The 57,671-nt window shown below is 43.5% G+C and carries 54 protein-coding genes and 1 pseudogene (2 of these 55 cut by a window edge); 9 read left to right on the top strand and 46 right to left on the bottom strand.

The features are described 5' to 3' along the window. From UQ64_RS10145 to UQ64_RS10065, 17 genes are all read right to left on the bottom strand, one after another. A protein-coding gene (locus UQ64_RS10145) for a ThiF family adenylyltransferase (RefSeq protein ID WP_060623370.1) crosses the window boundary here: on the bottom strand, window positions 1-956 show its 5' portion. Its footprint begins 85 nt before the window's first position; 956 of the gene's 1,041 nt are visible here — the first part of the coding sequence; it begins with the start codon at window positions 954-956; its stop codon lies off the left edge, out of view. A gap of 72 nt (window positions 957-1,028) precedes the next feature. After that, a complete protein-coding gene (locus UQ64_RS10140) occupies window positions 1,029-2,582 on the bottom strand; it encodes an ABC-F family ATP-binding cassette domain-containing protein (protein ID WP_060623369.1) in 1,554 nt (517 codons plus the stop codon). 332 nt (window positions 2,583-2,914) lie between these two features. Continuing rightward, on the bottom strand, window positions 2,915-4,417 hold the full coding sequence (locus UQ64_RS10135; protein ID WP_060623368.1) for a serine/threonine protein kinase: 1,503 nt from the start codon (window positions 4,415-4,417) through the stop codon (window positions 2,915-2,917). A 119-nt stretch (window positions 4,418-4,536) separates the two neighbouring features. After that, window positions 4,537-5,604, bottom strand: a complete 1,068-nt coding sequence (locus UQ64_RS10130) for an SAM-dependent methyltransferase (RefSeq protein WP_060623367.1) — start codon at window positions 5,602-5,604, stop codon at window positions 4,537-4,539. Continuing rightward, a complete protein-coding gene (locus UQ64_RS10125) occupies window positions 5,601-6,383 on the bottom strand; it encodes an ABC transporter ATP-binding protein (RefSeq protein ID WP_060623366.1) in 783 nt (260 codons plus the stop codon). Before UQ64_RS10125 ends, UQ64_RS10130 begins: the two co-directional genes overlap by 4 nt. Then, entirely contained in the window at window positions 6,383-6,706 is a 324-nt protein-coding gene (locus tag UQ64_RS10120; protein ID WP_060623365.1) for a thioredoxin family protein, read from the bottom strand. Before UQ64_RS10120 ends, UQ64_RS10125 begins: the two co-directional genes overlap by 1 nt. Further along, window positions 6,703-7,047, bottom strand: coding sequence for a cyclic-phosphate processing receiver domain-containing protein (locus tag UQ64_RS10115; RefSeq protein ID WP_060623364.1), 345 nt, complete (start codon window positions 7,045-7,047; stop codon window positions 6,703-6,705). The genes UQ64_RS10120 and UQ64_RS10115 overlap by 4 nt, the downstream gene beginning before the upstream one ends. Before the next feature lie 2 nt (window positions 7,048-7,049). Further along, window positions 7,050-7,907, bottom strand: coding sequence for a deoxyribonuclease IV (locus UQ64_RS10110; RefSeq protein ID WP_060623363.1), 858 nt, complete (start codon window positions 7,905-7,907; stop codon window positions 7,050-7,052). After that, entirely contained in the window at window positions 7,897-8,712 is an 816-nt protein-coding gene (locus UQ64_RS10105; protein WP_060623362.1) for an Fpg/Nei family DNA glycosylase, read from the bottom strand. Before UQ64_RS10105 ends, UQ64_RS10110 begins: the two co-directional genes overlap by 11 nt. 46 nt (window positions 8,713-8,758) lie before the next feature. Then, window positions 8,759-9,547 (bottom strand): TIGR01457 family HAD-type hydrolase, encoded by a 789-nt coding sequence (locus UQ64_RS10100; RefSeq protein WP_060623361.1) that lies wholly within the window; start codon window positions 9,545-9,547, stop codon window positions 8,759-8,761. Between the two features lie 284 nt (window positions 9,548-9,831). Then, entirely contained in the window at window positions 9,832-10,779 is a 948-nt protein-coding gene (rnz, locus tag UQ64_RS10095) for a ribonuclease Z (RefSeq protein WP_060623360.1), read from the bottom strand. A 144-nt stretch (window positions 10,780-10,923) separates the two neighbouring features. Beyond that, window positions 10,924-14,301 carry a methionine synthase gene (metH, locus tag UQ64_RS10090; RefSeq protein WP_425339592.1) on the bottom strand — a complete coding sequence of 1,126 codons (3,378 nt, stop codon included), beginning with the start codon at window positions 14,299-14,301 and terminating at the stop codon, window positions 10,924-10,926. A gap of 178 nt (window positions 14,302-14,479) precedes the next feature. Then, a complete protein-coding gene (locus UQ64_RS10085; protein ID WP_060623358.1) occupies window positions 14,480-14,911 on the bottom strand; it encodes a FixH family protein in 432 nt (143 codons plus the stop codon). A 262-nt stretch (window positions 14,912-15,173) separates the two neighbouring features. Next, window positions 15,174-15,959 (bottom strand): HAD family hydrolase, encoded by a 786-nt coding sequence (locus UQ64_RS10080; RefSeq protein WP_060623357.1) that lies wholly within the window; start codon window positions 15,957-15,959, stop codon window positions 15,174-15,176. 33 nt (window positions 15,960-15,992) lie between these two features. Beyond that, window positions 15,993-16,520 (bottom strand): hypothetical protein, encoded by a 528-nt coding sequence (locus tag UQ64_RS10075; protein WP_060623356.1) that lies wholly within the window; start codon window positions 16,518-16,520, stop codon window positions 15,993-15,995. 49 nt (window positions 16,521-16,569) lie between these two features. Next, window positions 16,570-16,779 carry a DUF896 domain-containing protein gene (locus UQ64_RS10070; RefSeq protein WP_042128334.1) on the bottom strand — a complete coding sequence of 70 codons (210 nt, stop codon included), beginning with the start codon at window positions 16,777-16,779 and terminating at the stop codon, window positions 16,570-16,572. A gap of 109 nt (window positions 16,780-16,888) precedes the next feature. Next, complete coding sequence (locus tag UQ64_RS10065) at window positions 16,889-17,302, bottom strand: LysM peptidoglycan-binding domain-containing protein (RefSeq protein ID WP_060623355.1); 414 nt, start codon at window positions 17,300-17,302, stop codon at window positions 16,889-16,891. 294 nt (window positions 17,303-17,596) lie between these two features. Between UQ64_RS10065 and lexA the strand changes: the two genes are divergently transcribed. From lexA to UQ64_RS10045, 4 genes are all read left to right on the top strand, one after another. After that, a complete protein-coding gene (lexA, locus tag UQ64_RS10060; protein WP_042188849.1) occupies window positions 17,597-18,223 on the top strand; it encodes a transcriptional repressor LexA in 627 nt (208 codons plus the stop codon). Between the two features lie 268 nt (window positions 18,224-18,491). Next, complete coding sequence (locus UQ64_RS10055; RefSeq protein ID WP_060623354.1) at window positions 18,492-18,830, top strand: L,D-transpeptidase; 339 nt, start codon at window positions 18,492-18,494, stop codon at window positions 18,828-18,830. 144 nt (window positions 18,831-18,974) lie between these two features. Next, entirely contained in the window at window positions 18,975-19,355 is a 381-nt protein-coding gene (locus UQ64_RS10050) for a hypothetical protein (RefSeq protein ID WP_060623353.1), read from the top strand. Between the two features lie 232 nt (window positions 19,356-19,587). After that, complete coding sequence (locus UQ64_RS10045; protein WP_060623352.1) at window positions 19,588-20,166, top strand: hypothetical protein; 579 nt, start codon at window positions 19,588-19,590, stop codon at window positions 20,164-20,166. Between the two features lie 98 nt (window positions 20,167-20,264). Here UQ64_RS10045 and UQ64_RS10040 read toward each other — a convergent pair whose 3' ends face one another. From UQ64_RS10040 to mutS, 17 genes and pseudogenes are all read right to left on the bottom strand, one after another. Then, entirely contained in the window at window positions 20,265-21,071 is an 807-nt protein-coding gene (locus UQ64_RS10040; protein WP_060623351.1) for an MBL fold metallo-hydrolase, read from the bottom strand. Further along, window positions 21,044-21,544, bottom strand: coding sequence for a cupin domain-containing protein (locus UQ64_RS10035; RefSeq protein ID WP_060623350.1), 501 nt, complete (start codon window positions 21,542-21,544; stop codon window positions 21,044-21,046). Before UQ64_RS10035 ends, UQ64_RS10040 begins: the two co-directional genes overlap by 28 nt. Window positions 21,545-21,670: 126 nt before the next feature. Continuing rightward, window positions 21,671-22,294 carry a DUF4352 domain-containing protein gene (locus UQ64_RS10030; RefSeq protein WP_060623349.1) on the bottom strand — a complete coding sequence of 208 codons (624 nt, stop codon included), beginning with the start codon at window positions 22,292-22,294 and terminating at the stop codon, window positions 21,671-21,673. Between the two features lie 209 nt (window positions 22,295-22,503). Continuing rightward, window positions 22,504-22,614 (bottom strand): annotated as a pseudogene (locus UQ64_RS32825) (DUF5316 family protein); the annotation flags it as partial. A gap of 637 nt (window positions 22,615-23,251) precedes the next feature. Further along, window positions 23,252-24,580 (bottom strand): type I glutamate--ammonia ligase, encoded by a 1,329-nt coding sequence (gene glnA, locus UQ64_RS10025; RefSeq protein WP_060623348.1) that lies wholly within the window; start codon window positions 24,578-24,580, stop codon window positions 23,252-23,254. Between the two features lie 33 nt (window positions 24,581-24,613). Then, window positions 24,614-25,024, bottom strand: a complete 411-nt coding sequence (locus UQ64_RS10020; RefSeq protein WP_042128355.1) for a MerR family transcriptional regulator — start codon at window positions 25,022-25,024, stop codon at window positions 24,614-24,616. A gap of 83 nt (window positions 25,025-25,107) precedes the next feature. Continuing rightward, entirely contained in the window at window positions 25,108-26,361 is a 1,254-nt protein-coding gene (locus UQ64_RS10015; RefSeq protein WP_060623347.1) for a methionine gamma-lyase family protein, read from the bottom strand. Between the two features lie 133 nt (window positions 26,362-26,494). Continuing rightward, window positions 26,495-27,784, bottom strand: a complete 1,290-nt coding sequence (hflX, locus tag UQ64_RS10010; RefSeq protein ID WP_060623346.1) for a GTPase HflX — start codon at window positions 27,782-27,784, stop codon at window positions 26,495-26,497. Between the two features lie 40 nt (window positions 27,785-27,824). Then, window positions 27,825-28,790 carry an AAA family ATPase gene (locus UQ64_RS10005; RefSeq protein ID WP_042188887.1) on the bottom strand — a complete coding sequence of 322 codons (966 nt, stop codon included), beginning with the start codon at window positions 28,788-28,790 and terminating at the stop codon, window positions 27,825-27,827. A gap of 93 nt (window positions 28,791-28,883) precedes the next feature. Next, a complete protein-coding gene (locus UQ64_RS10000; protein ID WP_060623345.1) occupies window positions 28,884-29,540 on the bottom strand; it encodes a YdcF family protein in 657 nt (218 codons plus the stop codon). A gap of 4 nt (window positions 29,541-29,544) precedes the next feature. Next, on the bottom strand, window positions 29,545-30,099 hold the full coding sequence (locus tag UQ64_RS09995; protein ID WP_042128364.1) for a ribonuclease FAU-1 family protein: 555 nt from the start codon (window positions 30,097-30,099) through the stop codon (window positions 29,545-29,547). 205 nt (window positions 30,100-30,304) lie between these two features. After that, window positions 30,305-32,887, bottom strand: coding sequence for a transglycosylase domain-containing protein (locus UQ64_RS09990; protein WP_060623344.1), 2,583 nt, complete (start codon window positions 32,885-32,887; stop codon window positions 30,305-30,307). Between the two features lie 139 nt (window positions 32,888-33,026). Continuing rightward, window positions 33,027-33,266, bottom strand: coding sequence for an RNA chaperone Hfq (gene hfq, locus UQ64_RS09985; protein ID WP_060623343.1), 240 nt, complete (start codon window positions 33,264-33,266; stop codon window positions 33,027-33,029). Window positions 33,267-33,285: 19 nt separating this feature from the next. Beyond that, entirely contained in the window at window positions 33,286-34,266 is a 981-nt protein-coding gene (miaA, locus tag UQ64_RS09980) for a tRNA (adenosine(37)-N6)-dimethylallyltransferase MiaA (protein WP_060623342.1), read from the bottom strand. Beyond that, complete coding sequence (locus tag UQ64_RS09975; protein ID WP_060623341.1) at window positions 34,256-35,035, bottom strand: class I SAM-dependent methyltransferase; 780 nt, start codon at window positions 35,033-35,035, stop codon at window positions 34,256-34,258. Before UQ64_RS09975 ends, miaA begins: the two co-directional genes overlap by 11 nt. A 294-nt stretch (window positions 35,036-35,329) precedes the next feature. Beyond that, a complete protein-coding gene (gene mutL / locus UQ64_RS09970) occupies window positions 35,330-37,318 on the bottom strand; it encodes a DNA mismatch repair endonuclease MutL (protein WP_082651054.1) in 1,989 nt (662 codons plus the stop codon). 32 nt (window positions 37,319-37,350) lie between these two features. Next, entirely contained in the window at window positions 37,351-40,104 is a 2,754-nt protein-coding gene (gene mutS, locus UQ64_RS09965) for a DNA mismatch repair protein MutS (protein WP_060623339.1), read from the bottom strand. 374 nt (window positions 40,105-40,478) lie between these two features. Here mutS and UQ64_RS09960 point away from each other — a divergent pair, with 374 nt between their 5' ends. Further along, window positions 40,479-41,276, top strand: coding sequence for a GNAT family N-acetyltransferase (locus UQ64_RS09960; RefSeq protein WP_060623338.1), 798 nt, complete (start codon window positions 40,479-40,481; stop codon window positions 41,274-41,276). Between the two features lie 62 nt (window positions 41,277-41,338). Here the strand turns inward: UQ64_RS09960 and UQ64_RS09955 are convergent, their stop codons facing one another. The 7 genes from UQ64_RS09955 to UQ64_RS09925 form a co-directional block, all read right to left on the bottom strand. Further along, window positions 41,339-42,724 carry a putative amidoligase domain-containing protein gene (locus UQ64_RS09955; protein ID WP_060623337.1) on the bottom strand — a complete coding sequence of 462 codons (1,386 nt, stop codon included), beginning with the start codon at window positions 42,722-42,724 and terminating at the stop codon, window positions 41,339-41,341. A gap of 223 nt (window positions 42,725-42,947) precedes the next feature. Then, entirely contained in the window at window positions 42,948-43,505 is a 558-nt protein-coding gene (locus UQ64_RS09950; RefSeq protein ID WP_060623336.1) for an outer spore coat protein CotE, read from the bottom strand. Between the two features lie 225 nt (window positions 43,506-43,730). After that, window positions 43,731-44,753: an HD-GYP domain-containing protein gene (locus UQ64_RS09945; RefSeq protein WP_060623335.1), complete on the bottom strand. Its 1,023-nt coding sequence runs from the start codon at window positions 44,751-44,753 to the stop codon at window positions 43,731-43,733. Between the two features lie 164 nt (window positions 44,754-44,917). Further along, complete coding sequence (locus UQ64_RS09940; RefSeq protein ID WP_060623334.1) at window positions 44,918-45,904, bottom strand: aromatic acid exporter family protein; 987 nt, start codon at window positions 45,902-45,904, stop codon at window positions 44,918-44,920. Window positions 45,905-45,999: 95 nt separating this feature from the next. Beyond that, complete coding sequence (locus tag UQ64_RS09935) at window positions 46,000-46,836, bottom strand: ABC transporter permease (protein WP_060623333.1); 837 nt, start codon at window positions 46,834-46,836, stop codon at window positions 46,000-46,002. Beyond that, window positions 46,836-47,612, bottom strand: coding sequence for an ABC transporter ATP-binding protein (locus UQ64_RS09930; RefSeq protein WP_060623332.1), 777 nt, complete (start codon window positions 47,610-47,612; stop codon window positions 46,836-46,838). Before UQ64_RS09930 ends, UQ64_RS09935 begins: the two co-directional genes overlap by 1 nt. 54 nt (window positions 47,613-47,666) lie before the next feature. Next, window positions 47,667-48,689 (bottom strand): ABC transporter substrate-binding protein, encoded by a 1,023-nt coding sequence (locus UQ64_RS09925; RefSeq protein WP_060623331.1) that lies wholly within the window; start codon window positions 48,687-48,689, stop codon window positions 47,667-47,669. A 272-nt stretch (window positions 48,690-48,961) separates the two neighbouring features. Here UQ64_RS09925 and UQ64_RS09920 point away from each other — a divergent pair, with 272 nt between their 5' ends. Then, the gene (locus tag UQ64_RS09920; protein WP_060623330.1) at window positions 48,962-50,662 is read left to right on the top strand and encodes an alpha-amylase family glycosyl hydrolase; all 1,701 of its coding nucleotides are present in this window, start codon (window positions 48,962-48,964) and stop codon (window positions 50,660-50,662) included. Here the strand turns inward: UQ64_RS09920 and UQ64_RS09915 are convergent. After that, on the bottom strand, window positions 50,649-51,317 hold the full coding sequence (locus UQ64_RS09915; protein ID WP_060623329.1) for a hypothetical protein: 669 nt from the start codon (window positions 51,315-51,317) through the stop codon (window positions 50,649-50,651). The two genes, UQ64_RS09920 and UQ64_RS09915, sit on opposite strands and share 14 nt — an antisense overlap. Before the next feature lie 142 nt (window positions 51,318-51,459). Here UQ64_RS09915 and UQ64_RS09910 point away from each other — a divergent pair, with 142 nt between their 5' ends. Next, window positions 51,460-51,699 (top strand): hypothetical protein, encoded by a 240-nt coding sequence (locus UQ64_RS09910; protein ID WP_042128392.1) that lies wholly within the window; start codon window positions 51,460-51,462, stop codon window positions 51,697-51,699. A gap of 508 nt (window positions 51,700-52,207) precedes the next feature. Continuing rightward, a complete protein-coding gene (locus tag UQ64_RS09905; protein WP_042188917.1) occupies window positions 52,208-52,834 on the top strand; it encodes an FMN-dependent NADH-azoreductase in 627 nt (208 codons plus the stop codon). 119 nt (window positions 52,835-52,953) lie between these two features. Here UQ64_RS09905 and rsgA read toward each other — a convergent pair whose 3' ends face one another. The 4 genes from rsgA to UQ64_RS09885 form a co-directional block, all read right to left on the bottom strand. After that, window positions 52,954-54,045, bottom strand: a complete 1,092-nt coding sequence (rsgA, locus tag UQ64_RS09900) for a ribosome small subunit-dependent GTPase A (protein WP_060623328.1) — start codon at window positions 54,043-54,045, stop codon at window positions 52,954-52,956. A gap of 498 nt (window positions 54,046-54,543) precedes the next feature. Next, the gene (locus tag UQ64_RS09895) at window positions 54,544-55,215 is read right to left on the bottom strand and encodes an HAD family hydrolase (protein ID WP_060623327.1); all 672 of its coding nucleotides are present in this window, start codon (window positions 55,213-55,215) and stop codon (window positions 54,544-54,546) included. Between the two features lie 161 nt (window positions 55,216-55,376). Further along, on the bottom strand, window positions 55,377-55,832 hold the full coding sequence (locus UQ64_RS09890; protein WP_060623326.1) for a DUF3939 domain-containing protein: 456 nt from the start codon (window positions 55,830-55,832) through the stop codon (window positions 55,377-55,379). A gap of 121 nt (window positions 55,833-55,953) precedes the next feature. Continuing rightward, complete coding sequence (locus UQ64_RS09885; RefSeq protein ID WP_060623776.1) at window positions 55,954-56,550, bottom strand: DUF2087 domain-containing protein; 597 nt, start codon at window positions 56,548-56,550, stop codon at window positions 55,954-55,956. Between the two features lie 178 nt (window positions 56,551-56,728). Here UQ64_RS09885 and UQ64_RS09880 point away from each other — a divergent pair, with 178 nt between their 5' ends. Beyond that, a protein-coding gene (locus UQ64_RS09880) for a YpdA family putative bacillithiol disulfide reductase (protein WP_060623325.1) crosses the window boundary here: on the top strand, window positions 56,729-57,671 show its 5' portion. Its footprint extends 62 nt past the window's final position; the window shows 943 of its 1,005 coding nt (coding positions 1-943); it begins with the start codon at window positions 56,729-56,731; the stop codon falls past the right edge of the window.

Here is a 57,671-nt window from a genome sequence, read left to right as displayed (position 1 = left end):
ACCAGCCGATAAGGCCCTTCTATAAAAGAAACCAGATAAGCGTTGCTGTCCACACTTCCGCTTCCTAAACGAGACAAGCGATTCGCAGTTTCCTGCAGGTTAAGCTTCTGTGGTCTCGCGGGGCGGATTTGAACTGTATCCCTTCCACAAAGAACATCGCTTCGTTCTGTATTTGCTGCTGTAAGATACGGATATATCGGATGACTTCCACAAGAAGGGCAGTTTTCTTTTTTGGCAGCCTTTACTCCAATTTCTTGGTGTTCATTCCGCCACACGTCGAACGTTAATAGTTTGTTTCTTAATTGAGCTTTGCGCTTACCTAGTAGCTTCAACGCCTCTGCCGTAGCATTTGCCGTAACTAGCTGTACAGCTTGCGGAAGTATACCTGCCGTATCACAGGTATCACCTCCTAGGGGTACTGTGCCTAAAAGACAATGGAGACACGGGGTTTCTCCTGGCAATATCGTATATGTTATTCCATAACTGCCTACACATGCGCCATAGATCCAAGGAATATCGTGCTTTTGTGCCATATCATTAATAATGAGCCGAGTATCAAAATTGTCTGTACCATCCATGATTAGATCAACCCCTGAAATGAGCCCTTCCAACTCTTCGGCACGAACATCTATAACGTGGGCTTCAATAACGACATCAGAATTAATCTGTTGAAGTCTACTCAGCGCAGCTGCAGCCTTAGGCATACGTTCTAGTGCATCTACCTCGGTAAAGAGCTGTTGCCTCTGAAGGTTGCTCCACTCTACATAATCACGGTCAGCTATAATAATTTTTCCAACCCCGCAACGTACCAGCGTCTCTGCAATCCCTGTACCAAGCGCTCCCGCTCCTACTACTAATACACTAGACTGCGCAAGACCTTGTTGTCCCTCTGCACCAAATGGTGCAAAACGCACTTGACGAGAATAACGGTCTTCACGACCATCATTATGGATCAATCGATTCCCCTCCCCGTATCTAAAAACCGGAGAACAGCAGAAAGTCTGCTATTCCCCGGGAGTATGACGATTTTATACTTGTACAGCTGACCATTGTTCAACATCCCAAATTTTCGTAACCCAATCTTCATAGAAATCAGGTTCATGGGAGACGAGCAGGACTGTGCCCTTATATTCTTGCAATGCCCGCTTCAGCTCAGCCTTGGCAATAACATCAAGGTGATTCGTAGGTTCATCGAACAGAACCCAGTTGCTCTCACGCATCAACAGCTTACAAAGACGTACCTTAGCTTGTTCACCACCACTCAGCATACTAAGCGGTCGAGTAATATGCTCATTTTTCAGACCACAGCGAGCTAGATGTCCACGCACTTCATTCTGGGTTAGACTAGAAAATTCATTCCAGACATCCTCAATAGGTGTAAGATTAGCTGCTTTCACTTCTTGTTGGAAGTACGCTGAGTTGAGATAATCACCAAGATAGGTTTTACCGCTGTATGTTGGAATTACTCCGAGAATGGTCTTCAATAGCGTCGATTTACCGACACCATTGCAACCAGTTATAGCGATCTTCTCGCCACGTTCAATGGTCATGTTCAGCATAGGAAGCAACGGTCGGTCGTAACCAATCTCAAAATCAATGCCTTCGAAGACTGTTTTACCGCTGGCACGGCTCTCTTTAAACTTAAAGGTAGGTTTTGCAGCTTCTTCTGGTCGATCAATTCGATCCATACGATCCAGCTGTTTCTCACGGCTCTTCGCCCGTCCAGATGTGGAGGCACGAGCTTTGTTACGCTGAATGAAATCCTCTTGTTTTTTGATAAAATCCTGTTGTTTCTCATAAGCATCAATGTGTTGGATCTTGTTCATCTCGGCCATATTCAAGAATTTCTCGTAGTTCGCAGTGTAACGAGTAAGTTTGCCGAACTCCAGGTGATAGACAACATTTACGACTTTATTCATGAATTCTGTATCATGGGAGATCAATATAAATGCATATGGATATTGCTTCAAATAGTTAGTTAACCAGTCGATATGCTCAACATCCAAATAGTTGGTAGGCTCGTCTAGCAATAGTACATTCGGTTTCTCAAGCAGAAGCTTCGCCAACAGGACTTTTGTGCGCTGGCCCCCACTTAGTGAAGCGACATCACGGTCAAGTCCAATGACAGATAGGCCAAGACCGTTCGCCATTTCCTCCACTTTTACATCAATTAGATAAAAATCCCCGATGTCCAGCTGTTCCTGGATGTCCCCCATTTGCTCGAGTAACACCTCTAACTCTTCAGGGGAAGCGTCGCCCATCTGTTCAGTTATCGTTAGCATTTCCTGTTCCAGCTCTAACAGTGGCAAGAAAGCGTCCTTCAATACATCTCGGATGGTTTTACCAGGCGTTAAGATGGTATGCTGATCCAAGTAGCCGTAACGGACACGAGGTGTCCACTCCACTCTACCACTATCCTTCAACAGTTTTCCAGTCAAAATATTCATAAGCGTCGATTTCCCTACGCCATTTGCTCCTACAATTCCTACATGCTCTCCAGGTAACAACCGGAAAGACACATTCTTAAACAATGTCCGATCCCCAAAATTGTGGGAAACGTCTTCTACAGTAAGTAAACTCATAAATTCTCCGCAAGCTCCTGTCTATACTTAAATAATGCGTAATAAGAAGAAACGACGTTGTGGTCTTTTAAAGACGACAACCGGTTCTCGTAAAAATATAAGGATAAAGTATAGTGTGAAGCTTATACTTTCTTATATTTCAAGCAGAAACGTCTTCGGCGTCCCTATAGGACGGTAAGCGTTTATGCGAGAAATATAAAGATAAAGTATAGTGTGAAACTTATACTTTCTTATATTTTTCAAAACACGTATAAATATATATTTTAACACACTTTAACGCAACTCTGAACTAAAAGTTAGTTGAGTGAAAAGAGGAAGCATAGTGAACTGCTTTATTCAGCCTTTCTTTTGAAAAAACTACGGCTCTTCCCCTTATTAGGTACATCTAATATTTCCTCAAACATTTCATTGATCACTTCTACCAACTTCCCCTTAGGCTTGAATGGATCTTGCTGAAAAGGTAGTCCATAAATCTTATCTGTACCTATAGCGGTTTGTAACAGTTGTGCAGTTGAGCGTTCTGCGAGTGGTAACCCCACCCTCCAATTCGTTTCAGGCTGTAAACCGTTACGCCTAATCCACAGAAGTAAATCTTCGAGTCGCCAATCTGCACCTGAGGCAATTAGAATCGGCATATCGCTATATTTGAACTCATCGAGAGCCCCTTCATATCCACCAACGCCAAGATCCAACACTACAAATTGATAATCGCCTCTCAGCAAATCAGCCATTTTTCCGTGAATAGGACGTTTCCAATAATGTACCCCTTTCCATGAAAAAGCAGATTGCTCGTTCTTAGAAGCGACAGCTGTAATTTGTGTATTTAGCATGCTACGAATACGGTCATATACCGTTGAATTCGGAGAGAAATCAACCCACGCAGTTGGTCCCTTCTGTACAAGTAAGCTACTCACCGCTAACGAAGTATGTGTTGTTCCAAGACCTGAAGCTACTCCGAGTAAGGCGATAACTGTAGCTTTTCGCTTTTCCAGAGAAAATGGGACTGCAATTGTTAGATCAATTTCTCTGTCCATTTCGGATTCCACACGATTTAGCGCCTGTAGAACTGCTTCTGCATTCTGATAACGCTCCTCCGGATGATGTCGTAATAAGCGTCTTATTATTGGAATAATGCCAGATGGCATATGGTTATAAAGCCTATTCTCCATTCCAAACTCCCATTGACTACATTGCCCTCCAGTTGCCATATAGAGAATTAATGCTCCTAGTCCATATAAATCGGATACCGGCTGACTTTGACCACTTCCATATTGCTCAGGTGCCGCGAAGCCAACCGTACCAAGCTTAACCGTATCTTCGGAGATACCGCGTCTGTAGCTTCGAGCGATCCCAAAGTCAATTAACATCAGTTCTTTTTGCAGTGTTAACATGATGTTAGAAGGCTTCAGATCACGATAGATTATCGGTGGATGATGACCATGCAGGTACTGAAGAACTTCTAAAAGCTGTTTAGCCATCTGAAAAATGAAGTTTCTTGGCAAAGGTCCGGGATTATCCTTCATTAGCTGACTCAAGCTCACGCCTTCAATGTAGTCCATGACTAAATAGGAATACCCTTCTCGATCTGGAAGATAAAAATCGACAATACGCGGTAGACGCGGGTGGTCTAGCGTGATTAACATAGCGGCTTCTGCTTGGATGTCAGAATGAAGCTCATTTAAGCACAAGCTTTCTTTTACAGCCCATCGTTTTCCCTTTAGCCGCATATCATCCGCCAGATAAACAATACTCATCCCACCTGAACCAATCAGTCCCATAATTCTGTATCTGTCATCAATAACCTGTCCAATCTTAAGCTTTGTCTCAAAATACAATTTAACTCCCCCTTTTCGTAAAAAAAAGAGAAAGCTTCCGCTACTAACGTTCTTACCGCAAAAGACGGTTAACGTTAATAACGGGATGCTTTCCCTTAGAAATTTAGTATTTGTTTGATTTAGTATTTAATCATATACAGTGTAATTTCGTCACGGTTATGGAATAGCTGCTTCGCACGCTGAATCTGCATGCGCTCCCCTTCAAACATTGCAATAATTTCCTTGATCATCGCCAGTGGTTTCTTATGCATCAGTTTTACGGTCACAATGGCTGTCCCACCCGGCGACAGGCTGTGTAGCAGCCCGGTTACAAGCTTCGCCATCAATTTAGGACTCCAGCTCATATCGCACACGAGCAGATCAAATTCATTGTCGCGGAACTTCACTTCTCCAGCGTTTTTACGAAGGATCTTCAAGCCCGGATAGTTACGAAGGGATTCATGCATTAATGCAGGGTCAACCGCCGTAACCTTCATTCCACGTTCCAGCAAGAAAGAAGTCCACCCACCTGGAGAAGCACCAATATCTAACGCATTTCGGAAGCTGTAAAAAGGAATATCAAACTCCTTCTCGGCCTCCATAAGTTTGAACTTGGCGCGTGAGATTTGTCCATCTTCCTTACGAAAACGGATGGCACCGCCATTCCAGCTAGATAAATTCGCTTCAGGTCTGGACACACCTGCATATAAGGCACTCCCGTCTGCGTAGACAGAAATAACCCAGGCTGGATCTTGTACTGTAAATTCTGCGCCTAAGCTCTGCAATTGCTCTTGGAGCCATTCACGAAGTTCTCCTGGACTGTCCTGCCAGAAGGAAGGATCGCCTTTACGTACGTTCAGGGATACCTTTTCACCTTCAAGCTCAGTGTGACGACTTAAATACACCGCCAAACGCTGTAGAGCCTCCATGGTTCCTTCATCTTGAAACTGAACAGGCTGTATATGACGCAGGAAAATGGGAAGATTCTGTGTGAGCAGCCGCGTTACTTCCTCTGGTTCGCATTGCAATGTAGCCAGAAAGATTTCACCTGGTAGCAACAAGGTACTCTTCACAGCACCGAATAAACGGCGAAGCTCTTCTTGCGCGTAAGGCGCAAAGCCGTGGTTAGCTGTACAAATATATCGGGAATACACTACTTCTTCCGGAGCAATGTTCTGCTCTTCGGTATCTTGTCTTAAATCGTTCAAATCGTTTTGCCTCCAGGTCTAATTTTAATCCAGGGACGACCGCTATCCCATTCAACATCAACAGGAATATCAAAAGTGGCCAAGATCATTTCTTTCGTTAATACTTCTTCTTTCGGTCCAGATCCAGCAAGCTTACCCTCACGAATTAATGCAACATGCGTAAACAGCGGAACAATTTCTTCCACATGGTGAGTTACGTACACTACAGAAACATTACGCTGTCTCAGCTTATCTATTTCAGCCAGCATTTTTTCCCTTTCATATAGATCAAGGCCGGCACATGGCTCGTCCATAATCAATAGTTTAGGATCAGCCATAAGACATCTTGCCAGCATGGCTTTTTTACGTTCCCCCTGTGATAAGGTCCCAAAAGGATGAAATGCCATATTGCCTAGATTCATATCTTCCAGCATGCTGATTGCTTTCTCTTTTACTTCAGCAGGGATCGTCTCGTAAAAACGCAAATAAGCGTAAGCCCCTGTAGCTACGACCTCCCACACCGGATCATTTAAGCTCATCTTTTCCATCAAGGAAGGACCGATATAGCCAATTTCTTTACGAACTTCACGTATTTCACATTGCCCATATTTATAACCCAGCACTTCTACAGTTCCTTTGCTAGGAAACAAGTAACCAGTCATCATCTTTAAGATTGTTGTTTTACCAGAACCATTTCGTCCCAAAATGACCCAGTTCTCACCTTCATTTACTTCTAACGACACATCGTCCAAGATTAAGCTTTCTTCCCTACGAAGAGATAAATGTTGTAATGAAATGATTATGATATAACACCCCTTATGTATTCCAGCACCCGTTCAACTGAAACCATGGAATAATAAATTTTCGGATCATCTATGCGGTCTGCTGAAGCAACAAGTAGTGCAGGTACGCTTGTAATACGATAATGTCTTACCAGATTCGGCAACATGTTCACATTGCCTGCAACCATCTGGAGTTCATCTGGCAATAAATGAGCCGCCACCTCTAACATTCGTTCAGCAGCCTTGCAAGTACCGCACAGTGGAGTGTGTAAGAATACTACAAGCGGTTCTCCTGCGATCTTGAGCGCCTCCACCAATTCCACTTCCTGCATTTCCTTCATTTCAAGTCCGTCTCCTCGGCGATATCTAGAAGCTTATCAGAACTCAGGGGACCATTTACCAAAAGCATCCCCTCAGGTTTAGCCGTGTATAAGATCTCAAACATTTCTCTTCGCCCCCACAGACTGGAAGTGTGCAAATAGATTTCTCGGGGGAACAGTCCTTCCAGTACGATCCGTCTCGCAACCTCTCCACCCGAATAATCATCTGGCCCCATATCGTAATCCAGTGATAAAATATCCACCTCGCACTCACGCAGCATCAGAAGACATTCTTCCGTCGAACGAGCCAGAGCGAACCCTTGAGGTACCTTTCTAAGATCATCCATATAGATATGAATCACAATTACGCCTCCGCTTCAAACCAACCACGCACAGTAGCAATTTCTTTTCGGTGGCTGCCATCCGTACCCTTCTCAGTTTCCATGACAACAGCTGAGCTTCGTAAAAGCTCGGAGGACAATAAGCTTTTCAGCCCCTGCTCTCCAATATGTCCTTGTCCGATTCCAGCGTGCCTGTCACGTCTTGAGTCAAAAGGAAACATAGAATCATTAAGATGAACAGCAACAAGATGCGGCCAAAATCCGAGTTGCTCTCCTCGTTCAAGGAAGACTTCCGTTCGCTCAGGGTTCCAGATACCAGCTGCGTAGGCGTGACAGGTGTCCAAGCAAAATCCTATTTTCTCCGGGAATTGACTAAGCTCTCGAACTTTCACGAGTTCTTCAAGCGTAATCCCTTCCGTTCCATGGTTGCCCGCTTGATTCTCAATAAGCAGCTTAGTACGACCATCCCAGGACTGAAGTACTTCATTCATACATTGTATAATATTTTGATAGCCTTGTAACGGCTCCATTCCACCAAAGTGTCCAAAATGAACAACGATGCCTAATGAACCACAAGCTTCTGCAATCTCTAGATCATTTAAGAGAGAGGCTACATAAACCTTGCGGGGAGTAACATCATCTACACTAGCCGCCATGTTAATCCCATAGGGTGTGTGAGCAATCGAAGCAATCCCTTTGTCTTGGCAAAAGAGAGCACAATCCCTCGTATCTCGTACATCCACCTGTTTGAGTTTCAAACTACGCGGATTTTTAGGGAAATATTGAAAACATGTTGCACCGCTCTCCCAAGCGAATCGGGCAGCTCTCCCATATCCACCGCGAATGCTGACATGAGCCCCTATTTTGGGACTATTCGTCATGCTGACAGTCCGGGCAATAAAACACTTTGCGTCCAGACAGTTCTGTTTTGATAATTGTTCCCCCATCACGAAGACAAGGTTCGCCTTCACGATCATACACTTTACATTGATTATTATATGATCCTGTAACTGTATCCCCAGTCATAAATGGCATTTCCATGTACCCACCAATTTCAGTAGCCTCAGTCAGTACTTTTTGGATACTTTTATAAAGACGGGCTATAGATTCCGATGTTAAATTTTGAACTAGTGCAGAAGGTAACAGTCTGGCTTCGAATGCAATCTCATCGGCGTAGCAATTCCCAACTCCAGCCATCACATGTTGATTCACTAGCAAGCTTTTGAGCGCGCCTCGTCGTCCCTTTAATAATCCTGTGAATCGTTCCAGCGTCATACGACGATCCAACAGCTCAGGTCCAAGCTTACCCATTGTGGCTTCGCTTTCCTTAACCGACAGCAAATGTAGATATCCCAAGCGAAGTCCTATGAAGTAAAGGATATGATCTCCAAATGCAATTTCGACTTGTGTGGTACGATCCGGACGTTCCTCCTCCGTACCATAAAAAATTAGTCCACCTAGCATCAAATGCATAAGTAGTCTTCGCCCATCATGAAGATGAAACAAAAGATACTTGGCACGCCGCTCCACAAAAACAACACGAGCACCAACCAATGCATTTCTAAAAGCTTCTGTTTCAATGTTAATTGATTTTTCTCTGTTCACGATCACATCAGATATTGGCACATTTATAATATGCTGACTAAGCAGCTTTCTATAATTCTCCATTTCCGGCAGTTCCGGCATAGCTCATCGTCCCCTCTAGGTTGGTGAAGTATTAAGATCCTAGCTATTATACACCGAGAAACGTTTTAAGTTCAGTTAAATCGGCACAAATCTCATCCGGTGAGATCCCGGTAAGGTTTTTATAGTGGTCAAGATTTTCTGCATTTGTTAATCCGGTAAATACAAGAACTGTACGACAGCCCGCATTTACTCCAGCTGCTATATCGGTACGCATATTATCACCGACAACCACTGCATGTTCAGGCTCGATACCAAGTAGATCTGTCGCAAATTTAATTAGATGAGATTCCGGCTTGCCAATCACTACCGGACGCACACCACTAGCGGCCTCAATCGCAGCACCAATCGTACCTGCGCCCGGCATAACGCCATCATCAGATGGCAGCATTAAGTCTGGGTTGGTGAGTACAAACTTTGCTCCTCCCAGAATCCAGCGCGAAGCTTGCGAGAGTGAAGTGTAGTTGAAGGAGCGATCGATGCCTTGTAGTACATAATCAGGTGAGTCAGTGACGATTCGGAGTCCCGCTTCGTTACAAGCCTCACGCAAACCCTCTTCTCCAAGTATCGCCACTGCAGCCCCAGGTGATTCCTCAGCTATGTAACGTGCGGCCGCCATTGATGAGGTACATACCTCTTCAGCTTTCGCATCGATTCCCATTCCACATAAATGTGCAGCAACATTTGCCGCTGTACGCGATGAATTGTTAGTAACAAATAGAAAAGGAATGCCCGCTTCGCGTAATCCTTTAATCAGTAAATCAGCACCAAGAATCATTTTATGCCCATGGTATAACGTACCATCTAGATCAATCAATAACCCTTTAATCTCTTCCATTATAAATCCCTCTATTTCCATAAGAAATTTAATTAATGTGATAAATGAATAACGGTATTAATAATCGCTAAACCTAAGCCCAGCTTAGATTTAGAACGGTTAAAAACACTTTTGGTTTGGTTATATTGTCCGCTGGTTTTCGGCAGGATTTCCAGCCGTTCGTACGTCTTTCATGCCTTGATCACTTTAAATCTAACACACTTCGTCGAAAGAAATCGAACGAGAGTCTCATCCAGCATTTTTTAGCATAGCACTGTCATTTCCTGCGCTTTCCCGGAAAATAATCATTTCCCCAATTGCCCGTTTTGTCTTCGATAAATTGGATATGCACTGAATTCCTCAGCTAACAATGTCTCTGGGAAAATGAGCTCAGCTTCTTCCAGCAAAGGAATTAACTCCTCAAAGGAACTGTAACGAGAGCTAAAATGAGTCAATAATAATTGTCCTGCATCGGCTTCCTGTGCTAGCTCTGCAGCTTGACGTGCTGTGCTGTGATGGTATTGATGCGCCATTTCTGCTAGATCATGAGCAAATGTTGCTTCATGAACAATAAGGTCTGCATGAAGTGAAAGCTCTAAAGCTCCTGAACAAGGTCTCGTGTCACCTAAGATTGTAACAATACGTCCTCTTTTAGGTTCTCTGACAACATCAGCAGCGCAGATCCGAACACCTTCATCCGTTATAACATCTTCACCTTTTTTTAATTTTCCATATATCGGTCCAGGTTTCAAGCCATAACTCTTAAGTAATTCCGTATTGAGGCTCCCGGGACTATCCTTTTCCGTTACCCGGTAACCATAGCTGTCAATACGATGCTCCAATAATGCCGCCTCCACTTTAAAGCCTTCATCCTCGAATACCGTTCCTCCTGTATGCTCGACAATCTCAATCTTGTAAGGAATCCGGGATTGGCTCACAGCTAAGGATATATCTAAGTATGCTTTCAAGCCAGGTGGTCCATAAACCGTTAACGGCGATGTTCCTCCCTGATAACCACGACTCGATAACAGACCTGGAAGGCCAAATAGATGATCTCCGTGTAAGTGAGTAATAAATATCTTTTCTAGCTTTCCTAGGCGAATTGGTGAGCGAAGAACCTGATGCTGAGTCCCTTCCCCGCAATCAAACATCCAAATACTACGTCGTTCTTCCAGTAGTCTTAATGCAATCGACGTTACATTGCGTTGTAAAGTTGGTACCCCTGCATTCGTACCCAAAAAATATAATTCCATTCTTTTTCCTCCCTTCTTCTTATTGGCTGAACGATCTCTTATCTATTCTAAACGTCCTTCTTCCAGCAAAAAACCCCCCATTTACGGGAGGTTCCGCTGAAAGGGATACAATCCCCCTACAGACCGGGTGTATAAATGAAAGAATTACAGCTTCTCTACATTAAAATACTGTGCTTCTGGATGAGCGAATACCATCGCCGAAACGGAAGCCTCGGGCTCCATCATAAAGCCTTCTGTAAGTTGGACACCGATATCCTCCGGGGATAGCAGCTTAAATAGTGGTCCCTGATCTTCTAGATCAGGGCATGCAGGATAACCAAAGGATACACGAATCCCTTGATATCTTGCTCCATGTCTTTGTTTCATGGTCATATCTGCAGGATCTGGGAAGCCCCATGTATCACGCATCATGTGATGAACGCGCTCCGCTAATCCTTCAGCTACTTCTAGCGCTACAGATTGTAAGGCATGTGAGCGTAAATAATCTCCATTTTCCTTAAGGGCTGTAGAAAGCTCACGAACACCGTGTCCCGCAGTTACTACGAGGAATCCAACATAGTCCATAATTCCACTATCGACCGACTTCAAAAAGTCCGCTAGACAGAGATAAGGCTCCACACCTTGTCTTGGGAAAGTAAAGGTATGCAGAATCTCAGCTGTATTCTGTGGATTATACACGATAATATCGTTACCACTTGATTGTGCAGGGAAGAATTGATACATCGCGTGAGGAGTAATCGTACCTTCCAGCATCGCTTGATGTAGAATGTCATCTACAGTACCTTTCAACTCAACAGTCCGCTCATCACCAGCAGCTAACTGCGCCTCTACTGAACCTCGTAGCCCCAGATGATGACCGAGCAGCATTTGCATGTTCACATAAGGGATAATATGCCCCAATGGATAATTACGAATTACATGTCGCTCTAAATCCGGTGGAATAAATACAGGTGCATCTGGAGAAATTTTGGAGCGTACTGCTCTAGTTAGCGTAGGAAGCTCTTGCTTAGGAGCAACTGCCACTGCTGATTCTGCTTCCACTCGAATTTCCTCGGCAATTTTCTCCCGTTCAACTGGGTTCATAAGCCGATTAGCAATATCTAGGCCATCCATAGCATCCTTAGCATACAGTACTAAACCATCATACTCCGGGCGTATACGTGTTTTGGTGAACTTGCGAGTCAGGGCAGCGCCGCCTACCATAATCGGAACATCAATCCCAGCCGTGCGTAAGTCTTGTGCAGTCAGCACCATCTGCTGTGCAGATTTCACGAGTAGTCCAGACAATCCGATCGCATCAGCTTTTTCACGACGAAATGCTTCGATAATATTCTCAGGTGGTACTTTTATACCCAAATTAATAATCTGATAACCATTATTCGATAAGATGATCTCTACCAAGTTCTTACCTATATCATGTACGTCGCCTTTTACGGTTGCCAGCATGATCTTACCTTTTACCGATGTCTCATCCTTCTTCATAAACTGCTCTAAATGACCAACAGAAGCCTTCATCACTTCAGCGCTTTGTAGCACCTCAGCTACGATCAACTCATTGTTATTAAACAGCCGTCCAACCTCTGACATCCCGGCCATTAACGGGCCATTGATAATCTCCAAAGGTCCTGATTTGGTAAGCGCCTCATTAAGGTCTGGAATAAGCCCTTCTTTGGTGCCTTCAACCACATACGAAGCCAAACGTTCTTCTAAAGACAGGTTAGAAATTTTTTCTTTTTTCTCAACCTTCTTCCCTCTGAAGGCAGCTACAAAAGCGGCAAGCGTGTCGTCATTCGTATTATAGATCAATTCTTCAGCAAGACGACGGTCTTCAGCAGGAATGGAAGCATAACGCTCTACCTTCTCGGTATTTACGATCGCATAATCCAATCCAGCCTTAGTGCACTCATAGAGGAATACTGAGTTCAGCACTTCACGCCCTGCTTCCGGTAATCCAAAAGAAACGTTGCTGATCCCCAAGATCGTATGAACACCTGGAAGAGCTTCTTTGATCAAACGAATTCCATCAATGGTTTCTTTGGCAGAGCCAATATATTGTTCATCCCCCGTTCCTACAGGGAACACAAGCGTGTCGAAAATAAGATCTTCTCCAGCTAATCCGTATTTGTTCACTAGTAAGTCATAGGAACGTTTGGCAACTTCCAGTTTGTCCGTAGCCTTGATTGCTTGTCCTGTCTCATCAATCGTACCTACAACGATAGCTGCGCCATACTTATGAATCAAAGGAGTGACCAGCTCGAATTTTTCTTCACCATCTTCAAGGTTAATGGAGTTAATTATAGCCTTACCTTGACAGTATTGTAGTGCCAAATCAATAACCTTCGGATCGGTAGTATCGATCATCAGAGGAACTTTAACCTTTTTGACAACTAGTTCAAGAAAGAGCTTAATATCCTCAGTCTCATCACGGTCCGGATCTTGCACGCAGACGTCAATGACTTGTGCTCCGCTCTTCACCTGTGCACGGGCAATTTCTGAGGCTTCCTCATATTTACCTTCGACGATTAGACGTTTAAACTTGCGCGAACCCAATACATTCGTGCGTTCACCTACCATGTATGGACGGTTGTCGTTCTCAATATAGATAGGCTCAATCCCTGAAAGTGCAGGTGGATGATTCCCTGCAAGCGGACGTGGCGGGTACTGTGAGAGTGCCTCCGACATAGCACGAATATGTTCTGGTGTCGTTCCGCAGCAACCCCCAGCAATGTTAAGCCATCCCTTTTCTGCAAACGCAGCAATTTTACGGGCAAGAGAATCAGGAGATTCATGATAATGTCCATTCTCATCTGGCAACCCAGCGTTCGGATAACAACTCACAGCCGCTGAAGAGATTGCAGAAAGCGAACGAATATGATCCCGCATGAACTCTGGACCCGTCGCACAGTTCAAACCAATAGAGATAGGCTTCAGATGTTCTAATGAAATATAGAATGCTTCAATGTTCTGACCGGCAAGTGTTGTACCCATCGGCTCTATCGTGCCCGAAATCATCACTGGCAATTTGATACCCGTCTTCTCAAACGCATTTCGAATGCCTATACTTCCTGCTTTCACGTTCAAAGTATCCTGAGAGGTCTCTAGCAATAAGGCATCCACTTGACCATCAATTAATGCCACTGCCTGTTCCTCATAGCTATCAACGAGCTCTTGGAAAGTAACGCCCCCTGTAACAGAGAGAGTCTTTGTTGTAGGACCCATTGCACCTACGACATATCGAGGACGATCTGGTGTATCATATTTATCAACAGCATTGCGAGCTAACTTGGCTGCAACCAAATTAATTTCACGTGCCCGCTGCGGAATATCATATTCAGCAAGTACAACAGATGTTGCACCAAATGTATTCGTTTCTATGAGATCAGCACCTGCTTCGAGATACTGCTCATGAATGGTCTGAATTACTTCTGGACGGGTTAATACTAGCATTTCATTACAGCCATCCAATTCTTCTCCACCAAAATCCTCACCTGTCAGAGGCACCTGTTGGATCATTGTGCCCATTGCACCATCTAGAATTAATATTCTTTGTTGTAAGCTTTCCTCAAGTGTATATTTAGCCAACGTATAGTCCCCCCAGTAAAACATTAGAGTAAGTTTAGCAGAATAAAGGAATTTCGGAAAGCCTTCCTTTCCAATCTGCATTATCTGTAATCATAGGATATCATTGCTATTCTTTTAATTATGGTTTCACAGAGAGTTCCTTATTAGGCATAGAATGCTGAGTTCTAGCAGTTACGTGTGATGTAACAATATATTGCCCTTCTTTCTCAAGTGTTCCTTCTGCTTGATAGATTCCATCACCGACTAGCTTCCCTTTAAGTTCAATTTTCTGTTCACTATCATCTTTACTCGCAATTTCGAATAGAACCTCTTTCGCATCATCCACTGCCAAGGCGTCTTGCGTCACCACAGCCTCAAAGGTCACCTTCTGATTTACAACAACCTCTTCAGGACTCCAATGTAACTCGACCTTGATAGGTTCCATAGACATGTCCATGTTCATATTCATATTATGTACGCCAGAATGTTTGGTTTGGTCTGATGAACATCCTCCCAGTACTAAAAGTGTTGCACCTAATAATAAAGGAACTATTGTTCTTGAAATCTTCATTTAGAGCCCTCCCAGCCGATTTGAGTACTAAGAATCTACCAATTCATGTTATACATTCTCCATCTATTATACACATTATTATTGGTTTTTCAGTATTTCGCATCAATTCAGCTTAACTCTTGTGACTTAAATCATATACTGGAAAATCTCATCAACCTTACTAAGTATGATGTAGATATAAAGAAAGACAGCAAGCCTCCTAGTAAACCAGGAACTCACTGCCTTCTTAAGGCTTAAATGAATGAACTTCTCTTACTCAACTTTATAAAGATTGGACTAATGAAAGAAGCTCTCCAAGATGTTTGATTTCATAATCCGGCTGAATTTCTGGATCTGGCTGTTTGCCTTTTCTATTAATCCAAACCGTAGTCAACCCTGTTGCCAACCCACCACGAATATCCGTTGTAAGCTTATCACCGACCATAACCCCTTGCTCAGGTGCAATATCTAGAAGCTCTAGGGCATGCAGAAAAATATCCTTATCTGGCTTTCCTTTGCCGAAGCTTCCGGAAATCACAATGTGATCAAAGAAAGGAACGATTTCAGGCACGCCGTCTAGTTTCTCTTGTTGCAATGCAGGACATCCGTTAGTCAAAAGCAATAACTTTACTTTTCCCTTCAGTTCTTCAAGCACCTGAATCGTTTCTTCATAGATGTAAGGCCGATTTCTACGCTCTGCTGCGAATTTAGCTGCTAATGTCTCAGCAAGAGCTTCGTCCTCTACACCAAGTGCTGCAAGACCTCGACGCCACGCCTCTTTACGGTATCCCGGTGCAAGCTGCTCCAATTGACGGAATTCCGGTTGTTCACCTGCAGTAAAGTTCCCCCAAAGCGCTTCAAACGGATTAATCCCAATCATTTTTGTAAATTGGTTCGTTTCGTAGGATTCATATAACCCTATGGCTTCTTTACGCACCGCAAGTTCCAGTTCTTGTGGATCAATCGTATCCCCAGCGGCTTCACATGCAGAACGAAATGCTTCATTTACGCTCCGATCATCCCAGAGCAGTGTATCATCAAGGTCAAATAGTACGGCGGAAATTGGCATTACAGGTCTCCCTCTCCCATAGCTGGTTAATTTCTAATCGTGAACTACTTCAATTTGGTGAGCTTTTGCGAATGCTTCCAGTCGAGTCCCCATCGCGTTTGTATCATAACGATTCATAAGTCTGGTGAAAATCCATTTCGTGCGTTTGCCCTTATGCTTAATGACAACAGCTCCACGTGAAAGGATGATTTTCTCAATATCAGAAGCTGTTAAGTAGCGTTCGCGATTGAATTTTATAGTAGATAGTCTAGCATTCTCCACCTTCAAATATGGACGTCGGAAGAACAGAAGTGCCGCAAGTAAGTAGTACAAAACGACCCCTAGCCAGTTCATTAGCATACCATTGCCTTTGGCCTGATCCACTGAACCAATCATCCAAAACATAGTACCAAGCACTAATAACACTACCGGAAATGCAATGTTACGGCCTTTAAAGGTTTCGCTGTTCTTACCAGGAGATTTCGATTTATATGCGTAAATCGTTTCCTTCCCCTGTTTCTTTCTTTGCTTGTTAATTTGCTGTGTGTTGCGTTGAACCATTCTTTCCCAAGAACGGGCCATATGCGTTCCCCCTAGTCATCCAGTAATATCTATGAAAAGGAACAGGGAGTTAATGCTTAAGCCCCTTGTTACCTTGTTCATGCTCATCATTATCGACCAATTCAATCGTATTCAATTGTGCTCGGAAGTTATTGCGAATATTCCCCAAATAAATCTCACGAAGCTTGGCGCGTTCCGCCGTTTCCTCTTGATTAAGGCCTACGCTCTTCTGTTTGCGTGCCAATTCGTTAATACGCGCGACCAACTCATCAATATTCAAAACTTTCCCTCCCCTTATAAATTAATTCTAACTCTGCCATGAGAAAAAGAGCTTGTCAAGGTTTACTCCCTGCAAGCTCTTCATGTCCTCTTATTATGTTCTTAGAATATTAATAAATAGGTAAAGTAAGAATATCTCCAGCATTAATCTGACTGCCTTTAATGCCATTGAATTTTTTAATTCCTTCTATATATACAGCCGTCTTCATATCAGAAGGTTTATTCTCAAGAGCAATACTCCAAAGTGTATCTCCACGTTCAACCACTACGCGCTTCTCGTCCTTCATTAAAGTAGTAGATCCTGCAAATACATTGCCTACTACTGTAAGTCCTGATAGTACGAGCACTATGATTAATGTCAGTTTAATAACAAGATCTCTCCGGAACAAACGCATCAATCCTACAAGCAAAAGATCTGTAATCTCTTTAATCTTAGTTGAATAACGGGTAACAGGATTATGTCCTAAAGATTCAACCACTGGGGCTTTATCGTAGATGCTACGGTATGTACTGTATTTTAACATGAATATCATCCTCCAAACACTTGTTCTTACTTTTGAAATTATAATAACACGAACATGTGTTTTGTTCAATACTATTTTAGAACAATTGTTCTCTTTTTTTTGTAAAGAGCCAACCACCCTATCATCCATAAAGATATCAATCTGATCATTGTTATGAAGTTCACTTTATCAATACGAGACTACCATTTATTAACTCTTTCGAATTAATATTTATAATAGTTAGAACTTATGTTTGTGCGAACGGTAGTTCTATGTTATAATTTTCCCAAACATTACTATATGGGGTTGATTCCAATGTCAAAGATTTCAAGTCGCCAGCTGGCGATCCTGGAATTTATACGTAGCGAAGTCCGCAGCAAGGGTTATCCTCCTTCCGTCCGGGAGATTGGAGAAGCTGTTGGTCTTGCTTCCAGCTCCACAGTTCACGGTCATTTGGATCGGCTAGAGAAGAAGGGACTTATCCGTCGAGATCCAACGAAGCCTCGTGCGATAGAATTACTTGGCCAAGAGGATTCCGAGAATGTCCATCATTTCGCACAAACCGTCGCTCGCATTCCTGTCGTAGGAAAGGTTACCGCCGGGGTACCTATCACCGCTACTGAGAATATTGAAGACTATTTCCCGCTCCCAACTCACTATGTTGGAGATAACAAAGTATTTATGTTATCGGTTCAAGGTGACAGTATGGTAGAAGCAGGGATTATGAATGGTGACTATGTAATTGTTCGTCAACAACAAACGGCTGATAACGGAGATATCGTTGTAGCTATGACCGAAGAAGATGAAGCAACCGTTAAGACCTTTTATAAAGAACGTGATCATATACGTCTTCAGCCGGAGAATCCGGCTTACGAGCCTCTTCGCCTTAATCGCGTAACCATTCTCGGCAGAGTTATCGGATTATTTCGAGATATCCACTAAGCATGCACTCCTACCAAGCAAAAACGGATACCGTCCTTTAGAGGACGGTATCCGTTTCTACGAGAAGTATAAGGATAATGTATACCGTAAAATATATGCTTCCTTATATTTTTATAAAAGCTGTTACGCAAATGCGGAACAGCTTTTTTTGTTATCTAACTCCAATAGTCCTTTCAGAACATTTGTTCTCATAGGCTAAAATGGCCATTTTTAATGAATAACGTTTAGGCATCCTGTTCATATCCTAATTAGAAAGGAGTGTTGCACAATGCCAAATTACCGAATTATAGTAGATCTGACGCAGCGTATGCTGTATCTTCTTGACAACGACATTGTGATCAGGGGCTTCCCGGTCGGAATCGGTAAAATGTTAACACAGTCACCAGTGGGTGAATTCACTATCATTAACAAACAGCCCGATCCAGGTGGTCCATTTGGAGTCTTTTGGATGGGTCTATCTAAGCCACACTATGGGATACATGGAAATAACGATCCCGCATCCATAGGACACGAAGTTTCCCACGGTTGTATTCGTATGTACAATGAGGATGTTTTAGCTCTAGCTGCGATTGTTCCGATTGGAACACGAGTAACGATCAGGAATTAAATCTATCCATAGATAAACATGCCTCACTCATACAATGGGTGGGGTGTGTTTGTAATTAAGTATTTTTGATGGCGTAATAGGAATTATGCGGTTATATGTCGAATAATGTTAACAGGATTTCAAACTGAAAGGAAGTGTCTTGTTTTGAACAACTCAAAAATTAGAACCCTCGTCGATTTTAAAGTCGATGCACTTGTTAAACTCTCTGGCTTATTGTTAAATAATGATCAAGCTAGCGGAAAAAAAGTAAATCTACTCACCTCATTTGGCAGTATTCAAGGGACAATCTCCCCTTCGGCCTCCAATAAAGAGGATGTTTTTGACTTAAAATCTCTAATGGATGATGTCATTGTAGACGAATACATATCTTATTTAGGTGCGGAACATCCGGATAAAAATTTCAGCTATAACTTTGTAGTCCTTAATGATGTTTCTGTAAGATCCTATGCTAACTATGAATCTCCGATCGAATACAAACAGCTAATTGTTTATACCGATCAAATCACAGCCTTCAACTTCTTATGATTTTGACATATTTATTTTAAAAAATATCATCAAAGCACTCAGTAACTGCCCAAATTTTGCACTCAGCTTGCAGAATCGGAAGATCTCTGGGTGCTTTCTCTTTTTCTAATCAATAGTCGTTCCTAAATTTCCATGATTTTCGCTTTTAACAGATACTAGTAGGGAGGATTCAGGCATATCTTTCAATAAGCAATAAATCTTGCTCTACTGAGATCATTGGAGGTGTGATTACATGCTGATCTTCCTGATGTACATGTTTGCCATTTTAGGAGTAGTCTTAATTCTAAGTGCCGGTATTCTAGAATTAAAAAAATTGTCTACTACTTCTGAACTTTCCAAGCTGTTAAACGCTATCTCATCTTTTAACATCATTTTCACCAAAACATATATCCCCCCCAATCAATCTCACTTAATCGCCCTAAACGAACCTTATAAAAAAATAGCAATCGGTACCAGCAACCCGAAGACAAGCAAAAAAGCAATAGCAAAGCTTTACTCCTTCGACAATATTATGGGATCAGAGATTGTTGTTAACGCACTAACCCTTTCAAAAGTATCTAAAAGACAGCAAAACAGCAAAACTACTGCTTCAAGTGCGGATATTCATGTGTTTAATAGTGCTGACGAAGAGGTTGATGTTATCGAGGAACTTACGCTTAAAATATATATGAACAGCAACGAAATGCCCATGTACAGTATTTCCTTCTTGCCAGGCTTATTGCCTATTAAACAATCCGACAACGAGTACAAAGAAGCCTACTCCCAAGTACAACAATTGCATACATTTTTCAGGTCGATCGTATCCCAATAAACACCCTTTTTAGAATTTATCACAAAGCAAAAGAATGACAAAAAAACGGTCCTTTTTTGAGGGCCGTTTTCACTGCTTATTTAATAGCATCTATTTATTTAAAATTGCACGCTAAACCCGTTAAACTGGTGGATGCCCGTACCATGAGCGACAAGATTCTGTTCACGCAAAGTACGAACCGCTTTCTTAACCTCTTGCAAAATAGATCGATCTAGACCTAACGTATTATGAGAGCCGAATACTTGGGTCACATTTGGAATTTGCGCAATCTTTTCTAAAGAAGCCACTAAATCGACCGGACTAGTCGAAGGATAAAAAGCATAAACAGGTGTAGCATCATACAATAAATCCCCTGTAAACAGATACCCGTTGGCATGATCAAATATGCTAATATGGCCAGGCGAATGACCCGGAGTGTGGTAAATTTCTAATCTACGCCCTCCTATGTTAAGCACATCCCCTTCTTGCAATAGAGCTGTTGGGTTACCTTGAAAAGGCGTATACGTATTAGGATTAAATGTCTCAGGAACAGGAAGAGTAATGTCTCGGCTCATATCTTTTCTGATCTGGGCAAGGGACAAACCTTGTATTCCATTGATCAGCCAATCCTCATCCGCTTTATGAACATAGATTGTTTCGAATTGTCCATGACTGCCTATATGGTCTGCATGCACATGCGTAGTGATGACAGCGATTGGTAAATCCGTTAACTGATCCGTTATTCTTTTTATATTATCGATGCCTAATCCCGTATCAATCAACACAGCTTGTTCTTTCCCTAACAGTAAAAAAGAATGCACCTTTTCCCAATGCCCATATTCACTAATTGCATAGCTTGTCGGATCAACTTCCGTTACTGTGAACCATCGATCTTTAATCAAGTATGATCCTCCATTCCCTTCCATTTATCCCGGATCTGTTCTTCACCTTTATAATAATCCGCCTGTTGATCCGCTTTATAGATTTCTTGATACGGGAGAATATTGATTTTACCTGAGTCTGGATATTCACAAACATCTATACCCTGATTTGTTCGGAGATCAAGATACCGGCAAGGTACCTCCGTATGATTATAAAGTTGATGCGCACCTTCCGGTCCCATTTCAAAAAATATCACATCACCTTCAGAAACTTCCGTAAAACCCTCGGGAGTTCTTAACATCGCTCTTCCCGTTAAAATCACAAATATCTCCTCAGCGTTTCTATGAAAATGGTAAGGAAAAGAATATTTATCTGGATCAAGCGATCTTATGTCAAAGACAAGATGTTTAGAATTAGCTATTTCAGCTAATCTCTCACTCGTTTGCCAAGCAAACTCAGGAATCGGAGATAACTTCTGTTTAAAAGAAACCGTATTTTCATTAAAAATCTTCGCCAATTATAACCCCCCTTTTATGCTGTTCTTTCAATATAATTCGTATGGTACTTTATGTAAATATGATTATCAGGTTTAACAATAAAAAAAGCCCCCCAGCTTTGGCGAGACTCTTATATGTGAGTTATCCTATTTATTTTGAAAAACGATTTTGATTTCTCCATCTGAACTAAAACTTAAAACCGTAAAATCAGTATTGATTTCAAGCTCTTTCCAATCCTTAGGAAGCTGGTAAGCGAGTTTGCCACGAATTTTCTTTCCAGCAGCTAAAGCGCCGTCCATTGTTCCTACTTGACTATCCAAAGTATGAGCCATTAGATCTTCATTTATAGAGAAGCTGTCTTGGTATGCATTGAACATTAGCATAGAGCTTACCATATAATCTTTACTGGAAATATTCTCGAGTATAATTCCAACTTCTACAAATTCATTACCCTCTGATGGTTGTACATAATCGTTTCCCTTCGGCTTTTCCAGAGACTCAACTGTAAGCTTAAAATTCTTAGTTGTGATGGTTTGTCCAACTTCAGTTATCATCGTTTCCTTTGGCTCTTCAGTAGGCTTGCTGGTAGGCTTTTCTGTTGCGGCTGGTTTCTCTGTTGCAGCAGCATCATCTACCTTTGCCACTGCCGGTTCAGATTTTGTTACTGTAGGCTCACTATCATTCCCCTGTGATCCAATCACCCCTATTACAACAAAAACAATAATGAGCCAAAACCACCATTTTTTAAAAAAAGGTTTCTTTGTTTTCAATATTCTACTTCCTCTCAGATAATATCCATTTCCAACTTTTGCTAGGAAAATATACCCATATTATCCTATGAAAGATATACCTTTGCAAGAAAAATATAAAATAATGTCAGATGATCGCATGAATTGTGACTGTTATATTAAATTCCATTTTACTATAACTATTAATACAAAAAAACTCAAGGCCAAAGGCTACTTGAGTGAGGTAAATATCACAATAAATATATGACTCCAGCTATAACCAAGGAAAGAATGCCTCCTAAAGCTGACCAATTCGCCACTTTGTTTTTAATTTTACGGTCTTCTTTGGATTCCGAATAAAAATTCCCTCTTTGCTTTTAACATTATTCCCCACCTCTAATTAAAAAAATTTAATAGTTCTGTTTTTTAGGGCATTGGAATAGTAACATGATGCACAAAATAGAGGAGTCATTGGCATAATTACAGGTGCTATATTTTTGTGGAGATTGGAATTATAAGGCTTCTGTTGTCTCCTTATTTCCTGGCTAAACTGAGGAAGATGGAAGAAACGTCGATAGTTCATATCCGTTTTAGAATTTTTCATGGATCTCAGTCAGTTTGGATCCCCGCTCTAACAAGTCACCATCACCCTCGGCGAGTATCGGACTCCAGTAACATTAGGACCGCTGCGTCCAAGAGCGGCTTCATACGTGAATCTGTAACCTAATTAAACAACTAATTTAGCGAAGTTTGAGAATCTCAGCGTTAACACAACGAGTATCACTTTCCCAAATTATCACTTCCGCTTCACAGAACGCCTTCGGTTCAAATCACCTGAAATAACTTATCCTTAAAATTTGAAGCTCACATTCTAACATCCTCCAATAACCGTAACGATTTGTGGGTATTTTGTGGGTTTATCATCAATGAAATGCTCAGAATGCTGACTTAACCACAAAAAAAACCCTTAACACCAAAGGTGTCAAGGGTTAGAAAGTTCTAGTAAAGAGTCATATATTGCGCTCTTTCCCACTCGTGAACTTGTGTGCGGTAGATATCCCATTCGATTTCTTTTAGCTCGTAGAAGTGAGCCAGGGCATGTTCGCCGAGAGCTTCGGTAATAACATGGCTGCGGATCATTTCGCTAAGTGCTTCTTTCAAATCGGATGGCAAGCTTGGAATGCCTTCTTCAATACGCTCTTCTTCAGACATCACATAGATGTTACGGTCAATTGGAGCTGGAAGATCAAGCTTACGCTTAATTCCGTCTAGCCCAGCTTTCAACATAACAGCAAGTGCGAGGTAAGGGTTAGCTGCTGGGTCCGGGTTACGAACCTCAACGCGTGTGCTAAGACCTCTAGAAGCCGGGATACGAATCATTGGGCTGCGGTTACTTGCAGACCAAGCTACATAGCAAGGTGCTTCATAACCAGGAACAAGGCGTTTGTATGAGTTCACTGTTGGGTTAGTAATCGCTGCAAAAGCACGAGCGTGCTTCAAAATACCAGCCATGTAGTAACGTGCAGTTTTGCTCAGACCCAGTTTGTCGCTTTCGTCGTAGAACATGTTTTCTTTGCCTTTAAACAAGGATTGGTGAGCGTGCATACCAGATCCGTTGATACCGAACAATGGTTTAGGCATAAAAGTTGCATGCAGGCCGTGTTGACGGGCTACCGTTTTCACGACGAGCTTAAAGGTTTGAATTTGGTCAGCAGCAGTAATCGCGTCAGCATATTTAAAGTCAATTTCATGCTGGCCGGAAGCTACTTCATGGTGGGAAGCTTCGATTTCAAAGCCCATTTCTTCAAGGGTCAGTACGATTTCGCGACGACAATTTTCCCCTAAATCCGTTGGCGCTAAGTCGAAATATCCACCTTGGTCGTTCAATTCCGTAGTAGGATTGCCTCTTTCGTCTGTCTTGAATAGGAAGAATTCAGGTTCTGGCCCAACGTTCATAGCTGTGAAACCCATTTCTTCTGCTTCCTTCAGACAACGTTTGAGGATACCACGCGGGTCTCCAGCAAAAGGTGTCTGATCTGGCATGTAAACATCACAGATCAAACGTGCTACGCGGCTATCTGTCACCCAAGGGAAGATTACCCATGTATCAAGGTCAGGGAAGAGATACATATCGGATTCTTCAATCCGAACGTAACCTTCGATGGAAGAACCATCAAACATCATTTTGTTATCAAGTGCTTTTTCCAATTGGCTAACTGGAATCTCTACATTCTTGATAGTACCTAATAGATCCGTAAATTGCAGACGAATAAAACGAACATTCTCTTCCTTGGCAATGCGCAAAATATCCTCTTTAGAAAAGCTCATGTGATCCTCTCCCTTTCGAACTTCTATATATTATTATTTATTAAAAAACCGGGATAACTCACCTTGAATCAGAGACACTTGTCCCGGTCTTTTACCGGAAACTAGTTCTTGCTTCAACATTCGATGAAGCTGGGAATCGGATAACTCTCTACGTCTAACCTCTGTATCAGGGGTAATAACAGTAGCTTCCTCGGATTCCTTAGAGACAGGATTCATTACTTGCTTAATGCCAGCAATATTAACACCCTTCTCGATCAGAGCTTTGATTTCTAATAGGCGCTCAACATCATTAAAAGAGAACAAACGCTGATTCCCCGACGTACGTGCTGGTACGATCAGACTGTGCTGCTCATAATAACGAATTTGTCTCGCGGACAAATCAGTCAGCTTCATTACAATTCCAATAGGAAATAGTGCCATATTTCTGCGGATTTCATCACCCATGACTCATCCAACCTTCCAATGATCTTTTTCTGATCTCATTGTACATTTCCTAATACAGCGTGTCAATGGTATGTGAGATATTCTTACAGCAATTTTCTTTCACGCATACTTTGAAGTGCCATTAAAACGCCATATTTAACATGTGAATAGGTTAATCCACCTTGCATATAGCCAATATAAGGAGCTCGTATAGGCGCATCTGCAGATAACTCCAAGCTTCCACCTTGTATAAACGTACCTGCCGCCATAATAACAGGGTGTTCATAACCAGGCATATCCCAAGGCTCTGGTACCACATGGCTGTCCACAGCGGCAGCGCGTTGTATACCCTGAACAAAGGCAATTAAGTGTTCTGGCCCATCAAAGGAAACCGCCTGAATCAAATCTGTACGCGGCTCGTTCCACGCCGGTTTTGTCTCAAACCCGCAACGCTGAAAGACGGATGCAGCAAAAACACTTCCCTTTAAAGCTTGTCCTACAGTGTGCGGAGCCATAAACAATCCTTGGTAAAGCCCACGAGTTGTTCCTAACATAGCCCCTACTTCACCACCGATGCCAGGAGCGGTTAATCGATAAGCTGCCAATTCCACAAGATCCTGTCGGCCACAGATATATCCACCCGTCTCAGCAATACCCCCACCTGGATTCTTAATCAACGATCCTGCTACTAGATCCACACCAACCTGTGGAGGCTCAAGCTCTTCGGTAAACTCACCATAACAATTGTCGACGAAAACAATCACTTCCGGTTTCAACACTTTTACCCTCGAAGTCATCTCACCAATTTCAGCCACTGTGAAAGAAGCTCGCCAATCATATCCTCGTGACCTTTGGATTCCAATCACTTTAGTATTTTCGTTAACAACGAGAGCTACCTCATCCCAATCGATCTTTCCCTCTGCTGTAAGAGCAACCTCTCGGTAAGTGATTCCGAAATCTGCGAGAGAGCCTGTCCCATCACCTGTGTGACCAATCACCTTATGTAAGGTATCGTACGGACGTCCTGTGATGTAAAGGAGCTCATCTCCTGGACGCAGTACACCAAATAGGGCTGTTGATATGGTATGTGTTCCTGAAGCGAAATGCGGGCGTACCAGAGCAGATTCCGCACCAAAAACGTCAGCATAGACAAGATCCAACACTTCACGGCCACGGTCATTATACGCATACCCCGTTGAGCCGGCAAAGTGAAAATCACTGACTTGATGACGCTGAAACGCTTCAATAACCTTCCATTGATTCTTATCTACAATACGATCAAGGGCTTTGACAGCGCCTTCTATTTCAACTTCTGCGGCCTCTGCCGCGCTCAAAATATCCTCTGCAAAAACTACCATTCGTTCTGATTCGCTCCTTACATTTACTTGCCATCATAATGACAGAAAGCGGCAGTAAACTGACGCTTTCTAGATTAGCTATTATTTTATACCTATAAACGAAGCATTTCCACTTTAGGAATGACCCACAAGATTACTGCTGGTCCACAAAATCAGCAAGCATGTAACCCCATTTGTCATAATCCTCTTTATTAAGACGAACGTTATAGAGCACATCGTTCTCATCATAAGTCGTTTCCAGAACCTCTCCCACCCTGTAGAGCAAGGAAGAAATGTCGCCTCGGTCTCCGGGAATACGGAAGTTGAGAGTGTCGCCAGCCAGTTCATCAGCGATAATCTCGGTAATTCGAGTTAAATCCTCCGGATTAAATGCACTGATCTTCAAGTATCCTGTACCTGTTGGCAACATTTCCAGTTGCTCAGGCTGACATAGATCGATTTTATTAAAAAGCACGATTTGCGGTGTACCAGCTGCACCTAAGTCCTGCAAAATGGATTGAACGATCTCCATCTGTTCCTCACGCATGGGTGAAGAGGCATCCACCACATGAAGCACCAAATTGGCCTCATTTACTTCCTCAAGCGTTGCACGGAACGATGCGACAAGATCATGTGGAAGATTCTGAATGAAGCCTACAGTATCCGTAAGCACAACCTCTTTACCACCTGCTAGCTCAAGTACACGTGAAGTAGGGTCCAGTGTGGCAAACAACTGGTTTTCAATATAGACATCCGCATCCGTCAGTTGCTTAAGCAGCGTTGATTTACCTGCATTCGTATACCCAACAAGTGCGACTTGCACTGCTCCCGCCTTGCGGCGACGCTCCCGATGTAGCTCACGTGTCTTAACAACCTCATCCAGCTGGCGTTTCAGCTCCGTAATCCGATCACGAATATGTCGGCGATCGGTTTCCAGTTTACTTTCACCCGGACCTCTGGTACCAATTCCTCCACCTAGTCTGGATAAGTTCTTCCCTTGACCGGAAAGCCGAGGTAACAGATAGGACAGTTGTGCTAGCTCAACCTGGATAATCCCTTCTCGCGTCTTCGCACGCCCCGCAAAAATATCCAGAATAAGCTGCGTCCGGTCAATAATTTTTAGATCTAGAGCCTCCTCAAGGTTCCGTACTTGAGCACCAGACAATTCTTGATCAAAGATAGCTGTATTTGCTCCGAGAGCATCAGCAGCCATTCGTAGCTCTTCTACTTTACCTTTACCAATAAACCATCTAGAATCAGGCGTTTCCTTGTTTTGACGCAGCACATCCAGAACTTCAACACCAGCCGTTTCGGCTAATTGCACTAATTCCTGTAGTGAAAGCTCTGGATCAATTCCGGTTCTTTTAATTTTATCTGTGACGAGACTTACCAGTATTGCTCGATCTTGTACATCTGTTTCTGTATCATGCGTAGTTATTGCCATGTATGTCACGCTCCTTATGACGGTGATAGTATCCTGTAATTCATAATTTGAAATCCTCAGTTCGAAGCGTCATTAATTCCTGCTTGCCTGGGCTGGTACTTTCATACTGGTTTAACAGTCTTACAGCCTGCCCCCGAACAGCTTTCTCAATGGCGTTGCGAACATACCGCGCATTACTGAAAGCATGAAGACTCTCCGTCTTCTCTACTAACAAATGCTGCTTTAACTTGAGTATCGCCTGCGGCATCAAAATATAGTCGCGATCTTTTGCCATCAGTTCAGCAATTTGCAGCAGTTGATCAATCGTATAATCAGGAAATTCCACCTGTATCGGAAAACGTGAAGGCAATCCGGGATTGCTCATCAAAAAATACTCCATCTCTCCAGAGTACCCCGCTAAGATAAGTATAAATTGACTTCGATGATCCTCCATGGCCTTAACGAGCGTATCAATTGCTTCTTTTCCAAAATCCTTTTCTCCACCGCGAGCAAGGCTATAAGCCTCATCGATAAACAAAATACCACCCAAAGCCTTTTTTACCAGATCGCGAGTCTTCTGTGCAGTATGACCGATGTATTCACCGACAAGGTCAGCTCTCTCCACCTCAATGAGATGTCCTTTGGTCAGCACACCCATACGCTGGAATAGCTTAGCTACGATCCTAGCTACGGTTGTCTTGCCAGTTCCGGGATTCCCTTTAAAAACCATGTGATAAGCTTGCCCGCCGCTTGCAAGTCCTGCCTCAGTACGCATTTGAGCAATCTGTAACAAGGCATAGATTTCAAAGACTAGCTCTTTGATATTGTCCAGACCCACTAAACCTTCCAATTCTTGTGTTAGCTCTTGGAATAAGCTAGTATGGCCGTGATTTTTTGGAGGCACCGGCCGGCTCTCTCCAGAAGGGTTTGTTATAGCCGGAGGCTCTTGACTCCGCAATACAATATTGATTTGTCGAGACGGTCTTTCTTCCTCCCGTCCACTGGCCGCTGCTACGCGTCCGCTCATCGGTATCACCTCATTATCCAGGGCTGACTTCTCTAATCAAGTCTATTCCAGTAAATGAAGTGTTATTAGAAGATTCGGGATTTTTTGGACAAATCACAGGAATAGCTGCTGAAGCTTCCATTTCGTATAGGCTAGAATCTCACGTGTTTTATGTCTTGTCATCGATAGAACGGTGGATTCTGTAAGTCCCAGCTCAGGATTCACATATCCAAGCTCGTCTGCAATCTCATGTGAACGCCAACCATGATATGTATGCGTAATGATTATTGCTGAGGACAACCCTTCACGTGCCATAATCTCTTTACTATACAAAAGATTCTCGTAAGTGCTGGTAGCTTCATTCTCTACGTAAATGGATCTATCTGGCACTCCTTTAGCAACCAAATAATTACGCATTCCTTGAGCTTCAGTATATTGTAAATCTGGTTTATCTAAACCACCAGAAACAATAAGATTCGGGAACATCCCTTCCTGATAAAGCTTCAGCCCGTAATCCAGCCGTTCCTTAAGTCCAGGACTAGGCTCATCCCCCCACATCGACATGCCAAGAATGATCCCAACATCCGCCTTTTGCATAGGATCTGTTGTGGCAGCTTTATTAATATTGTTTAATGCATAAGCACACCACAACAATCCTGCAATCACAATAATCGATAAAGCAATAAGCAACGTTCGTTTCGTCCAGAATTTGCGTTTTTTGGAAACAATTCGAATCGGGGAAGAGTCTCTTCCGTAGACGTACCATTCCATTTCTTTATTTCCTCCTGAATTCTCCATGATGAAATAATTCGGCACGATGCTTCAAAGATAGTGAGAAATAAGGGAAAGCATGAGCATCAATGCCGCGTAAAATAGTATTGGCTGTCTCCCAGGCGAGTTTATAGTCACTTTCGGAAATATCTTCCCTCTCCAGTGCTTCCTCTAATTCATCCTCATCAAGCAAGAAAACCTCGCCGTTCCAAAGCACAACCACATCCAGATACAAATCATCAAACCATGGAACGCCTTGGTCTGTGACGCCTTGCACCTTGCAAGTGTCTATGTACCATTGAATGATATTTTGCCGTTCGTCAAACATAGCCGTCACAATATAGTGACTGTCTTTAGGAAAATATTGCAGCCAGGAATAACCTTTATCTGCAATACGATATGTATGCCGTCCATAGCTCTTCCACAGTGGTTCTTTCAGCCCGTAGATAGTATAAAGCGTAATATATCCGCTGAATTCCCGGCTCTCCACATAGCGGCAGGCAAAATGGCGACGCGTAATCCGGCGCCAGTTGGCCCGGTCTCCGAATTTACGTTTCATAGAAATTACCCTCTCCAGTATGGTGTATTCAGCTTAACACATTTAGCGGATACACTCAAAACATCCCGTAAAATACGGGCGATTATAATCACAGATACAATTAAAGAGATAAGGAATTGTAAAAAAAGCTGTCCCATAAGTAGCATTCACTACTTTTGAGACAGCCTCAGTAAAGAATAGCTAACTTCTTAAATACTAAGCGTAACTATTGAACAGAAGAATCACCATTCACATTGCCAGCCTCTTGATCAGGGCTTGTCGTTGCATTACCACTCTCATTCCCTGAGCTTTCGCCACCAGAAGGTACATCTGGTGGAGCGGTAGGTATCGGTGTTGCTGACGGTGGAGGCGTAGTGAATTCAGGAAGGGTTCCTGTTCCACTATTATTCCCACTTCCATTGTTGCCACCGCCATTATTACCACCATTGCCATTATCCCAGCCATTGTCTCCGCCATCCTCAGGTGTTGGTGTCGGTAAATTAGGATCAATGGTTGGCTCAGGTGTTGGCATCTCATCCTGTACAGAGACAGTAACCACATTTGATGGTTCACTTTCCACTTGGGTTGCAGGATCATAAGAAGTTACATAATACTCATAAACCAGACCAGGCATTGCGCTAAAGTCTCCTGCACTAGTCGTGACCGTATTTAACAGTAAACCGAAATCAGCCTCGGATGTCTCTCTACGATAAATGCGATATTCTACACTTGCAACAGGAACGGCCTGCCAGCCCAGATTTACTGTCATTGTAGATGGATCATAAGCTGCTGTAAGTCCACTAACATTCTTAGCTGGTTCAGGTGTTTCAGTAGGTGCAGGAGCTATTTCATTTTCAAGCTGTGGGAATGACTTCTTAGGAATATCCCTTAACGCTTCCTCCATCACTTTACCCCAGAATGCTGCGGCAAGCCCACTGCTATTCTTAAGCAGATGTTTCTTGCTTGGCTTGTCATAACCCATCCACACCGCAGCTGTCCATTCAGGTGTGTAGCCCACAAACCAAACATCACGGTTCGAGCTGATTCCAGAATATCCACTTTGAGTCGTACCGGTCTTACCAGCAACTGGACGATCAATCCTTGCTTTTCTACCCGTACCACTCTCTACAACCTTTTGCATCATCTCGGTCATTTGATAAGCCGTCTCCTTACTCATAACACGCTCAGGCGTTGTATTAGCCTTGAAGACGGTCTCTCCACTACTATCAGTGATCGATTTAATGGAATATGATTCTCTAAGTTCACCGCCATTTGCAAAAGCACTGTAAGCTTGTGCAATTTCCAGTGTATTCGTTCCTTTGCTCATACCTCCGAGAGCCAGTGAGAGGTTCTTGTCCTCGTCTTCCAGTCCAATCCCCAATTTCTTGGCAAACTTAAATCCGGTATTCACTCCAATTTCATTAAGCAACCAGACCGAAGGAATATTTTCTGATTTCTGTATAGCATCACTCATACTAATACTCTTGGAATATCCGTGAAGGTTCGTTGGGCAATAGTTAGAAAAACACTGTTTCTCGTTGCTTAACGTAGAATACTTGTCATACTTTCCAGTTTCCAGTGCTGGAGCATAAGCAACGATGGGTTTAAAGGCTGAACCTGGAGAACGTCGGCTGCCATTTACACGGCTGTAGCCTTTTTTCTCATAATTCCGTCCACCTAGAAGTGCGACAATGCCGCCATTCTCTTGATTCACGATGGTCATAGAACCTTGTACCAGCTCGTCGTCTACACTCTTCTCGAAATTATCACTGTCTGCAAAAGCATCCTCTACGGTTTCTTGAGCGTGCTTATCCATAGTGGTGTATATCTTGTAACCACCAATATTCAGATCATCTTCGGACAATCCAAATTTCTCCTCTGCTTCATCCACTGCGAAGTCAATAAAAGCTTGATAACGCTGTTTCTTTGCTGGTGGCTTATAATTATAATCCACGGCTTTCGCTTCGTCTCTTTCTTGCTCCGTAATATATCCTTGTTCATACATGAGTTGAAGTACTACTGCGCGTCGTTCCTTTGAAAGATCTGGGTTGCGCAGAGGGTTGTAACGAGACGGTCCCTTAGGCATCGCAGCCAATGTCGCCATTTCCCAAATCTTAAGATCATTCAGATCGCTCTTACCAAAATATCTTTCCGATGCTGCTTTTATTCCGTAGACCGTACCCCCAAAGTTTATTCGGTTCAGGTACATGGTAATGATCTCTTCTTTAGTATTCTGGTTCTCCAACGCTACAGCAATGGATACCTCAGTCGCTTTACGGAAAAATGTCTTATCCCGTGTCAAAAAGATGTTTTTGGCTAGCTGCTGAGTAATGGTACTACCACCTTCTACCATGCTGCGTGCAGCAATATCTTTTACCGCTGCCCGGCCGATTGACCATAAATCCACACCAGAATGCTCGAAGAAGCGTTTATCTTCTGTGGCTACAAAGGCATTGATCAATAACGGTGGAATCTTCTCATACTCTACAGGATCACTTTTCTCAAGCGATAATTCGCCGATTAAATTAGCATTGCGGTCATATACTTTTGTAGTTTCATTTACGGTCAGCTTATCTTGGTTCTCTAGGAGAAGCTTTTGCCCATTCAGCATAATGAACAGATAACCGCCGAGTGCACAGAAAATGGCCAACGCTGTAGCAAAGAACAAGCTCCACAGCACACGCTTCTTCGTCAAAAACTTCTTTTTCTTCTTACTTTTCGGTTTTGATTTTGAATTAGAATTAGAATTGGAACTGGACGATCCTCTATTTCTATTGTTATTCGTCCTTGATGTATCATCTCTAGACATGATGCCTCCTGACTCCCTTCCTTGAATAAATCATGTATGGACTTCTCTGAATGAAAAGAACAACCTTCTCAGGTTGCTCTCTCACATTCTATTCAAACGATTTATTAACAAGAAAGGTTTCACTTCAAATTTGTTAATGTTATTCTTCGTTATTATTGTCCTGCATAAGTGACACACTGCGCTGCGGTGTAAATGTGGAAATCGCGTGCTTATACACCATTTGCTGGCGCCCATCACTGTCAATAACGATTGTAAAATTGTCGAATGCTTTAATAATTCCCCGGATTTGAAAGCCGTTGGTCAAATATACTGTAGCAGGGATATTTTCTTTGCGTAGTTGGTTCAAGAATGTATCTTGGATGTTAATGGACTTGTTCATATGACGTACCCCCAATGGTTCAATTATATTGTTCAGAAGTATATTCAAGACCTGAGAGAAACTTTCCTGCTATTATAGCACGTATTTTCGAGAAATTCTCAGAAAAGTTTTGCTCACCTTCGACATCGATCCACTCGATTTCCTTCATGTGGCGAAACCATGACAACTGTCTTTTAGCGAATCGGCGAGTATCGCGCTTGAGCAGTATCACAGCTTCCTCTAGCGTCAGTTCTCCCGCGAGGTAAGCGGCAATTTCCTTGTAGCCCAGCCCCTGCATGGACACAAGGCTTCTGCTGTAGCCGTTATCCAGCAGTCCCTTTACCTCAGCAATAAGACCATCCGCAAGCATGCTATCAATTCGGTCCTCAATACGTTTATATAGTATTTTCCGGTCCATTGTCAAACCGATAAGGCATAAGTCATAGGGCGACTCCTTCTTTTGAGCGGCATGAGAAGCGGAAAGTGTGGTGTTTGTCTGGTGATGAATTTCCAGTGCCCGTATAATTCTACGACGGTCATTCGGATGTAATTTCGCTGCACTGACCGGATCAACCGCTTCAAGTCTGGCATGTAATGCAAGCGCTCCATATTCTTCTGCAAATTGATCCTGTTCTTTACGGAATGCTTCGTCAGCCACAGCTTCAGAGAATTGAAAACCGTAACATAAGGACTCAATATAGAGACCCGTTCCCCCAACAATAAATGGAAGTTTCCCACGACTGCTTATCTCTTCGATAAGTCTGCTACCTTGTTCCTGAAATTCAGCAGCAGAATATGGGTCCTGTGGATCATGAATATCGATTAGGTGGTGAGGAATTCCCATCATCTCAGCTGGAGTGATCTTAGCTGTACCAATATCCATACCACGATAAACCTGCATCGAATCGCCAGAAATAATCTCTGCGTTATAGGCAGCCGCAAGCTCTAAACTTAACCTGGTTTTACCTACAGCTGTTGGTCCTAATAAGACTAGAACCTTATGTCTCTCTTTAGTTGTCAATGTGTATCACCCCGTACGATGTTTTGGAGTTGCTCCGGAGCAGCTCTGTAAAGCCAAGCCTTTCGAATTCGCCGCTTAGAGCCTTTTCTTTCAAAAGAACAGTTTTACGAGCAACTCTTACCGCCTCAGCTACACTCTCTGTTGATAATGCTGCTCGATTAGCAAACTGCCGCAGCGGGGAAATCGAAGCAGAACTGGTCAACGGCACTCGGAACATCGGATCGAAGTACACAATATCTAAACTTCGATCCGGTAGAGCACGTAAGTAGTCCAAATGTTCACTATGCACGACATTAATTCTACGCAAGGCCTTATTAACCATTACTTGCCCAGAGGTATAGTGCCGCATCCCTTCATAGAGCAGTGCGTACAGCGGCAATGAGCTCTCCAGAGCGGTAACAACCGAGGACTCACCACCATGCACAGCAAATAGCAAGGAATCAGCGCCTAGGCCCGCTGTGCAATCTAGAACGCTATCTCCGGGAAGCATTCGAGCAGCGACAAGCATCGGTTCTATATCACCCTTTAGAATTCGTTTCGCTCGAACGAATCCCATGCTTGGGTGAAACTCCATAGGCTCCATCCCTAAGCGGTGTAAACGAACGGCATCTTGAGAAAGAATTAGTATATCCTCATCTCCGTAGTGTTCCACCATCTTGGGTATGGAGAATTTCTCGCGTGGAGCGTATTTACAGCCCGTTTTCTCTGCGAGATTCTGAGCCCGCTCTACAATTTCCATTATCGGGCTATAACCCGTAGTTATAATCATGTTGCCTCCAGTCATACTTACAACAAATTTCTATATAAGTTGATCTTAAAAACATTCTAAAAGGAAAAGTGACGGAGGGGAAGTTTGGAACTGTAGGAGCGATAGCGACCGCCTGAAAGCTTTCCGCAGGAAAGCTCACTTCGGAAGCACAGGCTGTCCCCGGATTTCAACTGTGAAACACGGTATATAATCAAGAAATCCGGGGACAACAGCGGCCGGAAGTCCAAGCATTCACCGCAGTCACGCAATTACCTTAATAGAAAAATTTCAAGTTCAACTAATATAGACTTACAATTACATCACCCGTTTGAACAATTTCTCCAAATCATAGGATGAAAAAGAGATCACAATCGGTCGCCCATGTGGACAAGTATACGGCTGTCTGCATGCTGCCAGACGAGACAACAATGCCTCGACTTCCTGTTCTGTTAGTTTCTGGTTGGCCTTAATTGAAGCTTTACATGAACACAGAATAGACGATTTCTCTCGCAGCTTTGCTAGGTCAATTAATCGTTCACTCAAGACCCACTCTGCCATTTCTTCAACGATCACTTTCTCCTCGCCTTCAGGAAACCAATAAGGCAAAGATCGAATCAGAAAAGTCTGTCCACCAAAATGCTCAAGGTACACTCCGGCCTGTTGAAACCAATGTAGACGTTCACTGAGTTGACGACTTTCCGAAGGCGTGAACTCAAGTGTAATTGGCAAAAGCAGATCCTGTGAAGCATCTTCAGGACGTCCGAATTTCTCATAAAAATATTCGTAATTTATGCGTTCGTGAGCTGCATGTTGATCAATGAGATACAGCCCACCGTCATTCTGAGCGATAATATAAGTCCCATGATGCTGTCCGATGTAATTTAGTTCCGGGAAGGCCGGAAGCCCAGGCTCTTCCTGCCGCGGTGGAGCCCAGAGCTCTTCAGCAGAAGGAAATTGCTTCGGCGATGCTGCAATTTCTTGCGGGCGATAGCTATTAGAATAATTGTTGCTCACATTATTCTGACGTCCTTGCGAGGAGGAAGACTGGTATCCTGACCCATAGGGTGGAGCCGTTTCACGGGTCATCTGATTATCAATCTGCCCCTCCGTTCTGAACTCGCGGGCGCTGTGTTCAACATTTGATAGTTGTTGTCTACAAAAGGAACTACCAGATCCCTGAGGAACTGAATCCTTGCCCACCTCAGTCGATAGCGGTGATGGTGGAACTGATCCTTTGGAAAAAGCAAACTGCTCTTGTATAAAAGAACTACTGCCCTTTGGACCGATGGTTTCTTTACCAGGACGCGGTATCAAACTTTGCCCTAACAACACTTTACGAATTTCTTGTTCAACAAACGTGTAAAGCTCATTCTCCTTACTAAACCGAACCTCCAGCTTAGCCGGATGAACATTGACATCCACAAGGGAAGGATGCATGTCCAGTTCGAGCACCAGCAGTGGATAGCGGTTAATCGGAAGCAAAGTATGGTAAGCACGCATGATCGCTGCGTTCAAACCATTGCTGCGAATATACCGTCCTCCCACAATGGTAGTCACTGCGTTTCGATTTGAACGTGTCCATTCCGGACGGCTTATATAACCAGAAATCTGGTAATCCAGGTCCTCTGCCGTAATTGGCAGCATAGCCTTGGCTGCGGAGGTTCCATACACCGCTGCGATCACTTGCAGCAGATCACCATTACCAAGCGTGTGCAGCAGCTGATTGCCATTATGATGCAAGGTAAAGGAGATACCCGGATGGGCTAACGCCATTCGATACATGGCATCCGATATATGACCAAGCTCCGTCTGAATACTCTTCATATATTTCAGCCTTGCCGGCGTATTAAAAAATAATTCACGCACCGCCAGATCGCTCCCACGGCCCGAAGGGGAATCCTCATTCCGTATTAAGTTACCGCCCTCAATATCAATCAGGCGTCCTTTGCCATCATCGGCTGTAGCCGTCAGAAGAGAGACTTTGGATACCGCCGCAATACTGGGGAGCGCCTCACCACGGAACCCTAAACTAGTGATCTGGAATAGATCACGTCCATTAGCGATTTTACTTGTGGCATGACGATAAAAGGCGGTCTCGCAATCCTCAGCCTCGATCCCCGAGCCGTTATCTTTCACTCGGATGCTCTGTAAACCGCCTTCTTCTACCGAAACCTCAATCCTTGTGCTTCCTGCGTCAATAGCATTCTCCACTAACTCCTTCACAACAGATGCTGGCCGCTCTACAACTTCACCCGCAGCAATCTGGTTGGCAATATGCTCGTCCAATATATGAATTTTGGCCAATTTCATTCACCTCTTATTTAGACAATCAATAATTAAAGATCCTTCGCTTTCATCTTCAGATCGTTCAGCAGACTCATAGCCTGCAGCGGAGTCATATTCATAAGATCTGCGTTACGCACAGAAGCGATGAATTCTTTTATCGCAGGATTTTCTTGAACTTCAGTTACAACTGCCGACTGATTTGCACTACCTTTCCGATTCTTACGTGGTTCTTCCTCGCCAAAGATAGACAATTGAACTACTTCATCGGCTATTGATGAGTATGAGTCCGCAGGAATCCCCGAAGTTTCTGCGATGACACTCTCGGGTTGTTGGATAGATGTAGTTGCGACCTCTTTTGCAGCAGCCTGACTTTCTAGTCCACCCCCATAATGAATAGAGGAACCACCCGGATAAGCCGCCTGCTCGATGCTCCGAAGCAGACCGTAAGCACGATCAATGATCCCTTCAGGAAGTCCTGCAAGGCGTGCACAATAAATACCATAGCTACTGTCTGCCGCACCCGGAACAAGCTTGCGCAGGAAGTTTACTTTATCCCCGCTCTCCTGTACGGCCATAGAGTAATTTTTAAGCCCTTTAAGACTTTCTTCTAAGTGAGCCAATTCATGAAAATGCGTCGAAACTAAAGCTTTGCAAGAAATGGTATCGTGCACATACTCAATTACCGCTTGTGCGATCGCCATACCCTCACTCGTGGAAGTTCCTCTACCAAGCTCATCAATAATAATCAAACTCCGGGCTGTTGCCTTTTCTGTCATAACCTGAATGTCGGCCATTTCTACCATAAACGTACTCTGACCTCCGATCAAATCATCGGCTGCCCCAATACGTGTGAAGATTCGGTCAATAAGCGGTACCTCTGCACTGGATGCTGGAACGAAACAGCCAATTTGAGCCATAATACAAATGAGTGCAACTTGCCGCATATAGGTACTTTTTCCAGCCATATTAGGACCAGTGATCAAAAGAATATTTCCATCTTCTTTACTGAGTGTACTTCCGTTTGCTATAAATGCCGATTCCTTTAACACAGCTTCCACGACAGGATGACGCCCACCTTCAAGACGAAGATCGTACCCATCCGATAGGACAGGTTTCACGAAGCGATGCTCTGCACTGACGGCAGCCAGACATTGATACACATCAATCTCAGCTACCTTTTCTGCAAGATTCTGCAATCGCGGAATTTGACCGCTGATTCGATCACGCAGTTCAGTAAACAGGCTGTACTCCAAATCTGTCATCTTATCTTGCGCTTCAAGAATCAGTGCCTCTTTTTCCTTAAGCTCAGGTGTAACAAAACGCTCTGCATTTGCAAGCGTCTGCTTACGTTCATAACGCCCTTCAGGCAACGCGGCCAGATTGGATTTGGTGATCTCTATGAAATAACCGAAGATTTTGTTATAGCCGATCTTCAGTGATTTGATGCCTGTGGCTAGGCGTTCCTTCGCTTCTAGTTCGGCGATCCAACGTTTACCATTACTGCTAGCTTCCCGTAGCTCGTCCAACCGGGCATGATAACCAGAACGGATAATCCCTCCATCTCGCACAGACACCGGCGCATCCTCTACAATCGCTCGGTCTATATCCTCCCGTATCTCGGCGCATTCATCCATGCTGGCACCGATCTCGCGTAAGGTCGCAGACCCCGAAGTCATACATAATTCCTTCAATGCAGGAATTTGTGCCAGTGATAGCTTCAAGGCATTCATGTCACGGCCATTCGCACTACCAAAAGCAATACGGCCTACCAGCCGCTCCAAATCATAAATTTCCTTCAACGCTAAACGCAGATCCTCACGAACAATAAACTGATTGTACAAATAATCTACCGCTTCCAGGCGACGTTCAATCGGCGCCCGCTGCAACAGCGGCTTATCTATTCTACGACGTAATAAGCGCGCACCCATGGAAGTCTCAGTACGGTCTAGGAGCCACAAAAGAGATCCTTTTTTGGACCGTTCTCGGACCGTCTCTGTAAGCTCCAGATTTCGGCGAGTAAACGGATCAAGAATCATATAATTACCTGGTTCATAAGGGGAAATTTGACTAAGCTGTCCCATTGAACGCCGCTGCGTCTCGTTTAAATAGGAAATTAGCAGCGCTAGACATTGTCCGCGTTCTTTCTCCAGACGGACCCATACGGCTTCACCGAACTGACGGCGTGCCAGCTCCTCCTCGCGTTTCTCCCAAGGTGTATACACGACAGGCTTCGCTAACAGAGGTGTTTCACTGCGTAATAGTTCCAATAATGCAGGGTCTCCGATGATCTCGGCCGGTTCATAAATGCCAATCTCATCGCGCAGCCACTCTGCACCAGATAAAACGGATGTAACATACAATTCACCTGTAGTTAAATCACAAGCGGCTAATGCCATCATCCCATCACTTTCGGTTACACAAACGAGGTAATTATTGCTTTTGTCAGCAATGATCTTCCCATCCATAACCGTTCCTGGTGTCACGACACGTACGATATCCCGCTTCACCATTCCCTTTGTGACGGAAGCATCCTCTAACTGCTCACAAATAGCGACTTTATATCCTTTTTCAATCAGGCGCTGAATATAACCCTCGGCGGCGTGATAAGGTACTCCACACATCGGGATCTTCTCTGCGCCCCCGCCTTCGCGACCTGTCAACGTAATTTCAAGCTCCTTGGAAGCCAAAATAGCATCTTCAAAGAACATTTCATAGAAATCGCCCAGTCTAAAAAATAGGAAGGCATCCTTTGCCCCTTCCTTTACTTTTAAATATTGCTCTATCATCGGCGTATATTGTGCCATGGTCAACCTCCATGCCTATTTATTGCTGTCCTCCATTATAGCAGAAAGTAGGCCAAGCAAAAACGCCTTCGGCGTCCCTTTAAGGACGGTAAGCGTTTGTGCGAGAAATATAAGGATAATGTATAGAGTGAAACTTATACTTTCTTATATTTTTACAAAGTCAACCTGCAACCGCCTAGAAGTTTATTCTTCTAGATCCTCAGACAAAAAATCACGAAATCCGACACTATTACTGAAGCTCAATGGGAAGTACCTTTTGTTTATATTTCAAGCATCCATCTTTCATTAGAAAGAGATGTATTCTTCTTCATTTTAATATTGTAAAATCTTAACACAGAGCGTTAGATTATAAGAAAATCAAAGGAGAATACCAAATGATACGAAGACTTACGGAGGATGATCGGGAACTTCTAATGGTTTTGCTACGGAAAGAGCCTGCTCTTAATTTGTTCATCATTGGAGATGTAGAGAATTTCGGGTTCGAACAGGATTTCATGGCATTGTGGGGAGAGATAGATCCATCTGACGGCCTTATAAAAGCCGTTCTATTACGTTTCTATAGAAGCTATCTTCCTTACGCAGATGGACCGTTTGATGTGGAAGGATTCGCTACAATCATGCGAAAAGACAACGATATTCATATGATTTCGGGTGTAACCGAAGTAGTAAAAGCCTTTGACGGAGTGATTAACTTTAAACAAGGAAAGCAATTGTACTTTGCTGAGCTAAAGGAACTGAATCCCAAAATTATAGCGCCCTATTCATCTGCTAATAACATTAATATAGCAACCGTTCAAGATGTGGAAGCGATTTGTTCGCTTACGGATACTATAGAAGAGTTTGAAAGCAGTCGGGATGGATCGAGAACAAGCCTGCGTAAAACATTGGCGAGTGGCACCGGCCGCACGTATTATATGAAACGTGAAGATCAGGTTATAGCAACGGCCTCAACATCGGCGGAAAATTCCATGTCAGCAATGATCGTAGGGGTCGCCACGCATCAAGCATTCAGAGAGCAAGGATTAGCTACAAGTGTAGTTGCACAGCTATGTACAGACTTGCTCCATGAAGGGAAATCTTTATGCCTCTTCTATGACAACCCTCATGCTGGGGTCATTTACAAACGACTTGGATTTCAGGATATCGGCTCTTGGAGCATCATGTATATGTAGACAAGCATAAACGCCTTCGGCGTCCGAAAAACTAATACTTTCTAATATTTTGAAATATAAGTTCAAGCTCTAACTTTGCTGCACCAGAGCTCACGGATATCGCGAGATTCATCCCACGTTCGTTCAGCGGCGATATACTGAAATAAAGGCTCAATGTATGGGGCGGCCTTCTCGTAGCCGCCTAGAGCGCGTAGCTGCGCCTGCAGAGGGGGTACTGCGTCGCGCAGAGGAGATTTATCGCCGCCGTAGTAGGCGATATGCAGGTCTTCCCGGTCGAGCGGACGCAGCGTCAGGTCTTCATAATGGCTCACGATAAGGTGAGCCAGATAGACCGCACCTTTAGCGATGACCGGAGATACCAGGAAGCTCGGCAAGGTCCGGTACTCGAAGCCGCCATGCGGCTGAATCCGGAAATCGCCGAGCACACCGTAACGAGGACGACGCGCCCCTGCGCGGACGTCCTCAAGCAAAAGCATGGGCAGCGCGAGATAGTTGTCGAGCGCGCGCAAGAGCGGCGCCGTCAGCGTCACGCCGCTGAAGTGCAGATGGCCGCCGAGGGCCCAGCCCGTCAGCGGCATGCCTCCCGCCCGCCAGCGCAGCGTGCGGTCGGCGATGAGCCGGTCCGCCGTGGCCGCGGCGGACATCAGCTGCGCCAGCAGCGCGCGCGGTTCCCCGCGCGGCTGAGGGCGCAGCTCGGCGACCGGGAACGCGCCGCGCGTTCCCGGAGGTCCGGCGTCGCAGCCTGCGACGCCGTCCGTGGGCAGGTACCGCGACGCAGGCACGACGCGGCCGGTGGACTCCCGGAGGATGATAAACTCCGGGTCCATGCCCATGAGCAGGCCGCTGCGGCCTGGCTGCTCCAGCGCAAGGCTCCGTTCCAGCGCTAATGCTGCGGAACGATAAGGCTCTGGCAATGATTTGCCGGAAGTCTGCAGAAGTGGAGTAACTCCCTCCACAACATACCTCCGGTTCCCCATTGCCCGCAATCGTACTTCACCGCTATCCAGTCCCAAGCTGTACAAAGTCCGAACAGCAATACGCTGAAGTAATTTCATTACCCCGCGCCACTCTCCTGGTGCAGCCCCCATTGACTCGCTGTTATTAACACTATCCATTCGTACAGCCCCGGCTAGCAAATCGGAGGCTGCGCGCATACCTAGACCTGCTCCAAGTGAAGTGATCTGCAGAACGGTCAAATTATACACGAGGATGTTATAGCGCTGTTTATGGGCCTTATTGGAAGACATTATATCGTATGTATCTTCTAAGCGATTTCTTTCATCTGAGGTCTGGCTTCTCTGCAGAAGTTCTTCTGAACCCTTCATTCTTGACAATTCCTGCTTCCTAGACGAAGTCAGCGTCAGCGTCGCTTCAATACCACTCCGAAGTAATCTGGACTCTCTCTGTGCTGATGACAATCCCGAATACACCTTAAACCCTTCATTCATTCTCCTGCCCCTCCATCCATCGCAGCCCTAGATATGAAAGCCCTGCAATAGCACATCTTCCCCATTCATTCGAACCAAGTTGTTCCAGATCCACCCTGGTTCCAGTTTTTAATGCTAAAAATAAATAAAAAAAAGGAGGGCATTCGCCCTCTACGCCGCCGCCCTACCTACATATAATGGACCATAACCCATCAGTACTCAGTTAGCGGCGGCGTATCCTTCCTTACAGCTCATCATCCAGATTGTCAGGGTCCAGATCATCGTAATCGAAGCTATCACCGTCAAAATCATAATCCTTGTCTTCTAGATCATCACTTTGCTCAGTGACATACACACGGACTTTGGTCTCAGCCACCAACTCCACTTCGAACTCGCGCTCTACGCGAAGTGTCACACCGCCTCCGCCTGGTGATACGCCCGCTTCTACACAGTTGGGTTCCTGCGTTGCCTCCGCAGAGACCTCAACGGTAGAAGTGCGGTGTCTCGTGTCCAGGTACGAAAGCGGAATGAGCTCCACATAGGAGACCGTTTCTTTAGCTACCTCGGTCTGCTTGTTCTTGTCGTACGAGTACCAGATGTTTACATCGTAAGTACCAATTACTTCGATTCCGTTCCCGGCGGCAACCGCTTCGTACTGGTGGTTGATAATCCAAGCCCCCAGAATACTAGTCGGGTGATGTGGCGGAGTCACGGTATGGGTTGCTGTAGAGAACTTACGACCTTTGCCGCAAATTGCCTTCGTAATGATCTCCCTTGTTTGACGTTTATGGCTTAATGACATCTTTAAACCTCCTCCATACAATCATTCACTATCAAGTGTATGCAGGTTCTAGGCATTTGTTGATTGTTAGTCTATAAATAAATTTGAGTAAGCCCTCCAGAGGGTCTTATCAGGAGACTTATAGTTCATTTTATTTCAAAATTTGAACAGATATGAGTAGATTATAAAAATGGTCCAGCCTATTACATACCCATTCTGAACGTTTAAAACACCTTATAAAGCCCGCTAATGCGGGATTACGCGCACAATACCAATGGATCTATGTTTGCTTAGGTCAATAAAATCGTCATCAATATTCACAAGTGGACGCAGTGGATCAGTAGCAAGAATCATAATGATTTTCCCTGTCCGTCCATCTGTCAATTCCACTTCATTCCCTATCATTGACTGCATTAACTTATTAATAAAGACTCTACAAATATAAGGGTCAAGCTTGCCAAATACGCTTTCCTCCATCTGCAACAACACTTCATATAGAGGTGAGGCTTTACGATAAAACCGGTCGGATGTCATCGCATGGAACACGTCTGCTACTGCAACAATTTTACTGAAATCAGTGATCCGATTCCCAAGCACGCCGAAAGGATAACCGCTGCCGTCCATTCTTTCATGATGCTGCAGGGCGACGAGTGCTTGCAAATGATTGGTTCCAATAGTATCCCGGATCATCTCGTAACCATAGGTCGTATGCTTTTTCATAAGCTGATACTCCTCAGCGGTCAACGGGCCCGGCCTGGTTAATAATTCATCCGGAATCCTCATTTTGCCGATATCGTGAAGAGTCGCCGCGATCGTCAGCATACTCAAATCCTCTGGCTTTAATTTCAGCCATTTACCTAGCAAGGTAGATAAAATACCCACCGCAACATTATGTCTGTATGTATAATCATCCTTAGACTGCAATGCAGCCAATACGCCGTAGAAGTCATTCTTTTCGCTTACCTGCTGAATAAACGGAATCACTTCATTTCTAACTTCAAGCATAGGAATTCGTTTGTTTTTGTTATGACGAATCTGTTCAAAAATATTCTCTATTGCAGCTGTGCAATCATCAATTGCAAGTTGGAAAAATTCCGCGCTATCCAGCTGTACGACGTCATGAGACTCTAGGGTGATCTTATGTTGATTAATTAATCGTATATGCTCAGCACTTAATAAAGTCAATGCGGGTAAAACAAATACTCCTTTGTCATTAAAAAGGTTAGCTACAAGCTGTTTTCCTATAAATGATTCCATAACTTTGTCCATACGCCTCACCTGCCAATGCGGAAAATTCGACTACCGAACTTCCTGCTATTATTTGAACTCACCATAAAATCGTTAATCATATCTTTGATCAACTTTTAGCTCATACATATCTTATCGTGATTTTGACAGAGATAGTTAATACTTCAGTTTATTAAAGCCACAATTTAAGCCTTATTTCGAATCTTCAGACGTTTCTCCGACTTGTAACTGACCGGGATTTTATGTCGCTTAGCGATCTTTAAATAAAGGGCCAATTCCCTGCATAACTGAAGAATAGCAGAGCGTACTTCAAATTCCTCACGTGTCTCCGGCAGATCCATTTCTTCGAATTCTCGTGTTAGCTCGTCCAGCAAATGTTCTGTTCGACCCGTATATTCTTCCGCAAGCACATCCCCGCTAAGCTGATCGAATAATTCAGCAACCATCTCCCCATGTGGTAACTGGCGATACACTTGAGAAAGCAGCTGCATCATACTTTGAATCGATTCGAGTTGCTCCTTCCGCATGTAGAAATAGACATTCCAGGCTTCATCAGGATGAATAACATGATTCTCCATCTCACGGGTAGCTGCCGTTAGTCCCCGCTGCACGGCATTATCTGCATCAATTAATTCTTTACCGTCCCAAATATACGCAGGATCACGAAGCGTGCGGGCCATCTGTGTAAAAACAACCGAAAAATAGCGATCCACTTCCTTACGGATCCCATAAATGACTCCACCAGTCTGAGGCATGTAAACCAAGTTTACCAGTCCTGCTGAACCGAGCCCAATAGCCAGAAGCTCTATTTGCTGCAGCAAGACATGGAGCGATAGTTCAGCTTGTCCAAACACGCGAAACACGATAACCGAGCTGGTGACAATTCCTTCTTTGTAGCCAGACTTTACAATCATCGGGAAGCCTACGAGTACATACAGCCCGAGCACCCAGTAATGGAACCCTAGAAGCCAGAATAGGATGCAGCCAAAAAAGAGTCCCACGAGCGAGGCTAAAAAACGAGCCGTTATCGTTCGGAAACTCCTTTTCAAAGTAACCTCTACACCCAAAATTGCCAGCAAGCCTGCACTCTGCGCATTAGGTATACCTACTGCAGACGCAACTAGTACGGATAATAACGTAGCTGCTGCTGTTTTAATCACACGAAATCCCATAGCCTTATCTCTCCTTACAAGCACTAACCCAATATATAGGTAAAGATATAGACATGTTACAAGATTTTGTGTACGGACACAATATTACATAAGGTTCATCGCCCGGATAATAACCGCTTCTCAAGATACACCACTAGTTGATACATTGCCGTAGCTACAGCCGCGATAATCAAAAGACTAGACATTACTAGCGTAAAATTAAACACCTGGAAACCATAAATAATCAGATAGCCCAGACCTGATTTAGCGACTAGAAACTCCCCTACGATAACCCCTACCCATGACATCCCCACATTCACCTTTAGGGTGGATACCACTGTTCCGAATGAGGCTGGAAGAATCACTTTAAAGAACACCTGAACTCTAGAAGCACCGAATGAACGAACCACCTTGACCAGATTCGGATCCACACTGCAAAAACTGTTGTATACAACAAGCGTCGTAATAATCACCGTTATAGATAAAGTAGTAACAACGATAGCAGTGAATCCGGCTCCGAACATGACGATAAAAATCGGCCCCAGCGCCACTTTTGGCATACTGTTAAATACGACCATATACGGATCAAGTACTGCTGATAAAAAAGGAGACCACCAAATAATTACAGCCAGCAGAGTCCCAAGCAGCGTTCCCAGTACAAAGCCTACCGCAGTCTCACCTACCGTAATCCCCAGATGGGGCCACAAGCTCCCACTAACCATGTCTCCCCAGATCTGGCGGAAGATTTTTGTGGGATAGCTGAACAATAGTTCATCAATCCAGCCCATTCTTGCTCCAGCTTCCCATAATACAAAGAATAGCAGCAGCAGGCTGCTCCTCACGGCAATCACCTGATTGCGCCAGCGTTGCTTCGTTTTTTTATAATCGCCATGCATTTGCTGCAGCCACTGTTCACGGGAAGCTAATAACCCCGATTGCTTCGTATGCCTCATTAGCTTTCCCTCCCTGCAATCTCCATCTCTTTCCATATTTCATGAAAAAGCTCCGAAAAGCCTGGCTGATCACGTGCAAACAGCGGAGGTGCTGACCGGATTTGCTCTGGCACTGAAAATATTTTGCGGATCTTCCCTGGATTTCGTTGTAGAAGAATAACACTGCTACTTACCGCAATCGCCTCTGATAGATCATGAGTGACTAATATTGCAGTCGTTCCCCTGCTGCGTAAGGTCTCAGAGACCAAATCTTCCAGCTGTAATTTGATCTGGTAATCAAGCGCCGAGAACGGCTCGTCTAGTAGAAGTAGTCCAGGATTTGTAGCCAAGGTACGTACCAGAGCCACTCTCTGCCGCATCCCACCTGATAACTGAGATGGAGAGACGTGCTCTTTACCTTCTAAACCCATCTCTCGAAGCAACTCCAACGTCCGCTTTCTGCTCTCCTCGTTCAAGCTTCCAGTTAGCTCAAGACCTAGAATGGCATTGCCCAGAATACTCCGCCAAGGAAAAAGATAATCCTGCTGCAGCATATACCCAACCTCTGGTGATGGACCCAAAATGGGTTCGCCATTTACGAATACTTCACCTTGAGAAGGCTGCAGCAGACCTGCAATAATCGATAGAAGTGTTGTCTTGCCGCAACCACTTGGTCCAACTAAGCTAACGAACTCTCCTTGCTCGACATTAAGGTTCAGGTCCTCAACGGCCAGTGAAGCTTCACGGTCGCCAAGATAGGCATGCGTTACTCCCTTTAATTGCACTACTGGAAGCATTGTCAGCCCCTCCTTCATTTTTGCATCATCCTATTTAGGATCTTAGGTTTTCACTTATTTTGAAGTGCTGTTCTTTATGTTCTTCTCAGCTTTTTCAGCAAAACTGTTATTCACTATTTTGTCAGCGGGTACGCGTTCTTTAAGCTCACCAGCATTATCAATAACATCGAGCAGATTGTTCCATTCTTCTTGATCTATAACTGGATTAACAGCATAGGTATCCTGTTCCTTATAACGTTTGACTGCTGAAACCACGATATCTCTATCCGTCTTATCAAAATAAGTCATAATCGCATCCGTAATTTCTTCAGGGCTATGTTCCTTCACCCAAAGCTGAGCACGCTGGATCGCATTCGTGAACTTCTGTACTGTGTCTCCATTTTTACTAATATAGCTGTTCTTAGACATAAACACAGTGTATGGTAAATAGCCGCTTTCCACACCAAACGAAGCCACTACTGCCCCTCGGCCCTCACGTTCGAAAATTGAAGCCTGCGGTTCAAACAGCTGCACATAATCGCCTGTACCTGAAGCAAAAGCACCAGCAATATTGGCAAAGTCGATATTCTGAATCAAGGTAATGTCTTTGGTTGGATCTATTCCTTTTTTAGATAAAGTAAACGCTCCTGCCATTTGTGGCATACCGCCTTTTCTTTGTCCAAGGAAGGTAGACCCCTTCACTTTATCCCAGTTAAACGCTCCGTCAGCCTTACGGGCAAACAGGAACGTTCCATCCCTCTGAGTCAGCTGTGCAAAATTAATGACCGGATCATCTGAACCCTGCTGATACACATAAATGGAGGTTTCAGAACCCACCAATGCAACATCGATGGCACCTGAGAGGAGTGCAGTCATGGTTTTATCTCCACCGGGGATCGTCTGTAGCTCTACGTCAAGTCCTTCATCTTTAAAGAAATTTTGAGATAAGGCCACATATTCGGGTGCATAAAAGACAGAACGGGTGACCTCACCAATCTTCACCTTTACCAGCTCTGACTTTCCGCCGCAACCGGCAAGCACTGAAAAGCATAAAGTAATGATCATGAGCGACAATGACAGCTTCTTCCTAATCTTCATTCTTCATTCTCCTTTCTTACCGGGTCCTTCGCCCTTGCTTAAAGCATATGCAGAAGCCTACAAAAAGGTTAAAACCTCCAATAACATAGGGAAATCCAAGAATAACCATGATACTTGCGACTTTTATTAAAATAATGGATAAATATCGATTAATTTGCTGTTTTTGTATCTGTGCAAACGTTTTACCAAAGAGGTTAAGTTCGAGTACTATAGAAAATAAAGCGCTTACCATTTCTTATATTGGAAAATTGCAATAGAAGGGGTTATTACATATGTATAAAGGTAATTCATTCAAAACCAAAAAAATCACAATATGCTCTCTGGTGGGCATCAGCCTAACCACATTACTGCTGTCCGGTTGTTCTGGAAATCAAAGCAACAAAACATCCATTGCTTCACCCTCCCCTAAAGCAGACTCCGTTCAGAGCACCGCCACTCCCCAAGCTGCAAAAGTCATAACTAAGACGGACGAACAACCTTCCACGGTTTATTATGAATTATTTGTTCGTTCCTTCTATGATTCAAACGGGGATGGCATTGGAGATCTCAAAGGAATCACTCAAAAGCTGGATTATTTAAATGACGGAAATCCTGAGACCAAGGACGATCTGGGGATCGGTGGAATTTGGCTAATGCCCATCAACCCATCACCAAGCTATCATGGATATGATGTAACCGATTATCGTTCGATAAATCCTGATTATGGGACACTTGAGGATATGCAGGAGCTAATTACAGAAGCACATAAACGGGGGATTAAAATAATTATGGATCTGGTTGTGAATCACACTTCCAAAGAACACCCATGGTTTGTGGATTCAGCTAAAAACACTGACAGTAAGTATCGCGATTGGTACGTTTGGGCTGAAGATCAAGGTCGTGCCGCAAACGGAGCCAGCGCAGCTGGCGGTGGCAATGCTTGGCATTCTTTACTTGGCAGTCATTATCTAGGCGGCTTTTGGGAAGGCATGCCTGATCTGAATTTCGATAATGCTGAAGTTCGTACTGAAATGAAGGACATCGGAAAGTTTTGGCTGGAGCAAGGAGTGGATGGATTCCGACTAGATGCAGCGAAACATATCTACGAAGATCTTTTAAGTGACAAAACTGAGGCTACTACCGCTAAAAATGTATCCTGGTGGCAGGAGTTCCGCAAGGCCATGAATGAAGTAAATCCAGAGGCATATATAGTTAGCGAGGTATGGGAGAATTCTGCTGTCACTGTCGGAGCTTATTTAGATCAAGCCTTTGACTCAAGCTTTAACTTTGGCTTAGCAGAAACTCTAGTGAATTCGGTAAAAACTGAAAAAGACAGTGGAACTGCCTTTACGCTGGAACGAACGTATAAATTGTATTCCAAAATATCCGACAACCATTTTACCGATGCTACTTTCTTAACGAATCATGATCAAAACAGAGTCATGAGTCAATTAGATACCAACCCGGATCATGCAAAAATGGCAGCAGCCCTACTGTTAACTTTGCCTGGAAATCCTTTTATCTATTATGGTGAAGAAATTGGAATGCTGGGTGTGAAGCCTGATGAAGGACTTCGAGAGCCAATGAGATGGATGGCAGCCGATCAAGGAGAGGGGCAGACTACTTGGGAGGCTGGAAGTAATAATGCAGGTGCCATCAACGTTGATGTCGAGAGCCAGATGCATGACAGTAGTTCACTGCTAGAAAGATATCGCGAACTCATTGCGTTAAGAAATGAGCTTCCAGCGCTCCGGGATGGTGGAATCCGTGACTATGCATCTGGCAATACCGGGGTTATGGCTTACGAACGGCTAACAACACAGAATCAGGTGCTCATCGTTCATAACCTTACTGGGAAAAAACAAACAATTGTACTGAATCCCAATGTCGTAGGCTTCTCTTACTCCAAGATCCTTAAGACGATTTCCCTCAAATCGACCTTGAATTCAGATCAACTCACCATTCCTCCTTATTCAACCGCTATTGTGGAGTGAGAAATGAGGAAGCATGCAACACCCACTTTGTTACTGATCCGCATAATTGAGCTTTTGTAATCGGGAGAGCTATAAGCCAGTCTTTGGATGGATCACTGCTCATTCGCAGCAACCAGCCACTGGAATGATCGCCCATGAAGCGAGCCTTTTGGAAAATCCATCCACTTTCACTGGATGTGCAGAGTCGTAATTCACCTTCCGCCATGAAGCACTTCATTACCCGTGCTAGTTGGATGGAATGTACATCATCCCCTGTCTCTGCGGCTAAACAGTCTGAGAGCATTTGCAGCGTGGATGAACATGAGCTTCTTTTCAGCTCCTCAAATTTTCTTTTTGACATCAGTAATGCCGGAATCCCATGATTGTAGAGTTCCTTCACGTTCACACATTCGAACAATTGAAGACAAAAGCTCTCCGTTTCACTTTCATCCTTTAATTCATAGGGCAGGGATTCTGGCTTACTATTGCAGATTACTAATATTCGGTCTTTATGTATTTGCAGACACAGATCCTTCATCTTCTCTTTTTCTTTATATTTCAATCTACAGATCCGTTCTGCGTTAGAACCTTTATGTAACTGATCCATTACTACTTGACCCTCTATCCCATCTGGGAATAAAAAATCCGTTAAATCCGTCAATCCATTGTCATTCACATCATTGTATCCTTCCTGTATTTCATATATATGTATATTAATCTAACAATCTTTATGTTATCATAAGCTAATTTTAAGGTAAAATTAAGAAACAAAGGGTATTATCATTAACATGAAATACTTTTAGCGAGGTGTCTTCAAAATGAGAATGCTTATAACATTTCAGAACAAACTTGTCCCTGTGTATTTCACAACAGAAAATAAACAGCCTACTCAAAAAGTACTTAGATTACTTAACAGTACGTTGGAGCTCAAAATTCAAAAGGGCAAGAATGCCATCCAGAAATGCCTGAATTCATTAATTAGTATCGAAATTAAAGGCTCTGAAGCTATATTGCACAGTTATAGTGAAAATGATTCATTGGCGTTATCCCTCTATTAATAGAGGGATAGTTTTTTTGTAAAGTTTCTTTTACCTTTTAGCAGACAAAAACAGCAAGTCTCTGAATGAGACTTGCTGTTTTTAAATTTTTCAGCTTTAGTAATGAATGATTACACGAGTATGGGGCATTTTTAGCTAATCTTCTAGTTCTTATTCTCTGCTTTTTCAGCTCTCTGTATTCGAAGTTTAAAGAGTCTCACTAAATTTTGGCGTGTACGCTCTTCGTGACAGGTATCCAATTTCTTAATGATAAACCGATCAATGGACATGTCCATCGCTCCTTTTAATTCATTCAGATATTTATGGATATAGAGATGGATATAGGGAATTTTTTCCTGTTACAATGTAAGTTTATTAACCGGGATTTCTATTTTTCAAACGCTTGTTCCTTTATAAAATGCTCAATTTCCCAAAAAACAATTACAAAAAAATAATTTACAAACAAAATAATACATGCTATATTATTTATAGTTAATATTAAATACACACATCCAAGGGAGCAATTATAATGTCTAATGTTTTATTCATCAAAGCAAACAACCGTCCAGCAGAACAATCCGTAAGTGTTAAGCTTTACAATGAATTCTTGGAGAACTACAAACTCAACAATCCAGAAGATGAAATCACTGAACTTGATCTGTTCGCAGAGCAACTTCCTTACTACGACAACACCCTGATCACTGGTATGTACAAAGCTGCTCAAGGTTACGAACTAACAGCTGAAGAAGCAGCAGGTGCTGCTGTAGTTAATAAATATCTGGAACAGTTCATCGCTGCTGATAAAGTAGTGTTCGGTTTCCCACTGTGGAACATGACTGTACCAGCTGTATTGCATACTTATGTTGATTACCTTTGCCAAGCTGGCAAAACATTCTCTTACACTGCTGAAGGTCCAGTTGGTCTTTTGACAGGTAAAAAAGCAATTGTTCTGAACGCTAGAGGTGGCATTTATTCCGAAGGTCCTGCAGCAAGTGCTGAAATGGCTGTAAACTTCATCGTTGGTAACCTTAACCTTTGGGGTATCAAAGATATTACACAAGTAATCATCGAAGGTCACAACCAACTTCCTGCACAATCCGCTGAAATCATTGAGAACGGATTACAATTGGCTAAGGAAACTGCTGCATCGTTCTAATACAAGCTTATAAGAGAAATCAATCTAAAGGGTGACCCTGAGCTCAGGGTCACCCTTTTTTTGACTTTCTAGCCTAATTGTACACTACTCTTGTCCCCATCTCTGTCTGTAAAGTCCTTCTAATACTCATCCAGTTCTTTACGCCAACCGTACCCTCTAGTCCTTGTCGAATTAACTTTAGAAGAAGCTGCGGTTTTTCTCTTGAGTTTCACCTCTTTGGTGCTTTGGTACAGCAGCTCACGTTGTGTCTTTCGGTAGTTTAGCAGTCTCTTCTCCTCCAGCTCACCGGTTCGAACCGCTTCAAGTACCGCACAGCCCTCTTCACGTTCATGTCTGCAGTTACTAAACCGACATGCTGCAGCTAAACTGCTAATATCACTGAACGCCAAATCTAATCCACCTTCATCTTCCCACAGCTGCAGCTCACGCATCCCTGGTGTGTCCACTATGATTCCTCCGTCCGGCATAACAAACAGTTCACGGTGAGTAGTGGTATGGCGTCCACGGCTATCTCCTTCTCTAACATCCTGTGTAAGCTGAAGGTTCTTTCTGCATAGCCAGTTGACCATCGTTGATTTGCCACAGCCTGATGAGCCCGTCAGAGCCACTGTCTGTCCACTCCCGATGTAAGGCAGCAGTTTCTCACGGCCATTATCTTGCAGTGCACTAACCGCATGAACCGGCACACCTGGAGCTGCGCTTTGCATTTCGGCGATTTTACTCTCTGCATCTAGGCAAAGATCCGCTTTGGTCAGTAGAATGACTGGATTTGCCCCACTGTTCCAAGCCATGATAAGGTATCTCTCCATCCGCCGAACATTAAAGTCGTCATTCAAAGCACTGACCAGAAATAAGGTGTCTACATTCGAGGCAACAATCTGCTCCTCTTGTGTATTACCAGCTACCTTGCGTGAGATGACACTATTCCGAGGCAATAACCCGTGTAAAATCGCGTGTTCACCCCCATCCTGCATTGAAAGTGCCACCCAGTCACCGATTGCAGGAAAATCACCTGAAGCCACAAACATATGTCTCAGCTTTCCTGATAGCTCACCCCATGTCTCTCCCAAATCAGTCATCACCCTGTACTTACTTCCAAAATCACCTACAATTCTTCCAGGAACAAGCTGCTTATCCTCCGTTTCCTTCCACTTTTCATCCCATTTTAAACTCCAATTTTCATTCCATCCATATTGCTGTATATTAGTCATTCGAATCCTCCTAAAGATCTGTTTAAGTTTTAGTTTTTATTTACCATGTACTGCTAGCATCTTCCGAGAACACAAAAAGCCGCCGGAAATTAAGACTCCGGCGGCGGTCTACACTTCATGAACTCTTCCAGGACGAAAAGGGCAAAAAGTGTATACACAATCAGAAAAGTGTCTCATCCTAAAGACTAGGATTAAGTTCATTTTCCCGTGCGATATATAGACAAATAGACATTTAACTACAAATCCTATCGGTTCTATACACGCAAAAAAGCCGCCGGACCCAATACGGTTCCCGCGGCTCTAATAAGCGTAAAAGAGCTTACCTGCTAAACTGCACGAATAAGTTATTCGGCAGCCGCTGTTCCCGGAAGACACGTATTCACAACAGTTATGTTCATTACATTTAAAACTGTCATAAAACATCGTCTCCTTCCGAAATAAGATGCTGTTATCATAAACGGCGCTGCCGTATAATGTCAACTACAAATTTTGATAAGTTCACAAAATAGACTTAAGCTCATTCAGCTCGTGGATCATCTGCCAAGGTTGAATATCCAATTGATCGTCCCAGGCATGTTTTCTTTGCAGCCAAATGCCTTGTAGTCCTGCTTTGCCTGCACCCCAGATATCGTTCACTGGGTGATCTCCAATAAACAATGTCTGATCCGCAGGAACTCCTAATCTGTCTAATGCGAGTTGATAAATCTTAGGATCGGGCTTAGCGATTCCTACTTCTCCAGAAATGACAATAGCCTTGAAGTACTCACGCAAGGCCAGTGTATCAATTTTGGTGTTCTGGATATCTACCTTGCCGTTGGTAACCAGGCCAAGTATATATCCTCGCTCTTTGCAGTACTTCAGAACGTCCACGGCATGCTTCATCGTTGCACCGTGATTGATATAGCTCGCATCATAATACGCACGAATATGTTCTGCCGGAACTGGCGTTTCCCAAGGTAGTACCTCGCTTAGCTCTACGAAGAATCCGTCCTTATCACGATATCCATCAGCATCTCTATGAATTATATCCTCTATTACATCCTGCGCTTCCGCTGGTTCCAAATGTCCTAGAAAATCCTGAACAAACTGAGTACTAAAACTTCGAAATGTTTGATCACGATCCATTAAAGTATTATCCAAATCAAATAATATGGCTTGTACTTCTTTCATCAAGCGATTCCCCTTATATACTGTTGATTTTCAGAATTGAACTTTCAGTAATCTATTGTACTATGCCTTTAAAGACAATGAAAAGACCATTCTGTAAAAAGGAATAGCTGCTTCCCCTTCTACCGAACAGTCTTTTTAGGCTTTATATTAGATTTTATCATTTACTCAAAATGCGCCGCTCGATGTGTCAGCATCATTTCCTCTTCTGTGATATACAGTGGGAAAGGAGGGGTTTCTTTAAGATAACTTTCTGTGGCTAGCAATCGATAATGGACTTCAGGTAACCAAGCATCTTCAACAAGTGGCAGCTGACCTGTATCACTAATGTAATTGTCTACAGCGGACTGAACCATATCAAGGTAGTACGGAACAAGCTTATCTTCTTCCTCGAAAACTTCATACGTCTCGCGAGACATATAGAAATTCTGGTCTGGAACTCCACCTAAATAGCGTTTTAGTCGGCTCAAATCTATTCTTTTGTCGTCAAGGATTAAGGCTGTTCTATTAATGAGCGCAGGCATATCTTCTTCAAACTGTCTGATCGCCTGCTTGACTTGATTTAAGGTAACGGTGACATGATCGGATTGGGGTTGTTTTTTTGTGCGTTTGAAAAACATAAGACAAGTCTCCTTTCGAAAAACTATCTTTGTTAACGCTTACAATTCTATTATATTCAAATTCCTCCCTCTTAATCAGCATATTTCTAATCGACACAAATTGTTAACAATTTTATGATCATTATATGATATTTTCCCAACGTGTCCATAATTCTTGGGGATTAAGCTCATATTTGTCATTCTCACGGTACATAAACTGATGCATAATAAATTCACGCCGAATGGTAGCAAAATCTTCATGAAACTGCTTTATAAACTCGTTAATTTCCTTCTCAGTATAAACTACCCCAGGCTCTAACTTCTCAACCATGTACTGAAGTGCGATCAGCTTCTTCTTATACTGTGCCGGGATTTGCCGAAGCCGTCCATCCTTTGAGAAAAAATTACGAAGCACAGACTCCTTTAGACTATTCTCAGGTGATTTCTCTTCCATGTTTCTCGCTCCTTTCGAAAAAATAAACTGAAGTGAAGCCTCAGCCCCACTACTAATGAACTCTGGATTTAACTTAAAATAAACCGTATTTTTGTCGCGTCGTTCCTTAATTAGAGCCGCTTCACGTAATTTCGCTGCATGATGAGTTACTGTTGGTTGCGATAAATTCAATTTTTCAGCCAGCGCTTGTCCATGCATTTCTCCTTGAGACAGAAGCAACAATAAACGAAGACGTGTTGGGTCAGCCAAAGCTTTATGATAGTTCACTATTTTTTCTAACTGAATGGGAACCAGCTCCTTAGCTTTCAAAAGTTAGATACTCATTAGATATATATCTAATTATATAATAATCAACATTATGGTTGCAATGGTTATTATGTTTAATCTGAGGTTATGGCAAAATGAATGAATTTAGGGTAGGATTTAAAGAAAAGATAGTAACAATCAGGAGGTAACCCGCTGTATGAAAGATGTAATTATTATCGGTGCAGGTCCTTGCGGCCTCTCGGCAGCTATCGAATGCCAGCGCCAAGGACTGTCCAGTCTCATTATTGAAAAAAGCTTTATCGTTCACTCCATTTATTTGTATCCAACAAATATGCAATTCTTCAGTACCGCTGAGTTATTAGAGATCGGAGACGTTCCTTTCACCTCGACCAATGATAAACCATACCGCCATGAAGCTCTTGTCTATTACCGCCGGGCTGCGAAGCAGTATGGTCTAGATATCGCCGCTTACGAAGAAGCGTTATCCATTGAACCTCTGGAAGATGGAACCTATGCTGTACATACGTCCAATATTCGTGGTGAGCATCACACACGTATCACTGCAAATGTAGTTATCGCTACGGGTTATTTTGATCAGCCGAATATGATCGGTATTCCAGGTGAAGAACTTCCTAAAGTTACCCACTATTTCGGCGAAGCCCATCCTTATACTGGTATGAAAGTTACAGTCATTGGTGGTAGTAATTCTGCGGTAGATGCAGCGCTGGAGCTTATGCGTGTTGGAGCTACAGTAGATATGGTTTATCGTGGTGAGAGTATTTCCTCAAATATCAAGCCTTGGGTTCGGCCAATCTTTGAAGGGATGGTACAAAAGGGAAAGATCACCCTTCATCTGGAATCACGTGTTACTGAAATTACGGCTAGTTCGGTTATAGTTACGAGTCATAATGGAGACAAAAAATCCATAGATAATGATTTCGTCCTTGCTTTAACTGGCTTCCGGCCTAGCCGGGTGCTTCTCACTTCTGCCGGCGTAGTTATGGATGACGATATGGATAAGCCAGCTTTTAATCCTTCAACTATGGAAAGTAATGTTCCAGGTCTTTATGTAGCAGGAGTAATCGCTTCAGGCCGTAATGCGAATGAAGTATTTATTGAGACAGGACGTGGGCATGGTA

This window comes from Paenibacillus etheri, from assembly GCF_001012825.1.
Lineage (GTDB): Bacteria > Bacillota > Bacilli > Paenibacillales > Paenibacillaceae > Paenibacillus_AQ > Paenibacillus_AQ etheri.
Note: the sequence above shows the minus strand (reverse complement) of the source record. Positions and strands in the feature narration are given on the sequence as shown.

Excerpts from the sequence above, each read along its gene's own strand:
- UQ64_RS10140 (WP_060623369.1), bottom strand. The coding sequence starts at position 2,582 with ATGAGTTTACTTACTGTAGAAGACGTTTCCCACAATTTTGGGGATCGG.
- UQ64_RS10120 (WP_060623365.1), bottom strand. The coding sequence starts at position 6,706 with ATGAAGGAAATGCAGGAAGTGGAATTGGTGGAGGCGCTCAAGATCGCA.
- UQ64_RS10110 (WP_060623363.1), bottom strand. The coding sequence starts at position 7,907 with ATGACGAATAGTCCCAAAATAGGGGCTCATGTCAGCATTCGCGGTGGA.
- UQ64_RS10105 (WP_060623362.1), bottom strand. The coding sequence starts at position 8,712 with ATGCCGGAACTGCCGGAAATGGAGAATTATAGAAAGCTGCTTAGTCAG.
- UQ64_RS10100 (WP_060623361.1), bottom strand. The coding sequence starts at position 9,547 with ATGGAAGAGATTAAAGGGTTATTGATTGATCTAGATGGTACGTTATAC.
- rnz (WP_060623360.1), bottom strand. The coding sequence starts at position 10,779 with ATGGAATTATATTTTTTGGGTACGAATGCAGGGGTACCAACTTTACAA.
- metH (WP_425339592.1), bottom strand. The coding sequence starts at position 14,301 with ATGGGCACAATGATCCAACAGGTGCCTCTGACAGGTGAGGATTTTGGT.
- UQ64_RS10085 (WP_060623358.1), bottom strand. The coding sequence starts at position 14,911 with ATGAAGATTTCAAGAACAATAGTTCCTTTATTATTAGGTGCAACACTT.
- UQ64_RS10080 (WP_060623357.1), bottom strand. The coding sequence starts at position 15,959 with ATGCCAATTTCCGCCGTACTATTTGACCTTGATGATACACTGCTCTGG.
- UQ64_RS10075 (WP_060623356.1), bottom strand. The coding sequence starts at position 16,520 with ATGGCCCGTTCTTGGGAAAGAATGGTTCAACGCAACACACAGCAAATT.
- UQ64_RS10065 (WP_060623355.1), bottom strand. The coding sequence starts at position 17,302 with ATGTTAAAATACAGTACATACCGTAGCATCTACGATAAAGCCCCAGTG.
- lexA (WP_042188849.1), top strand. The coding sequence starts at position 17,597 with ATGTCAAAGATTTCAAGTCGCCAGCTGGCGATCCTGGAATTTATACGT.
- UQ64_RS10055 (WP_060623354.1), top strand. The coding sequence starts at position 18,492 with ATGCCAAATTACCGAATTATAGTAGATCTGACGCAGCGTATGCTGTAT.
- UQ64_RS10045 (WP_060623352.1), top strand. The coding sequence starts at position 19,588 with ATGCTGATCTTCCTGATGTACATGTTTGCCATTTTAGGAGTAGTCTTA.
- UQ64_RS10040 (WP_060623351.1), bottom strand. The coding sequence starts at position 21,071 with ATGGAAGGGAATGGAGGATCATACTTGATTAAAGATCGATGGTTCACA.
- glnA (WP_060623348.1), bottom strand. The coding sequence starts at position 24,580 with ATGAGCTTTTCTAAAGAGGATATTTTGCGCATTGCCAAGGAAGAGAAT.
- UQ64_RS10020 (WP_042128355.1), bottom strand. The coding sequence starts at position 25,024 with ATGGGTGATGAAATCCGCAGAAATATGGCACTATTTCCTATTGGAATT.
- UQ64_RS10015 (WP_060623347.1), bottom strand. The coding sequence starts at position 26,361 with ATGGTAGTTTTTGCAGAGGATATTTTGAGCGCGGCAGAGGCCGCAGAA.
- hflX (WP_060623346.1), bottom strand. The coding sequence starts at position 27,784 with ATGGCAATAACTACGCATGATACAGAAACAGATGTACAAGATCGAGCA.
- UQ64_RS10005 (WP_042188887.1), bottom strand. The coding sequence starts at position 28,790 with ATGAGCGGACGCGTAGCAGCGGCCAGTGGACGGGAGGAAGAAAGACCG.
- UQ64_RS10000 (WP_060623345.1), bottom strand. The coding sequence starts at position 29,540 with ATGGAATGGTACGTCTACGGAAGAGACTCTTCCCCGATTCGAATTGTT.
- UQ64_RS09995 (WP_042128364.1), bottom strand. The coding sequence starts at position 30,099 with ATGAAACGTAAATTCGGAGACCGGGCCAACTGGCGCCGGATTACGCGT.
- UQ64_RS09990 (WP_060623344.1), bottom strand. The coding sequence starts at position 32,887 with ATGTCTAGAGATGATACATCAAGGACGAATAACAATAGAAATAGAGGA.
- hfq (WP_060623343.1), bottom strand. The coding sequence starts at position 33,266 with ATGAACAAGTCCATTAACATCCAAGATACATTCTTGAACCAACTACGC.
- UQ64_RS09975 (WP_060623341.1), bottom strand. The coding sequence starts at position 35,035 with ATGATTATAACTACGGGTTATAGCCCGATAATGGAAATTGTAGAGCGG.
- mutS (WP_060623339.1), bottom strand. The coding sequence starts at position 40,104 with ATGGCACAATATACGCCGATGATAGAGCAATATTTAAAAGTAAAGGAA.
- UQ64_RS09960 (WP_060623338.1), top strand. The coding sequence starts at position 40,479 with ATGATACGAAGACTTACGGAGGATGATCGGGAACTTCTAATGGTTTTG.
- UQ64_RS09955 (WP_060623337.1), bottom strand. The coding sequence starts at position 42,724 with ATGAATGAAGGGTTTAAGGTGTATTCGGGATTGTCATCAGCACAGAGA.
- UQ64_RS09950 (WP_060623336.1), bottom strand. The coding sequence starts at position 43,505 with ATGTCATTAAGCCATAAACGTCAAACAAGGGAGATCATTACGAAGGCA.
- UQ64_RS09945 (WP_060623335.1), bottom strand. The coding sequence starts at position 44,753 with ATGGACAAAGTTATGGAATCATTTATAGGAAAACAGCTTGTAGCTAAC.
- UQ64_RS09940 (WP_060623334.1), bottom strand. The coding sequence starts at position 45,904 with ATGGGATTTCGTGTGATTAAAACAGCAGCAGCTACGTTATTATCCGTA.
- UQ64_RS09935 (WP_060623333.1), bottom strand. The coding sequence starts at position 46,836 with ATGAGGCATACGAAGCAATCGGGGTTATTAGCTTCCCGTGAACAGTGG.
- UQ64_RS09930 (WP_060623332.1), bottom strand. The coding sequence starts at position 47,612 with ATGCTTCCAGTAGTGCAATTAAAGGGAGTAACGCATGCCTATCTTGGC.
- UQ64_RS09925 (WP_060623331.1), bottom strand. The coding sequence starts at position 48,689 with ATGAAGATTAGGAAGAAGCTGTCATTGTCGCTCATGATCATTACTTTA.
- UQ64_RS09920 (WP_060623330.1), top strand. The coding sequence starts at position 48,962 with ATGTATAAAGGTAATTCATTCAAAACCAAAAAAATCACAATATGCTCT.
- UQ64_RS09910 (WP_042128392.1), top strand. The coding sequence starts at position 51,460 with ATGAGAATGCTTATAACATTTCAGAACAAACTTGTCCCTGTGTATTTC.
- UQ64_RS09905 (WP_042188917.1), top strand. The coding sequence starts at position 52,208 with ATGTCTAATGTTTTATTCATCAAAGCAAACAACCGTCCAGCAGAACAA.
- rsgA (WP_060623328.1), bottom strand. The coding sequence starts at position 54,045 with ATGACTAATATACAGCAATATGGATGGAATGAAAATTGGAGTTTAAAA.
- UQ64_RS09895 (WP_060623327.1), bottom strand. The coding sequence starts at position 55,215 with ATGAAAGAAGTACAAGCCATATTATTTGATTTGGATAATACTTTAATG.
- UQ64_RS09890 (WP_060623326.1), bottom strand. The coding sequence starts at position 55,832 with ATGTTTTTCAAACGCACAAAAAAACAACCCCAATCCGATCATGTCACC.